This is a genomic window from Rhodococcus sp. NPDC078407, assembly GCF_044542515.1.
Classification (GTDB): Bacteria; Actinomycetota; Actinomycetes; order Mycobacteriales; family Mycobacteriaceae; genus Rhodococcoides.
Genome location: NZ_JBITUQ010000013.1, coordinates 1 through 54,778 on the forward strand (window position 1 = coordinate 1; position 54,778 = coordinate 54,778).

General features: G+C 64.2%; 65 protein-coding genes (1 of these 65 cut by a window edge). 46 read left to right on the forward strand and 19 right to left on the reverse strand.

What is annotated here, in order from left to right; translation table 11 throughout:
• Window positions 1–229: 229 nt before the first annotated feature.
• The 7 genes from ACIGGF_RS14550 to ACIGGF_RS14580 form a co-directional block, all read right to left on the reverse strand.
• On the reverse strand, window positions 230–1,114 hold the full coding sequence (locus ACIGGF_RS14550) for a glycosyltransferase family 2 protein (protein ID WP_397521995.1): 885 nt from the start codon (window positions 1,112–1,114) through the stop codon (window positions 230–232).
• Between the two features lie 71 nt (window positions 1,115–1,185).
• On the reverse strand, window positions 1,186–2,040 hold the full coding sequence (locus ACIGGF_RS14555; RefSeq protein WP_397521996.1) for an ABC transporter permease: 855 nt from the start codon (window positions 2,038–2,040) through the stop codon (window positions 1,186–1,188).
• 10 nt (window positions 2,041–2,050) lie between these two features.
• On the reverse strand, window positions 2,051–2,908 hold the full coding sequence (locus ACIGGF_RS14560; protein WP_397521997.1) for an ABC transporter permease: 858 nt from the start codon (window positions 2,906–2,908) through the stop codon (window positions 2,051–2,053).
• Complete coding sequence (locus tag ACIGGF_RS14565; RefSeq protein WP_397521998.1) at window positions 2,905–3,876, reverse strand: ATP-binding cassette domain-containing protein; 972 nt, start codon at window positions 3,874–3,876, stop codon at window positions 2,905–2,907. Before ACIGGF_RS14565 ends, ACIGGF_RS14560 begins: the two co-directional genes overlap by 4 nt.
• Before the next feature lie 121 nt (window positions 3,877–3,997).
• On the reverse strand, window positions 3,998–4,951 hold the full coding sequence (locus ACIGGF_RS14570) for a diiron oxygenase (protein WP_397521999.1): 954 nt from the start codon (window positions 4,949–4,951) through the stop codon (window positions 3,998–4,000).
• Window positions 4,952–4,999: 48 nt separating this feature from the next.
• Window positions 5,000–5,905 (reverse strand): prephenate dehydrogenase dimerization domain-containing protein, encoded by a 906-nt coding sequence (locus tag ACIGGF_RS14575; protein ID WP_397522000.1) that lies wholly within the window; start codon window positions 5,903–5,905, stop codon window positions 5,000–5,002.
• A 12-nt stretch (window positions 5,906–5,917) separates the two neighbouring features.
• On the reverse strand, window positions 5,918–6,412 hold the full coding sequence (locus tag ACIGGF_RS14580) for a hotdog fold domain-containing protein (protein WP_397522001.1): 495 nt from the start codon (window positions 6,410–6,412) through the stop codon (window positions 5,918–5,920).
• Between the two features lie 489 nt (window positions 6,413–6,901).
• On the opposite strand from ACIGGF_RS14580, the gene rpsJ reads away from it, so the two are divergent.
• From rpsJ to rpsQ, 11 genes are read left to right on the forward strand one after another with little or no spacing between them, the layout of a single operon-like run.
• Window positions 6,902–7,207 (forward strand): 30S ribosomal protein S10, encoded by a 306-nt coding sequence (rpsJ, locus tag ACIGGF_RS14585; RefSeq protein WP_003938093.1) that lies wholly within the window; start codon window positions 6,902–6,904, stop codon window positions 7,205–7,207.
• A 14-nt stretch (window positions 7,208–7,221) separates the two neighbouring features.
• Window positions 7,222–7,887 carry a 50S ribosomal protein L3 gene (gene rplC / locus ACIGGF_RS14590; RefSeq protein ID WP_027496309.1) on the forward strand — a complete coding sequence of 222 codons (666 nt, stop codon included), beginning with the start codon at window positions 7,222–7,224 and terminating at the stop codon, window positions 7,885–7,887.
• Window positions 7,884–8,561, forward strand: a complete 678-nt coding sequence (gene rplD / locus ACIGGF_RS14595; RefSeq protein ID WP_008718317.1) for a 50S ribosomal protein L4 — start codon at window positions 7,884–7,886, stop codon at window positions 8,559–8,561. The genes rplC and rplD overlap by 4 nt, the downstream gene beginning before the upstream one ends.
• Complete coding sequence (rplW, locus tag ACIGGF_RS14600; protein WP_027496310.1) at window positions 8,558–8,863, forward strand: 50S ribosomal protein L23; 306 nt, start codon at window positions 8,558–8,560, stop codon at window positions 8,861–8,863. The genes rplD and rplW overlap by 4 nt, the downstream gene beginning before the upstream one ends.
• Window positions 8,864–8,902: 39 nt before the next feature.
• Window positions 8,903–9,739, forward strand: coding sequence for a 50S ribosomal protein L2 (gene rplB, locus ACIGGF_RS14605; RefSeq protein WP_008718311.1), 837 nt, complete (start codon window positions 8,903–8,905; stop codon window positions 9,737–9,739).
• A gap of 13 nt (window positions 9,740–9,752) precedes the next feature.
• Entirely contained in the window at window positions 9,753–10,034 is a 282-nt protein-coding gene (gene rpsS / locus ACIGGF_RS14610) for a 30S ribosomal protein S19 (RefSeq protein ID WP_008718309.1), read from the forward strand.
• Window positions 10,031–10,453: a 50S ribosomal protein L22 gene (rplV, locus tag ACIGGF_RS14615; RefSeq protein ID WP_037188319.1), complete on the forward strand. Its 423-nt coding sequence runs from the start codon at window positions 10,031–10,033 to the stop codon at window positions 10,451–10,453. Before rpsS ends, rplV begins: the two co-directional genes overlap by 4 nt.
• Window positions 10,453–11,262: a 30S ribosomal protein S3 gene (gene rpsC / locus ACIGGF_RS14620; protein WP_027496312.1), complete on the forward strand. Its 810-nt coding sequence runs from the start codon at window positions 10,453–10,455 to the stop codon at window positions 11,260–11,262. The genes rplV and rpsC overlap by 1 nt, the downstream gene beginning before the upstream one ends.
• Window positions 11,263–11,265: 3 nt before the next feature.
• Window positions 11,266–11,682 (forward strand): 50S ribosomal protein L16, encoded by a 417-nt coding sequence (rplP, locus tag ACIGGF_RS14625; protein WP_027496313.1) that lies wholly within the window; start codon window positions 11,266–11,268, stop codon window positions 11,680–11,682.
• Window positions 11,682–11,927: a 50S ribosomal protein L29 gene (gene rpmC, locus ACIGGF_RS14630; protein ID WP_032376634.1), complete on the forward strand. Its 246-nt coding sequence runs from the start codon at window positions 11,682–11,684 to the stop codon at window positions 11,925–11,927. The genes rplP and rpmC overlap by 1 nt, the downstream gene beginning before the upstream one ends.
• Complete coding sequence (gene rpsQ / locus ACIGGF_RS14635; protein WP_032376635.1) at window positions 11,924–12,202, forward strand: 30S ribosomal protein S17; 279 nt, start codon at window positions 11,924–11,926, stop codon at window positions 12,200–12,202. The genes rpmC and rpsQ overlap by 4 nt, the downstream gene beginning before the upstream one ends.
• Window positions 12,203–12,266: 64 nt before the next feature.
• On the opposite strand, the gene ACIGGF_RS14640 is transcribed toward rpsQ, so the two are convergent.
• Window positions 12,267–13,589, reverse strand: a complete 1,323-nt coding sequence (locus ACIGGF_RS14640; RefSeq protein WP_397522002.1) for an AIM24 family protein — start codon at window positions 13,587–13,589, stop codon at window positions 12,267–12,269.
• Window positions 13,590–13,738: 149 nt separating this feature from the next.
• Here ACIGGF_RS14640 and ACIGGF_RS14645 point away from each other — a divergent pair, with 149 nt between their 5' ends.
• Genes ACIGGF_RS14645 through ACIGGF_RS14655 form a run of 3 tightly spaced genes read left to right on the forward strand, consistent with a single transcriptional unit; the run spans window position 13,739 to window position 14,945 of the window.
• Window positions 13,739–13,885, forward strand: coding sequence for a hypothetical protein (locus ACIGGF_RS14645; protein WP_397522003.1), 147 nt, complete (start codon window positions 13,739–13,741; stop codon window positions 13,883–13,885).
• Window positions 13,882–14,502 carry a PRC-barrel domain-containing protein gene (locus ACIGGF_RS14650; RefSeq protein WP_397522004.1) on the forward strand — a complete coding sequence of 207 codons (621 nt, stop codon included), beginning with the start codon at window positions 13,882–13,884 and terminating at the stop codon, window positions 14,500–14,502. Before ACIGGF_RS14645 ends, ACIGGF_RS14650 begins: the two co-directional genes overlap by 4 nt.
• The gene (locus tag ACIGGF_RS14655; RefSeq protein ID WP_397522005.1) at window positions 14,502–14,945 is read left to right on the forward strand and encodes a PRC-barrel domain-containing protein; all 444 of its coding nucleotides are present in this window, start codon (window positions 14,502–14,504) and stop codon (window positions 14,943–14,945) included. The genes ACIGGF_RS14650 and ACIGGF_RS14655 overlap by 1 nt, the downstream gene beginning before the upstream one ends.
• A 77-nt stretch (window positions 14,946–15,022) precedes the next feature.
• On the opposite strand, the gene ACIGGF_RS14660 is transcribed toward ACIGGF_RS14655, so the two are convergent.
• The 3 genes from ACIGGF_RS14660 to ACIGGF_RS14670 are packed head-to-tail and all read right to left on the reverse strand — an operon-like array spanning window position 15,023 to window position 19,847.
• Window positions 15,023–18,142 carry an ATP-binding protein gene (locus ACIGGF_RS14660; RefSeq protein WP_397522101.1) on the reverse strand — a complete coding sequence of 1,040 codons (3,120 nt, stop codon included), beginning with the start codon at window positions 18,140–18,142 and terminating at the stop codon, window positions 15,023–15,025.
• Window positions 18,143–18,159: 17 nt separating this feature from the next.
• Entirely contained in the window at window positions 18,160–18,813 is a 654-nt protein-coding gene (locus ACIGGF_RS14665) for a hypothetical protein (protein WP_397522006.1), read from the reverse strand.
• Window positions 18,810–19,847 carry an endonuclease domain-containing protein gene (locus ACIGGF_RS14670; RefSeq protein ID WP_397522007.1) on the reverse strand — a complete coding sequence of 346 codons (1,038 nt, stop codon included), beginning with the start codon at window positions 19,845–19,847 and terminating at the stop codon, window positions 18,810–18,812. Before ACIGGF_RS14670 ends, ACIGGF_RS14665 begins: the two co-directional genes overlap by 4 nt.
• A gap of 236 nt (window positions 19,848–20,083) precedes the next feature.
• Here ACIGGF_RS14670 and rplN point away from each other — a divergent pair, with 236 nt between their 5' ends.
• Genes rplN through ACIGGF_RS14690 form a run of 4 tightly spaced genes read left to right on the forward strand, consistent with a single transcriptional unit; the run spans window position 20,084 to window position 21,534 of the window.
• Window positions 20,084–20,452: a 50S ribosomal protein L14 gene (gene rplN, locus ACIGGF_RS14675; protein ID WP_032397538.1), complete on the forward strand. Its 369-nt coding sequence runs from the start codon at window positions 20,084–20,086 to the stop codon at window positions 20,450–20,452.
• Window positions 20,453–20,770 carry a 50S ribosomal protein L24 gene (gene rplX / locus ACIGGF_RS14680; protein ID WP_397522008.1) on the forward strand — a complete coding sequence of 106 codons (318 nt, stop codon included), beginning with the start codon at window positions 20,453–20,455 and terminating at the stop codon, window positions 20,768–20,770.
• A gap of 1 nt (window position 20,771) precedes the next feature.
• A complete protein-coding gene (rplE, locus tag ACIGGF_RS14685; RefSeq protein ID WP_008718275.1) occupies window positions 20,772–21,344 on the forward strand; it encodes a 50S ribosomal protein L5 in 573 nt (190 codons plus the stop codon).
• A gap of 4 nt (window positions 21,345–21,348) precedes the next feature.
• Complete coding sequence (locus ACIGGF_RS14690) at window positions 21,349–21,534, forward strand: type Z 30S ribosomal protein S14 (RefSeq protein WP_008718273.1); 186 nt, start codon at window positions 21,349–21,351, stop codon at window positions 21,532–21,534.
• An 84-nt stretch (window positions 21,535–21,618) separates the two neighbouring features.
• On the opposite strand, the gene ACIGGF_RS14695 is transcribed toward ACIGGF_RS14690, so the two are convergent.
• Window positions 21,619–22,317, reverse strand: coding sequence for a DUF6885 family protein (locus ACIGGF_RS14695; protein WP_397522009.1), 699 nt, complete (start codon window positions 22,315–22,317; stop codon window positions 21,619–21,621).
• Window position 22,318: 1 nt separating this feature from the next.
• Window positions 22,319–23,686: a glutamine synthetase gene (locus ACIGGF_RS14700; RefSeq protein ID WP_397522010.1), complete on the reverse strand. Its 1,368-nt coding sequence runs from the start codon at window positions 23,684–23,686 to the stop codon at window positions 22,319–22,321.
• 399 nt (window positions 23,687–24,085) lie between these two features.
• Between ACIGGF_RS14700 and rpsH the strand changes: the two genes are divergently transcribed.
• From rpsH to map, 9 genes are all read left to right on the forward strand, one after another.
• Window positions 24,086–24,484: a 30S ribosomal protein S8 gene (gene rpsH / locus ACIGGF_RS14705; RefSeq protein WP_008718266.1), complete on the forward strand. Its 399-nt coding sequence runs from the start codon at window positions 24,086–24,088 to the stop codon at window positions 24,482–24,484.
• Between the two features lie 14 nt (window positions 24,485–24,498).
• Complete coding sequence (gene rplF, locus ACIGGF_RS14710) at window positions 24,499–25,038, forward strand: 50S ribosomal protein L6 (RefSeq protein ID WP_027496323.1); 540 nt, start codon at window positions 24,499–24,501, stop codon at window positions 25,036–25,038.
• Window position 25,039: 1 nt separating this feature from the next.
• On the forward strand, window positions 25,040–25,456 hold the full coding sequence (rplR, locus tag ACIGGF_RS14715) for a 50S ribosomal protein L18 (protein ID WP_397522011.1): 417 nt from the start codon (window positions 25,040–25,042) through the stop codon (window positions 25,454–25,456).
• A 34-nt stretch (window positions 25,457–25,490) separates the two neighbouring features.
• Complete coding sequence (gene rpsE, locus ACIGGF_RS14720) at window positions 25,491–26,165, forward strand: 30S ribosomal protein S5 (RefSeq protein ID WP_397522012.1); 675 nt, start codon at window positions 25,491–25,493, stop codon at window positions 26,163–26,165.
• On the forward strand, window positions 26,165–26,344 hold the full coding sequence (gene rpmD / locus ACIGGF_RS14725) for a 50S ribosomal protein L30 (protein ID WP_008718256.1): 180 nt from the start codon (window positions 26,165–26,167) through the stop codon (window positions 26,342–26,344). The genes rpsE and rpmD overlap by 1 nt, the downstream gene beginning before the upstream one ends.
• A gap of 2 nt (window positions 26,345–26,346) precedes the next feature.
• On the forward strand, window positions 26,347–26,790 hold the full coding sequence (rplO, locus tag ACIGGF_RS14730; protein WP_032397532.1) for a 50S ribosomal protein L15: 444 nt from the start codon (window positions 26,347–26,349) through the stop codon (window positions 26,788–26,790).
• Window positions 26,791–27,120: 330 nt separating this feature from the next.
• Window positions 27,121–28,443: a preprotein translocase subunit SecY gene (gene secY / locus ACIGGF_RS14735; protein WP_222092852.1), complete on the forward strand. Its 1,323-nt coding sequence runs from the start codon at window positions 27,121–27,123 to the stop codon at window positions 28,441–28,443.
• A complete protein-coding gene (locus tag ACIGGF_RS14740; protein WP_397522013.1) occupies window positions 28,440–28,994 on the forward strand; it encodes an adenylate kinase in 555 nt (184 codons plus the stop codon). Before secY ends, ACIGGF_RS14740 begins: the two co-directional genes overlap by 4 nt.
• Complete coding sequence (map, locus tag ACIGGF_RS14745; RefSeq protein ID WP_397522014.1) at window positions 28,994–29,788, forward strand: type I methionyl aminopeptidase; 795 nt, start codon at window positions 28,994–28,996, stop codon at window positions 29,786–29,788. The genes ACIGGF_RS14740 and map overlap by 1 nt, the downstream gene beginning before the upstream one ends.
• A gap of 5 nt (window positions 29,789–29,793) precedes the next feature.
• Here map and ACIGGF_RS14750 read toward each other — a convergent pair whose 3' ends face one another.
• Complete coding sequence (locus ACIGGF_RS14750; protein WP_397522015.1) at window positions 29,794–30,681, reverse strand: glycosyltransferase; 888 nt, start codon at window positions 30,679–30,681, stop codon at window positions 29,794–29,796.
• A gap of 298 nt (window positions 30,682–30,979) precedes the next feature.
• Between ACIGGF_RS14750 and infA the strand changes: the two genes are divergently transcribed.
• From infA to ACIGGF_RS14795, 9 genes are all read left to right on the forward strand, one after another.
• Complete coding sequence (gene infA / locus ACIGGF_RS14755) at window positions 30,980–31,201, forward strand: translation initiation factor IF-1 (protein ID WP_005140011.1); 222 nt, start codon at window positions 30,980–30,982, stop codon at window positions 31,199–31,201.
• A gap of 88 nt (window positions 31,202–31,289) precedes the next feature.
• A complete protein-coding gene (gene rpmJ / locus ACIGGF_RS14760; protein ID WP_025347279.1) occupies window positions 31,290–31,403 on the forward strand; it encodes a 50S ribosomal protein L36 in 114 nt (37 codons plus the stop codon).
• A 204-nt stretch (window positions 31,404–31,607) separates the two neighbouring features.
• On the forward strand, window positions 31,608–31,982 hold the full coding sequence (rpsM, locus tag ACIGGF_RS14765) for a 30S ribosomal protein S13 (RefSeq protein WP_057475660.1): 375 nt from the start codon (window positions 31,608–31,610) through the stop codon (window positions 31,980–31,982).
• Entirely contained in the window at window positions 31,982–32,395 is a 414-nt protein-coding gene (rpsK, locus tag ACIGGF_RS14770) for a 30S ribosomal protein S11 (RefSeq protein WP_027496331.1), read from the forward strand. The genes rpsM and rpsK overlap by 1 nt, the downstream gene beginning before the upstream one ends.
• Before the next feature lie 21 nt (window positions 32,396–32,416).
• Window positions 32,417–33,022, forward strand: a complete 606-nt coding sequence (gene rpsD / locus ACIGGF_RS14775) for a 30S ribosomal protein S4 (RefSeq protein WP_008718223.1) — start codon at window positions 32,417–32,419, stop codon at window positions 33,020–33,022.
• A gap of 99 nt (window positions 33,023–33,121) precedes the next feature.
• The gene (locus ACIGGF_RS14780) at window positions 33,122–34,186 is read left to right on the forward strand and encodes a DNA-directed RNA polymerase subunit alpha (RefSeq protein ID WP_032376654.1); all 1,065 of its coding nucleotides are present in this window, start codon (window positions 33,122–33,124) and stop codon (window positions 34,184–34,186) included.
• 34 nt (window positions 34,187–34,220) lie between these two features.
• Window positions 34,221–34,826 (forward strand): 50S ribosomal protein L17, encoded by a 606-nt coding sequence (rplQ, locus tag ACIGGF_RS14785; protein ID WP_397522016.1) that lies wholly within the window; start codon window positions 34,221–34,223, stop codon window positions 34,824–34,826.
• A 5-nt stretch (window positions 34,827–34,831) separates the two neighbouring features.
• Window positions 34,832–35,728: a tRNA pseudouridine(38-40) synthase TruA gene (gene truA, locus ACIGGF_RS14790; protein ID WP_397522017.1), complete on the forward strand. Its 897-nt coding sequence runs from the start codon at window positions 34,832–34,834 to the stop codon at window positions 35,726–35,728.
• Window positions 35,729–35,754: 26 nt separating this feature from the next.
• Window positions 35,755–36,312 (forward strand): NADPH-dependent FMN reductase, encoded by a 558-nt coding sequence (locus ACIGGF_RS14795; RefSeq protein ID WP_397522018.1) that lies wholly within the window; start codon window positions 35,755–35,757, stop codon window positions 36,310–36,312.
• Between the two features lie 7 nt (window positions 36,313–36,319).
• Here the strand turns inward: ACIGGF_RS14795 and eccE are convergent, their stop codons facing one another.
• Window positions 36,320–38,014, reverse strand: a complete 1,695-nt coding sequence (eccE, locus tag ACIGGF_RS14800) for a type VII secretion protein EccE (protein WP_397522019.1) — start codon at window positions 38,012–38,014, stop codon at window positions 36,320–36,322.
• 132 nt (window positions 38,015–38,146) lie between these two features.
• Between eccE and eccB the strand changes: the two genes are divergently transcribed.
• Window positions 38,147–39,601 carry a type VII secretion protein EccB gene (gene eccB, locus ACIGGF_RS14805; protein ID WP_397522102.1) on the forward strand — a complete coding sequence of 485 codons (1,455 nt, stop codon included), beginning with the start codon at window positions 38,147–38,149 and terminating at the stop codon, window positions 39,599–39,601.
• 2 nt (window positions 39,602–39,603) lie between these two features.
• On the opposite strand, the gene mycP is transcribed toward eccB, so the two are convergent.
• From mycP to ACIGGF_RS14820, 3 genes are all read right to left on the reverse strand, one after another.
• Entirely contained in the window at window positions 39,604–41,034 is a 1,431-nt protein-coding gene (gene mycP / locus ACIGGF_RS14810) for a type VII secretion-associated serine protease mycosin (RefSeq protein WP_397522020.1), read from the reverse strand.
• On the reverse strand, window positions 40,995–42,548 hold the full coding sequence (eccD, locus tag ACIGGF_RS14815; RefSeq protein ID WP_397522021.1) for a type VII secretion integral membrane protein EccD: 1,554 nt from the start codon (window positions 42,546–42,548) through the stop codon (window positions 40,995–40,997). The genes mycP and eccD overlap by 40 nt, the downstream gene beginning before the upstream one ends.
• Window positions 42,549–42,786: 238 nt before the next feature.
• The gene (locus ACIGGF_RS14820; protein ID WP_397522103.1) at window positions 42,787–43,776 is read right to left on the reverse strand and encodes an LLM class flavin-dependent oxidoreductase; all 990 of its coding nucleotides are present in this window, start codon (window positions 43,774–43,776) and stop codon (window positions 42,787–42,789) included.
• A gap of 250 nt (window positions 43,777–44,026) precedes the next feature.
• Between ACIGGF_RS14820 and eccCa the strand changes: the two genes are divergently transcribed.
• From eccCa to glmM, 8 genes are all read left to right on the forward strand, one after another.
• Complete coding sequence (gene eccCa, locus ACIGGF_RS14825; protein WP_397522022.1) at window positions 44,027–48,025, forward strand: type VII secretion protein EccCa; 3,999 nt, start codon at window positions 44,027–44,029, stop codon at window positions 48,023–48,025.
• Window positions 48,022–49,482, forward strand: a complete 1,461-nt coding sequence (locus tag ACIGGF_RS14830; RefSeq protein WP_397522023.1) for a type VII secretion-associated protein — start codon at window positions 48,022–48,024, stop codon at window positions 49,480–49,482. Before eccCa ends, ACIGGF_RS14830 begins: the two co-directional genes overlap by 4 nt.
• A 160-nt stretch (window positions 49,483–49,642) precedes the next feature.
• Window positions 49,643–50,008, forward strand: a complete 366-nt coding sequence (locus tag ACIGGF_RS14835; RefSeq protein ID WP_397522024.1) for a WXG100 family type VII secretion target — start codon at window positions 49,643–49,645, stop codon at window positions 50,006–50,008.
• A gap of 67 nt (window positions 50,009–50,075) precedes the next feature.
• A complete protein-coding gene (locus ACIGGF_RS14840) occupies window positions 50,076–50,357 on the forward strand; it encodes a WXG100 family type VII secretion target (protein ID WP_397522025.1) in 282 nt (93 codons plus the stop codon).
• Window positions 50,358–50,451: 94 nt separating this feature from the next.
• The gene (locus ACIGGF_RS14845) at window positions 50,452–50,793 is read left to right on the forward strand and encodes a TraR/DksA C4-type zinc finger protein (protein ID WP_397522026.1); all 342 of its coding nucleotides are present in this window, start codon (window positions 50,452–50,454) and stop codon (window positions 50,791–50,793) included.
• Window positions 50,794–50,958: 165 nt separating this feature from the next.
• Complete coding sequence (gene rplM / locus ACIGGF_RS14850; RefSeq protein ID WP_027496344.1) at window positions 50,959–51,402, forward strand: 50S ribosomal protein L13; 444 nt, start codon at window positions 50,959–50,961, stop codon at window positions 51,400–51,402.
• Window positions 51,399–51,926, forward strand: a complete 528-nt coding sequence (rpsI, locus tag ACIGGF_RS14855) for a 30S ribosomal protein S9 (RefSeq protein ID WP_397522027.1) — start codon at window positions 51,399–51,401, stop codon at window positions 51,924–51,926. Before rplM ends, rpsI begins: the two co-directional genes overlap by 4 nt.
• Before the next feature lie 107 nt (window positions 51,927–52,033).
• A complete protein-coding gene (gene glmM, locus ACIGGF_RS14860) occupies window positions 52,034–53,380 on the forward strand; it encodes a phosphoglucosamine mutase (protein WP_397522028.1) in 1,347 nt (448 codons plus the stop codon).
• A gap of 4 nt (window positions 53,381–53,384) precedes the next feature.
• On the opposite strand, the gene ACIGGF_RS14865 is transcribed toward glmM, so the two are convergent.
• Window positions 53,385–54,425, reverse strand: a complete 1,041-nt coding sequence (locus tag ACIGGF_RS14865) for an LLM class F420-dependent oxidoreductase (protein WP_397522029.1) — start codon at window positions 54,423–54,425, stop codon at window positions 53,385–53,387.
• A gap of 151 nt (window positions 54,426–54,576) precedes the next feature.
• Between ACIGGF_RS14865 and ACIGGF_RS14870 the strand changes: the two genes are divergently transcribed.
• Window positions 54,577–54,778, forward strand: the 5' portion of a protein-coding gene (locus ACIGGF_RS14870; protein ID WP_397522030.1) for a type VII secretion target. It continues 104 nt past the right edge of the window; 202 of the gene's 306 nt are visible here — the first part of the coding sequence; its start codon is at window positions 54,577–54,579; its stop codon lies beyond the right edge, outside the window.

Below are 54,778 nucleotides of genomic sequence, written 5' to 3' on the forward strand. Positions count from 1 at the left end.
CGATCGGGATGCTCAGCCCCACCACGTACGAACAGTCACTGATCGCGCCCATCATGGCCGCGTGACCACTGTCCACTTTTCGGGGGGAACCTCAGTCGGAGATAGCATCTGGTTGACACAACCGTAACATTCATAGTGCGAGCAACCTTTTGGACAATTGCAGAACTACTGGTCTACGGGTTGTGTGTTCACGTAAGTGTGATGATGCTCACGCTACTGGGCGACTGGCTCACCAACCGAACGCTCGATAGTGGATACCGGCGCGCAATTCACCGACGCGTATGTAGAGAGCGCGCAACCAGTGTCCCCGGGACAGCTTGGTGATCGACGTCGGCAATAGAGGGTTACGCAGTATCAACACGCCCCAGCGCAGGAGCACGAGGCGAATGCTCAGTGGGGGGCACCCATGCCGACGGTACTCACCGACGAGTTTGGTCGTGCCGTATCCGGCACGGTACGACTGACGCAGTAGCGGCCCCAGCCGGTCGCGTAGACGGTACGAGACCTTGGGCTCGTGATCGAAGCTGAAACTGTGACCGGCCAACTGTGCGCGCCAACTGAATTCGACGTCTTGGCTGGCCGCGAATTCGTTGTTCATGCCGCCCAGAGCGTGATAGACCTCGGCTCGACACGCCATGCTGGCTCCGATCGCGAACGGGCGAAACGAATTTCCACCCTGGTGCTCCGGAGCGAGGCTCGGCGTCCACGACAATGCACGCTCACCGTTCAAGGATGACGTCTCGACTGCAGTTCCGACAAGATCGTAGTGCGTCGCCATCCGGGCCAAGGTGCTCAGCCAATCTCGATGCACCACGTCATCGGAGTCACAGAAGGCGAGCAGCTCACCAGTAGCCGCGTCCGCACCCCGGTTGCGGGCATGCGCAGCTCCTTTTGCCTCTGACGCGTCGACATACACGGTGGAGAAGCCGACGGGGAGATCGCACGTCTCGAGGTATTGCCGAAGCTCGCCACTACCGGAGTTGTCCGCAAGAACAACCTGAAAGTCGTCCCCGAAGTCCTGATCGGCCAGAGCCATCAGTTGAGCTGTCAGCGTCGTGTCGAAGGCTCCGACGGGAATGATCACCGACACAGATGGCATCTCTGAAATGGGCATGACCGTTTACGGTACGCACAAAAGTGGCCCGATAGAAAGGCTTCGGTCCGCGGGCCATTCCATCCGGGCCGTCAGCCCGACGCGGATGCCTTCTTGTAACCGCGGATCGCCGGGATGAGGAACACGACGACCATCCCTAGTGACCAAGCGAGGGTCTGCAGGACGGGGGTCATGACAGGCCCGCCCATGGCGAGGTTACGCATTGCTCCGACCGCGACCGACATCGGCTGAGCTGCAACGACCGGCTGAAGCCACAGGGGGTACGCGAGCACGGGGACGAACCCAGCGTTGAAGAACATCAACAACGTGCAGAAGATCGACACCAGTTCCACCAGCGGTGCGTCTCCGGATACCGTGGCGAGGAACGTGATCATGACTGCGAAACCGATTCCGAACACGACCGGAATCAGCAGCAACAAGATGCCCGCTTGAAGTCCCTGCGTGAATCTGAATCCCATTGCCACACCGGCACTGATGATGACCGTGGTGGTCACGAGCACCCGAACTGCTTCGGCGATCATTCTGCCCAGCAGGCCGGCCGCCCGGTGAGTGGGTGTCGTCCAGAACCGCGACAACAAACCCGACTTCCGTTCGCCCTTGAGGCCGACGGCGCTGACGATGGATCCGAACATGGCACCGACCAGGGCGATCATCGGCACCTGGCCGTAGATGGCGGGCGATCCGGTGGCCGCGGATATCGAGTTACCGAGGACGACGCGGAACATGACCAGCATCAACGCGGGGTACAGCAATGCCTGAATCATCGTCGACGGATCGCGCATCCATCGCATCAACAGTCTCTTGGCCTGGATCAGACTGTGGGTCCAGAGAGCACGAATGGACCCTTCGGCCAGGACCATACTGGGTTCGGGAAAGGTCAAATTGGATACGCGCGTGGTGTTCACCGACGCTTCTGACATCGTCATCTCGAACTCGTCATTCCGGTCTCGAGCTCGCCCAGATGGCGAGCGGGACGAAGAACAGGATCAGGCCGGCGATCCAGGCCAGGGATGGCCACAGCACCTGGAAGCTGACTCCGCCCTCGGCCATGTCTCGCATCGCGAAGGAGAACTGAGAAATTGGTTGATTGCGAACGAACGGTCGGATGAGTTCCGGGAAACCGCTCTCGGGAACGAACCCGCACGAGGCCATACCGAGGATGAGCTGGGGGAGAGTCAACACCTGGCTGGTCGCTTCGGGACTCTTCGACAGCGTTCCGATTGCGTCCGCACCGATCGACAATGTGGTGCTGATCAGCATGGCGAGCGCGCAGAACAACAGGGCCTGGGCGAATCCTGCGGTGAAGCGAAAACCGATCACATAGCCGAAACCGAGGGCGGATACGAGCGAGACCAGGGAGCGTACGACGCCGCTCGAGATACGCGCTACCAACGGGACGCCACGTACGACAGGCATCGTCTTCAACCGAGAATTCAATCCACTCATTGCTTCGGTGGATGCCCTCTGCGCGGCGGAAATGGCGGTGAACGCCATGGCCTGCAAAACGATGATCGGCATCAGAAACTGGGCGTAATTGATCCCTTGCAAGCCCATCACGAACTTGAGCGGAAGGTAGAAGCCCACGGTGAAGATCAGCGGAGCGATGACCGCGATCAGCAGCTCGCCCTTGGTGAGCATCGTCCACAAAGCACGGCCGGTGAGAGCCTGCCACTGAACGAAGCCGGACGGCCGCGTTCGAGACCTCCGTTTCGGCTGCTGTGTGGTGGAGCCGGCACCGGTCCGCTCGACGAACCTCGAATGTGTTTTGGGCAAGCCCCGCGTCGTGGCCGTCATGAGCTCGAGCTCGCTTGCGAGTGGCCGGTGAGGGTGAGGAACACGTCGTCCAGCGAGGGGCGCCGCAGTGCGATGTCGGCCAGCACGATGCCCTCTGCGTCGACGCGTCGCAGAATTTCGGACAACGTCGCTGCGCCGTCGGGTGCCGGTACCGAGATTCGATCGGACGTGGCGGTGATCTCGGCGTGGACGGCGGCCGGGACCATGTCACCCAGCGCGGTCGCGGCGGCGCGGAGCTGCCCGGGATCGAGGGGAACCACCTCGCAGTAGCTGCCGCCGGTCATGGCCTTGAGTTGATCCGACGTGCCTTCCGCGATGACGGTTCCCTTGTCGATGACGATGATGTTGTCGCTGAGGACGTCCGCTTCCTCGAGGTACTGCGTCGTCAACAGCACGGTGATGCCTTGCGCCTTCAGTGCCTCGACCAACGACCACACGCCCTGACGGCTGCGAGGGTCGAGTCCGGTGGTCGGTTCGTCCAGGAACACGACCTCCGGTCGCACGACCAATCCGCAGGCGATGTCGATCCGGCGTCGCATACCGCCCGAGTAGCCACGGACGGGCCGCTTGCCGGTATCCGCGAGGTCGAACTCGTCGAGCAGAGCCTTGGCGCGGGCCTTCGCGGCCTTTTTGTCCAGACCCATGAGGCGACCGAACAACTCGATGTTCTCGCGGCCCGACAGGGTGTCGTCGAGGGCCGCATACTGTCCGGTCATCATGATCGAGCGGCGTACCGCCGGAGCGTCTGTCGCAACGTCGTGTCCCGCGACGAATGCACGGCCGGTATCCGGGGTGATCAAGGTGGACAGCACCTTGACCGTGGTGGTCTTGCCGGCACCGTTGGGACCGAGAATACCCAGCACGGTCCCGCGCTCGGCGGAGAAGCTGATGCCGCGCAGCGCATGCACATCACCGAAGGACTTGTGCACGTCCTCCACGTGTACGGCTGCGTGTTGAGCTGACGACATCGAATCTCCGAGCTGTCGGGGTGAATGGTGGGACAGGACCCCGGGGAGTCGAGGGCCACTACTTGATACCGGAATTCCCCGAGAATGTTACCTGCGGGTCGACGCCGGGTGACCTCCGCAGTCAGCCCCAATCGATATCGATAGTGTCCTCGACGTCGAGCTTTCGGCACAGAGACCGAAGCCCGCTGTAGTCCTGGACCAGAGCTCGGCGACTCTTGTCCTGCTCGACGTCGGCGAGCATCTCGTCGGCACCGCGGACGCCCTCGAGCTCGAGAATGCGCCGCCAGGTCGAGAAGTCGCTGCTCGAGAACGCATCCATGCCATCGACGAGTCCGTCGAGGAACTTCTGTCGGTCATTGGCTCCGAGACGGTCGAAGACGATCGCGGCCATGTCGTCGGCGATCGAGGCATGGCAGTACTCGTCGCGATTGTGCAGTTTCACGGTCGCCCGATTGATGGGCTGAATGACGTCGTCGTCCTCGATCAGGTCCAAGTACGACGTGATGGAGATCTCCGCGACTGTCATGAACGCCAGAGAACTGATCGCCGCGGACCAGGAGTCATCGCTCGTTGCTTGCGCAGCGCGTTGCCGACGCACCGTCGAGCTGAAGGGCAGAGAGCGCTCCGACAGTGCCCACCCTCGGCCGCGCCGCGTCGCAGCGCTCGCGTTGAGGTGCATCAGGGTGTGGTACTGCTCGTCCACCATGGCCTGAGTGACTGCCACAGCGAGAGTGTCGCCCATGCCGGTCTCGAACACATCCTGTGCCAGTAGCGAAAAACCTGGATGCACGACGTGCTGTTCCACATCCATCACGTTCTTGTTGAACGCGATCCATCCCCAGGCACGCAGGCGATCCTTCTGCTCGGGAGTGACATCGATGTAGGTGTCGTGCTCGCCGAAGGGGATCAGGGCGTCCGGGAAGTCCTGTTTCGATGTGTCGAACAGGTCGTCGAGTTCGGGTTCGGGCTTCTTCACCGTTGCGCGCTGCGCCCAGTTCTTCGCCAACCGTGCAACGACGGCACTCTCCACGACATCGGCGGAGTCGAACTCCGGCAACGACGGCTGTTCCAGCATTGCGTGCCTCGCCTCCGTGCATTTACAAGTGGTCGCTCTTATCGGTGGTCACCGATTACCACTGTCACCTCGAACGATACCGAACATCTCGGCGCACGCCGTCCGATACCGATCGCCGCTGCCGCCCAGCGCGGACTCTGCCTTGTTCAATAGCCGCGCGAACCGAGCCTCGGAACCGGAATCGACCGTCTCGTTCAGTGTCTGCGTGGCGCGGCGCAAGGCTGCCCTGGCCTCGGCGGCGTGGGGATTGCCGGCCTGTACGTCCCAGTACACCTCTGGTTCGCCGCCCGTGATGCGAGCGAGCACCGCCAGCATGGTCGAGTGTGGGGGAGGAGCGACGGCGTCGATGTCGCCGAACGGCAGCTCGAGTTCGGCCAGTGCCAACCCGAATGCCAGCACACTGGCATGCGTCAAAGCCTGCGTTGCAGCGGCGAGTCGATCGTGACGCGTGGCGTCGAGCAGCACGACGTGCCCACCCCATCGTGAGACTCGGTCGAGGAAAGCGTCCGCGAGTGGGCCTTCGCGATGTAACACAGCGGCTACCGGGCGTCCGGCCATCCCCAGGGACGGGGCGAACATCGGATTGATGCCCACTGACGCACCGACGCGATCGGTTTCCTCGAGGTGCCGCGCGAACCCGGACTTGACCGACAGGGTTTCCACCAGCAGGGCGTCGGAGCGTACGGCAGACAGATCCGCGGCCAACGCCACCGATTCCGGCACGGCCAGAATCACCGTCTCGGCCCGCTCGAGCGCCCGGGCCAGTCGGTCGTCGGGCTCGATGATGTTTCCGACCATGACGGGCGGAGAGGCACCGGGATCGCCGTGCACGTCGACGATCGTCACGGAGATGTCGTCCCCCCGGAACAAGTCGACGATCATGCTGCCGACGGCTCCTGAACCACCTACCACCACGACCGAGTCATCCGGGTCGGTCCGTCTCGCCGAGTTCATCGGTCGAGTATGTCAACGCGAGGCGGCAGAGACCCAGATCGTGATGTCTGCGTGCACGACCTCGATGCCCGCGGTGTCCCGAATGGATACCGGCACGACGAGTTCGAGGCCGTCGGTGACCGACTCGAAATCGGGAATCTCGTCGAGCTGGGCGACGGCGCGCAGTGACGTGGTGGCCTTGGTCAGGTACTGGACGTTCATCGACTTCGGAATCCATCGGTGCGATGTGGGCACGGTCGCCTCGGCGAGCATTCCCATCGCAACCTCGGCGAGATTGCACGCTGCGATGGCATGAAATGTGCCGAGATGGTTCCGGATTCCGAACCACTTGGGCGCTGTCACCTCGCAGCGACCCGATTCAAGGGCCACCACCCGCGGCAGCACAGACGCGAAGTAGGGAACCCGAAGGCACATGCCAATCGAGAACACAGTGGATCCGATAGTGTTGTTCGGCAGCTTCGACCAGGCGCGATAGGTGGCCCCGGTGGTGTTGGCGACGGCATTCATGGTCCTACCTTACTGTCGAGTAAGGTCACGTCGGCAATACGGATCGACCCCGAGTTGATCTGTTGCCCGCGCTACGGCATACTGGTCGGGTTGCCTGGACACGGGACGCGCTTGCGTGCGGCCTGAACCAGGTGAGTCGATCGAAAGGTCGGCTGAGAAAACATGAGACCAGCGCTCCGCGTGAGCGCGTCCGGACCACCAGCTCGATCGGTGTGGGTTTCGTTTCCTTCGGATGGTTGAGGCGAAAGTTTCAGCGCAGAAGAATGAGCGGAATCGCGACACGCCCGACCGCGTGGACCGGAGAACCATGACAGATGAAGAGCGGCAACGGACACAGGTCACGCCTGGTCGTCAACGTTTTTCACTGTCGTGTGTGCACGAAGGCAGTTCGAGTCGGAGGGATTCCCCCGGCTCGGGGACTGTGCAGACGAGGTGGAGCAGGCCGAACGGCCCGTTCTACGACCAAGCGGCAAGAAAAGGACACTAAGCGTGGCGGGACAAAAGATCCGCATCAGGCTCAAGGCCTACGACCATGAGGCGATCGACGCGTCAGCGCGCAAGATCGTCGAAACGGTCACCCGTACGGGTGCCCGCGTCGTCGGACCGGTGCCGTTGCCGACAGAGAAGAACGTGTACTGCGTCATCCGTTCGCCGCACAAGTACAAGGACTCGCGCGAACACTTCGAGATGCGTACTCACAAGCGGCTCATTGACATCCTCGACCCGACACCGAAGACGGTGGACGCGCTCATGCGCATCGACCTCCCGGCCAGTGTCGACGTCAACATCCAGTGAGCGCGGAGACAACGATGACTGATAACAAGAACCGGCCTGCGACAGGAATTCTGGGCACCAAGCTCGGAATGACCCAGGTCTTCGACGAGAACAACCGCGTCGTTCCGGTGACCGTGATCAAGGCAGGCCCCAACGTGGTCACCCAGATCCGCACCCAGGAACGTGACGGCTACAGCGCCGTCCAGGTCGCATTCGGTGCGATCGACCCGCGCAAGGTGAACAAGCCCACCACCGGCCAGTTCGAGAAGGCAGGTGTCACGCCGCGTCGCCACATCGTGGAGATTCGCGTAGCCGACGCCTCGCAGTTCGAGGTCGGCCAGGAGCTCACCGCTGCAGTGTTCGAGGACGGCGCATACGTCGACGTCACCGGCACCAGCAAGGGCAAGGGCTTCGCCGGAACCATGAAGCGTCACGGCTTCAAGGGTCAGGGCGCGAGCCACGGTGCACAGGCCGTGCACCGTCGTCCCGGATCCATCGGTGGCTGCGCAACACCCGGTCGCGTCTTCAAGGGAATGCGCATGTCCGGACGTATGGGTGGCGACCGCGTCACGACGCAGAACCTCTCGGTCCACAAGGTGGACAGCGAGAACGGTCTGCTGCTGATCAAGGGAGCGATCCCGGGCCGTCGCGGCAACGTCGTGATCGTCAAGTCTGCATTGAAGGGTGGTGCACGGGCATGACCAGCCTCGAGAAGAACACCGAGACCAAGCTGACGCTCGATGTCAAGGAAGCCGGCGGCAAGACCAACGGCACCGTCGATCTCCCCGCGGAGATCTTCGACGCTCCGGCGAACATCGCGCTGCTGCACCAGGTCGTCATCGCACAGCTGGCAGCCGCTCGTCAGGGAACCCACTCCACGAAGACTCGTGGCGAGGTTCGCGGCGGTGGCAAGAAGCCGTACCGGCAGAAGGGCACCGGCCGCGCCCGTCAGGGCTCGACCCGCGCTCCTCAGTTCGTCGGCGGTGGAACGGTTCACGGACCGCAGCCGCGCGACTACAGCCAGCGGACCCCCAAGAAGATGAAGGCCGCCGCTCTGCGCGGAGCCCTCTCCGATCGGGCCCGCAGCGAGCGACTGCACGTCATCACCGAATTGGTTGCCGGACAGGTTCCGTCCACCAAGGGTGCGAAGACGTTCCTCGCCGAGATCTCGGACCGCAAGAAGGTCCTGCTCGTCGTCGGCCGCGAGGACATCGCAGCCTGGAAGAGCGTTCAGAACCTGGACGGCGTGCACCCCATTGCACCCGACCAGCTCAACACGTACGACGTGCTCAATGCCGATGATGTCGTCTTCAGTGTGGAAGCGCTGAACACCTTCATCGCTGGGCCTGCAAAGAACGAGGAGGCAAGCAAGTGACCACGATCGCCGATCCCCGCGACATCTTGCTGGCACCGGTCATCTCCGAGAAGTCCTACGGACTGATCGAAGAAGGCACGTACACGTTCCTGGTGCACCCGGACTCGAACAAGACGCAGATCAAGATTGCCGTCGAGAAGATCTTCGACGTCACCGTGACCAGCGTCAACACGATGAACCGTCAGGGCAAGCGTAAGCGGACCCGGTTCGGTTACGGCAAGCGCAAGGACACCAAGCGCGCGCTCGTAACGCTCTCCGCCGACAGCAAGCCCATCGAGATCTTCGGAGGTCCGGTCGCGTAAGCGACTGGGACTCTTCGGATATAGAGGACGAGAAGACTCATGGCAATCCGTAAATACAAGCCGACAACCCCGGGCCGTCGTGGCTCCAGCGTTTCCGATTTCGCTGAGATCACGCGATCGACCCCCGAGAAGTCGCTGATCCGCCCGCTGCACGGTCGTGGTGGACGTAACGCACACGGTCGCATCACCACCCGGCACAAGGGTGGCGGTCACAAGCGTGCGTACCGTCTCATCGATTTCCGTCGCAACGACAAGGACGGCGTGCCGGCCAAGGTCGCTCACATCGAGTACGACCCCAACCGCACCGCGAACATCGCACTGCTGCACTTCGCAGACGGCGAGAAGCGCTACATCGTCGCACCCAAGGGCATCGCCCAGGGCTCGCCGATCGAGCAGGGTGCCAACGCCGACATCAAGCCCGGCAACAACCTGCCCCTGCGCAACATCCCTACGGGTACGACCATTCATGCGGTCGAACTTCGTCCGGGTGGAGGCGCGAAGATGGCCCGCTCCGCCGGAGCGAGCATTCAGCTCCTCGGCAAGGAGGGCCCCTACGCCACGCTGCGTATGCCGTCCGGTGAAATCCGTCGCGTCGACGTGCGCTGCCGCGCAACCGTCGGCGAGGTCGGCAACGCCGAGCAGTCGAACATCAACTGGGGCAAGGCCGGCCGCATGCGCTGGAAGGGCAAGCGCCCGACCGTTCGTGGTGTCGTGATGAACCCGGTCGACCACCCGCACGGTGGCGGCGAGGGCAAGACCTCCGGTGGACGCCACCCGGTCAGCCCCTGGGGACAGCCTGAGGGCCGTACCCGCAAGAACAAGGCGAGCGACAAGCTGATTGTCCGTCGTCGTCGTACCGGCAAGAACAAGCGCTAGGAGGGAGTTCAGAATGCCACGCAGCCTGAAGAAAGGCCCGTTCGTAGACGATCACCTCCTCGCGAAGGTTGACGTCCAGAACGACAAGGGAACCAAGCAGGTCATCAAGACCTGGTCCCGTCGATCGACAATTCTCCCCGACTTCATCGGTCACACTTTCGCCGTCCACGACGGTCGCAAGCATGTACCGGTGTTCGTGTCCGACTCCATGGTCGGCCACAAGCTCGGAGAGTTCGCACCGACCCGCACGTTCAAGGGTCACATCAAGGACGACCGGAAGGCGAAGAGGCGATGACCAACTTCACCCCCACCGCCAATCCGACTGCCAAGGCCGTAGCGAAGCACGTTCGCGTCACGCCGATGAAGGCACGTCGCGTCGTGGATCTGGTTCGCGGGCGCTCCGTCGAGGACGCGCTCAACATCCTCAAGTTCGCGCCGCAGGCAGCGAGCGAGCCGGTCGCCAAGGTGATCGCCTCCGCAGCGGCCAACGCCGAGAACAACCTGGATCTCGATCCCAGCACGCTGATCGTTGCTACTGCATTCGTCGACGAGGGTGCAACCCTCAAGCGATTCCAGCCGCGCGCTCAGGGCCGGGCATTCCGGATCCGCAAGCGCACCAGCCACATCACGGTGATCGTCGAAAGCCTGCCCAAGACCGGCGGAACGTCTCGCAACCGTCGTAAGGGCCAGGCGTCCAAGGAAGGGGCTCAGTAGTGGGTCAGAAAATCAACCCGCACGGCTTCCGCTTGGGTATCACCACTGACTGGAAGTCGCGCTGGTACGCAGACAAGCAGTACTCGGAGTACGTCAAGGAAGACGTCGAGATCCGCAAGCTCCTCGCCACCGGCATGGAGCGCGCAGGAATCGCGAAGGTCGAGATCGAGCGCACCCGTGACCGTGTTCGCGTGGACATCCACACGGCACGTCCGGGCATCGTCATCGGTCGTCGTGGTGCCGAGGCCGACCGCATCCGCGGAGCTCTCGAGAAGCTGACCGGCAAGCAGGTCCAGCTCAACATCCTCGAGGTCAAGAACGCCGAGTCCGAGGCTCAGCTCGTGGCCCAGGGTGTTGCCGAGCAGCTCAGCAACCGCGTCGCATTCCGTCGCGCTATGCGTAAGGCCATCCAGTCGGCCATGCGTCAGCCGAACGTCAAGGGCATTCGTGTTCAGTGCTCCGGCCGTCTCGGTGGCGCTGAAATGTCTCGCTCGGAGTTCTACCGCGAGGGACGCGTTCCCCTGCACACGCTCCGTGCCGACATCGACTACGGACTGTACGAGGCCAAGACCACCTTCGGCCGTATCGGCGTGAAGGTCTGGATCTACAAGGGCGACATCGTCGGCGGACGGCGTGAACTCGCTGCCGCTGCGGCTCCGGCCGCCGGTGCAGACCGTCCCCGTCGTGAGCGTCCCACTCGGCCGCGTCGCAGCGGTGCCTCGGGCACCACGGCGACCAGCACCGAGGCCGGCCGCGCGGCATCCGCAACCGAGGCTCCGGCCTCGACCGAGCCCACTCAGGAGGGCTGACGCATGTTGATCCCCCGCCGGGTCAAGCACCGCAAGCAGCACCACCCGAAGCGTTCGGGTGCCGCCAAGGGCGGAACTCAGGTGACATTCGGTGACTACGGCATCCAGGCTCTCGAGCCCGCCTACATCACCAACCGTCAGATCGAGTCCGCTCGTATCGCGATCACTCGCCACATCAAGCGTGGCGGCAAGGTCTGGATCAACATCTTCCCGGACCGTCCGCTCACCAAGAAGCCTGCCGAGACCCGCATGGGTTCCGGTAAGGGTTCGCCCGAGTGGTGGATCGCGAACGTCAAGCCGGGTCGTGTGCTCTTCGAGCTGTCGTACCCCGACGAGACCATCGCGCGTGAGGCACTGACTCGCGCCATCCACAAGCTGCCCATCAAGGCACGCATCATCACCAGGGAGGAGCAGTTCTGATGGCTACCGGAACCCCAGCCGCAGAGCTCCGCGAGCTCACCGGTGAAGAACTGGTCACCAAGCTGCGTGAGTCGAAGGAAGAGCTGTTCAACCTTCGTTTCCAGATGGCTACCGGCCAGTTGGACAACAACCGTCGACTGCGCGTGGTGCGCCACGAGATCGCGCGTATCTACACGGTGCTCCGCGAACGTGAGCTCGGCTTGGCCTCTGGTCCTTCCGAGGACACAGCAGGTGACGCAGCATGAGCGAGGAAAACACTGTGACTGAAGAGCGCAACAACCGTAAGGTCCGGATCGGCTACGTCGTATCCGACAAGATGGAGAAGACGATCGTGGTCGAGCTCGAGGACAGGGTCAAGCACCCCCTCTACAGCAAGATCATCCGTCGCACCACCAAGGTCAAGGCACATGACGAGAAGGGCGACGCCGGCGTAGGCGATCGCGTTCAGCTCATGGAGACCCGTCCGCTGTCCGCCACGAAGCACTGGCGACTGGTCGAGGTTCTCGAAAAGGCCAAGTAGTACCTGCACTCGAAATGCCCGCTCCTTTCCTGGGAGCGGGCATTTTCGTGTTCGGGGCGGGAGGCTATCTGCCCAGCAAGCCGCCGAGCGCGCCGCCGACACCGGCCTGTTCACCGCTGCCGCTGCCGCCGACGAATCCGCCCGGCGGCTGCTCCGACGGCTGTACGACGACAAAACCCTGACCTGAGAACTCGAGGGTGAACCGCTCGCCGGTCGACCGGCCGATCAGTGTCCCCAGTCCGAATGAATCGTTCTTCTTCACTCTCGTCTGCAGAGAGGACGACCAGGCGACCGCGGCTTGAGGATCTGCGAACGTGGGCTGGTCGACGTTCAGCACCACCGGTACGCCGTCGCTCGTGATGGCAATCCGCCCACGGCCGGTGAACACACAGTTGAAGAAGCCTGCATTGCCGCCGGCCGCGGCACCCTGCACACGTTTGACGTCATAGCTCAGCGTGGACTCGAAGGCCAGAACGTTGGCGCCGTTGATCGTCAATCCGTCCGTGCCGTCCAGGTCGATCAGATGCACGTCCTGCGCGGCATTGGCGAGGAAGAGATCACCCTGACCCGATACCTTCATCAGGGGGACACCTTCCCCGGAGAGCGCCTGCTTCAGTGCCCGACCCAAGCCCCCTGAACCCTGCGCCTCGAACTTCAGGTTGCCCTGGTAGGCGACCATCGAGCCGGCCCGAGCCATGATTTCACCGTTCATGCCGACCCGGCACATCTTGCTGCCCTGTTTCTGAATGCCGGATCCGGGGACCTCGGCGTGAGCGGGCGCGAACAGTTCACTTCTCATGGCCAGAACTCCTTGGTGGACAGACGAATCGACGGGTGTCGGGGTCGCGTGGGAGGGGGCGGCCGTCGGTGCATCGGGCTGCGGCTGCTCGTCGTCGTCGATGCTGATGCCGAAAGCTGTGGCCAGTCCGGCCAATCCGTCGACGTACCCCTGGCCGACCGCGCGGATCTTCCATTGCTCGCCGCGACGGTAGACCTCGACGCACACGAGCGCCGACTCGTCACCGACGCCGTCTGCCGAGTACGAGACGCGCAGTGACGAGGCGTCGGAAACCGAAACTGAAACCGGCCCCGCGGCTGCGAACGTCATCGGTCCGGTGCCGTCGAGGGAGGCAGCTATGACGACGGTGGCGATGTCGTCGGGAATCGCCGACGGATCGATTCGGACGAGATGGCCGGAAGACGCGCGTCGGTAGTCGACGCCAGCGCCCTCGGGCTGATTCCAGAAGACCAGATCGGCGTCGGATCGCACGCGGCCGTCCGAGGCCAGCAACAAAGCCGAGACGTCGACGTGCGTCGAACCGCGCAGTTCGACCGTCAACGGACCGGTGGGTGCGGGGCAGTTCTCCCCGCGTGCGAGGGCCTTCACAGGCACAAGTGTGCCAGGCGAGGCCGATGGACGAGAACGTGCCTGCGACACCGACGCGGAGTTTGAGGGTGTGCGTCAAGGGGTAGTACAGGAACCCAAGCGGGTGGTCCTCGGACCCCCTCATTTCTTCTCGAGAAAGTGGGCTCACTATGGAGTGGTGGGGGTGGGTCATCGTGGCCCTCGTGTTGATCGTGGCGATCGTCGCAGCGGTACTTCTGGTGCAAGCCCGGCGTCGGTCGGGCGGCGTCATCATCGCTGCACCGCGCGACAAGACCAATACGAAGAAGCGATCGTGAGCGAACAACTGATGCGGTCGAGTGAGATCGCCAAGAGGCCGGTCGTGACCTTTGCCGGCGAAGACGTCGCACAGGTCAAGGACATCGTCTACGCGCCGGACGGCGGTGCAGTTGCAGGCTTCACCCTTGCCGGCCGAGGACTGTTCTCGGGCCCGAAGAAAGAGGTCATGCCGTGGCGATCGGTAGCGGCGCTGGGATCCGACGCCGTGATGATTCTGAGCGAGGACGTCCTCACCCCCGCCGATCAGATGTTCGCCTCCGCTGACGCAGATGCCGAGGGCACGGTTGTCGAGGCCGTCCCCGAGCGGCGTGGCGACATCCTGGGGTCGACGGTTCTCACGGACACCGGAACCGATCTGGGCACCGTGGTGGACGTGATCATCGAGGTGAGCGGCCGGAACGGCGGGCAATGCGATGTTGTCGGCTACGAGATCAAGTCTTCCGAGTCGATGAAGAACAAGGGAGCGACGGTGCTCATACCGTTGCCGGACACACTTGCGGCGTCCGGAGAACACCTCATGGTGCCGGCCAGTGCCACCGATTTCGTGCGTGACGACCTCGCGGGCTTCGGTGCCGCCGTCGACGCATTCCGAGCACAGCTGAAGGGAACGAACTGATGTTGTTCTCCGAGTCGATCGGTCGCAAGGTAGTCAGTACCAGCACCGCCGATACCGTCGGTGCCGTCGGGGCATTCCTCGTCGATCCGCGAAGCCGTACCGTTGCCGGACTGCAGATCAAGAAATCCAAAACCGGAGACGCGCTCATGTGGTCCGGCATCTCGACCTTCGGAACCGACGCGGTGACCGTCGATTCGGCGGACAGAATCGTCGAGATCGGCACCGAGGAATTGCTGTCCGAACTGGACGGCAAAGCTCACCGGGTCATCGGCAAGCGCGTCCTCAGTACTGCCGGCGTCGACCTCGGAACAGTGGACGATGTGGAGTTCGATCCGGAGACCGGCACCATTACATCGGTGATCGTGGACAGCGTATCCATCCAGGGAAGCACTCTGACCGGTGTCGGGTCTTATGCAGTCGTTCTCGATCATCGGGGCCGCTGAACTCCTGCATCACCGGTCCAGACTGGGTGCCTGTCAGGACCGGCGATCGAGATTGTGGTGTCCGTCGTTCGATGTGGTCACGGACGCGCCAGCGCAATGACCTCTTCCTCGGTGGGCGGACTCTTCGGATGATAGGACAGGCACAGGGGAGTGGCAGTGCGGCGGAACTCCGCGCCTTCGACCGCGGCGTAGAACTGGCCCGCGGGTAGTCGCCCGACATCGGGAACGGATCCACCCTTGACGCGTGCCATCTCCTTGGCCGCGTCGACCTGCGACGGACTGTTCAGGAGTCCGTAGAACTGCGTCGACGCGTTTCCGGCGATGCGGTTGTGCAGCCCCTTCGGCGCTTGCGTGGCGAACACGAGACCGAGACCGTACTTTCGCGCCTGCGAGGCCAGCGCCAGTGTGCTGTGTGTTGCCGCGGTCGTGCGATCGGAGGGGGCGAAGTTCTGCGCCTCGTCCATCACGAACAATCCACCGAGCGGCCGGTCGCCTGCCGGGTTCTTCTTGATCCACGAGAACAGGCCCATCTGTAACTGATTGACGAAGCTCTGCTTCTGCTCGTCGGTGGTCAGGCCCGCCAGATTGATCACCGACACTCGGGCTTTCTTTCCGTCCGCCGGAGTCAACAGCACGGCCGGATCGACCGGGGTGCCCGCACTTGCGAACATCGGGTCGTTGGCCACGGCAGCCTTCAGATTCTCGGCCAGTCCCTGCGCGATTCGTACGGCGTCGCGCATGTCGCTGGTGTCCTCGGGCAAGTCTTCGAGCAGGTCGATGAAGTCCGCCAGAGTGCCGCCCTGCGGGCGTCGACCGAAGAGATCGAGCGCCGACTTCAACACTGCGCGGCCGTGTTTGGCCTTCTGGGACGTGCCCAGTACCCCCGCGGCCGGCTCGAGTGACGCCAATGCGGATTCGACGGAGGAGTCGAACTCGTCGGCATCGCCGAGAACGCTGACGAAGTCGGGTAGTGGCTGAAAGCTCAGCGGTCGGCCCGCCGACTTGCGGGGCGTCCACACGACGACGTCGGTGTCGCGTAGATAAGCGGTCGCCTTGGCCTCGTCACCCGGTGGCCACGTTCGTTCGTCTTCCGGCCACGCGGTGCCGAGTCGAGCCAAGTCATTGTTGACGTCCAACACGATCGCCGAAACGCCCTGTAGCGCACATTCTTCCACCAGTCGGCGAATCAGAACTGTCTTCCCCGAGCCGGAGCCGGCAAAGATCGCGGTGTGCTTACGGAGCGCTTCGAGTTGGATTGCGACGTCCGCACCCGTGCTCACTTCCGAACCCACGACGATCGACGGCCGCCGGCTCGGAGTGGGCTCGGCCGCGACTGTGTTCTCGGGTTCGATCAGTGCTGTGTCGTCGTCGACAACGCTGACCGCAGGCAACACGGACGAGAACAGTTCGACATCGTGGGCCGGCTTGCGCGCGAGCAACCAGGACGTCAGTGCGGGGGAGTTCTCGCTCAGCAGGATCGACAGCGCCGCCAAGGCCCGGCGGTCGTCGTCGCTCAACGGCACCACGACGCCTCCGGCGCGACGCAGAGCCGCGATCGTCTGCTCGGTCTTCGCGCCGTTGGGCCAGGGATCGTTCCTGATCAGGACGAGCCGTCGTTTGGGCATGTCGATACGCAGGCCAGCCGTGGTCACGGCTCGCTCCACGCGGGCGAGCGCAGCCCGGGCGTTGCCGGACGTCACCGCGCGGAAGCACCAGTGCTCTTCGTCGTCGGTATCGGTGTCGACGGTATGGCGCAGCCGGGCGTGCAGGGCAGGCTTGCCGCTCGGGGGTGGGTCCTGGGCCAGGCTGTCGTCGGACGACTGGTGTTCGTGAATCCAGGCGGTCAATCCGGCGGACAGCAATGCGGGAACGATGGAGTCCTCGCTGTCGGGCTTCAGCGGGATGGAGACGTCGACATGTTCGCGAAGCTGTTCGTAGCGCTTGTCGAGGAGATCGAGTTCGTCGACTCGTGCTTTGGGAAGGTCCGGCGTATCGGCCGGCCCGGACTTGTCCGTGAAACTCTCCAGCTCCGACGCGACGCCGGTGTCGAGGCAGTGCCTGATGTGACGGTCGACCGCGATGAGCAGCTGTCGTGGCGTGAAATCGGGGGCTTGCTCGAAGGCATGTGCGGCGACCGGCCACGTCGGATGCGGCGGCGTGAAGCCGGCTTCCGAGAAGCACGCTGCCAGACGTCGTCCGAGCAGCAGGCGTCCGATGTCGGACGAGGGAATCGGCTTGAGTGACTGGGTGACTCGGAAGCGGTCGCGCATGGGCGCAACTCCGCGTGCGGCGATCAGCTCCCAGGCACTCGACAGGGCCGAAAGAACCGAGGCGGTCCTGGGGAGTGTCTCGCGCAGCGACATCAATCCGTGCGCGAGCTGTTCGACGACCTTGTCTTCCTGTGCGTCCGCGAACTCCTGATCGGATCCGGTGCGCGACTGGGCCACGAGAGTGTCGATCTGGTCGATGGCAAGAATCGTCGGGCCGGTGATGGCGAGCAGGCGAGAGATGTTCTCGGCGATGCCCTGGTGACCCAGCTCGGCTCGGCGAATGCCCCAGGCCGAGAATTCGTCGGGATCGACGTCGTCGATCGACTGCAGGTACGCGTCACCCAGGTCCTGCACAGCTGAGTCGGGGGCAATGGACAGCACCAATGCGCGCAGTGTGTGCTGCGACGTCCGACGATGACGGGGGTGCACCTTATACACCGCGGTGACGAAGGCGTCGAGCGTCTCGGCGTCGATCATGTTCTCGCCCATGATCTTTGCGCGCTGATCGTCGGGAATGTCGCCGACTTCGCACAGGCGTCGAAGCAGCAGACCGAGCTGACTGTCGGACCCTCGACCGGACGGGCGCATCAGATCGTCGAGCATCCCCATCAACGTTGAGCGCCAGAACCCGGCGGCGTCGAGGAGTCTGATGAGGAAGAAGTAACCCCCTTTCGATTGCACCTCCTCTCGGACCTGGCCCAGCAGATGTGTCTTGCCGGATCCGGCCGGCCCTCGTACGACGACACCGAGTGGGCTGGCGTCGTCGGACGCATCGGCGTCGTCGTAGGCGTTCATCACCTCGAGGAACACCCGTTCGTGCATGCCCGGAACGTGCACGTTCGACTGAGAGCGCCACACGTCGTCGGGGGTCGGTGCCCAGCTCAACCGCACCGATTCGAGGGCTCGGATCTGCTCGTTGTCCGTCATCGTCGAGTTCACGCCCATCACGATTCGATCAAGAGTAGATGGTTCTGCTGATTACCGACGACGACGGCCGCAGCGCGTTCCTCGTCGGTCAGCGTCTTCTGATTTTCCTCGGGAATCAGCGAGACGTCGGCGGCGCGTCGCAATCGTGCGAGGGCGTCGTCGAGATCTGCTCTCGGGATGTCTCGCAACTCGTCTCGCAACCGCGAGAGCCGTACCGTGCTGCCGGGTTCGCGGGCGAGCCGTGCGTAGGCCGCGCGAATCGAGGCTTCGATGTCGATGCTCGTTTCGGCTGTCTCGCTCTTGTCTGACGGGGCAGGCTCGGCTTCGCGGGGCGAGAACACATCGGCCGGACGACTGTCGGTGCGGTCGAGCCATCGACGCAGCCCGGCCAACACGGTGAACATCGCTTTACCGGCTCCGGTCGATCGAGCCGGGGGACCGCCGCCGATGAGTTCGCCGCAGGTGCGCCATCCTTTGTCCGTCAGTTCGAGAGTCATCGGTCGTACCGAAGAGTTCACCTCGATCAGTCCCCAATTCTTCAGCCTGTCTCGAGCAGGCTTGGGAAGTTCTGGGCCCATCGCCTTGAGTTCGGAATTCTTGACCGGACTCGCTTCGGCCATCAGGACCAGCAGAACTGCTGCCTCGGTCCCGTTAAGGTCTTCGGTGCTCATCGAGGATCCCCCTTCGATCGTCTTCTCGATACTGCCTCGCGGATGGTATCCACAGCGCGCTGCGGGTCGTCCATCACCTGAGCGTTGGTGAACCGCAGCACCATGTAGCCGTGTGTCTGCAGCTCGTTGTCGCGCACGCGGTCCTGTGCGAACCGCTCGGCGGCGCGGTGTTCGTTGCCGTCGATTTCCACGATGACTCTTTCGGTGCGCCACAGTACGTCGACTGTGAACGGACGGCTGAGCTCGCCGAGCCGGATCGAGCGGTTGTGTTCTCGCCCCGTGGCCCATTCGTGCAGAGTCAGAGCTCGCTGCAACCGTTTTTCCGGATCGCTCGCCGGGTGCGGGTGTCCGGCGATCGGCGGATAGCTCAACGGCCGGAAACGATCGAGGACGGTGCTGACGCCGGCGGGCACTGCGGGTGCGCGCACCGAGACCGATGGAAACCTGTGCATCCTCGCCGACCCACCGCCGGTGAGCCACACACCCATCTTCGAGTTGGCACACAGCCATTCCGCTGCGGTCGACACGATGTCGGCGTCCACGCCGTCGGGTACTACCAGTACGAGGGCGGCGAAGTCGCGGCCGTGAGCCGCAGCGAGAGCCCGGGCCGATCCCGCCACGCGGGTCTCGACGGTGAACGCTGCCCGGCGCACCGGCCGCCCCGAGGAAGCCGACTCGGCCAGAGACGCCACGTAAGGACCGAAGTGTGCTGTATCGGCAGCCAGGCGAACGGCGGACGCTCGAGCGGCACGCCGCTCCAGCGTGGAGGCCCCCGCGATGTGCTCGAACTCGGGCAGCCACAGTGCGGCCGAGTCGATCGCTGCGGTCTCCAACGCGTCGACCACCACGTCGACCAGACCCGCCGAACGACGTGCTGCCGCGGCATCGACAGTGAAGAACACGATCGCGGGTGCTTCGGCGGGCAGTGGGTTCGCGGATTCGGCGAGCGCGCGTTCGGAAGCCCCGCGTAGTCGAGTTACCCGATCGACAGGAAGGCCTGACCACCAGCCTGCAGCCTCACCGTTCACAGCCACGGCTGCACCGTGCCCACCCCGAAAAGCCCCATCTCCGAACCGTACCGACCGTGTCCCACACAGGGGAGGCGAGAAAGACTCGGCGACGACGATTTGGATCCTGGAGCAGCGTTCCCCTACACTTGACCGGTTGCCTGTGGCAGCGGTGTGCCCTCATGCGCCCGCACCCGGCAGCCGACCGCGCGTGTCGGGACGGAAATCCGGCACGTACGTACATCCAGGTCAAGGAGAAGTAAGTGATTCAGCAGGAGTCGCGAGTACGCGTCGCTGATAACACGGGCGCGAAGGAAATCCTTTGCATCCGCGTTCTCGGTGGTTCGTCACGTCGCTACGCCGGAATCGGCGACATCATCGTAGCTACGGTGAAGGACGCCATTCCCGGTGGAAACATCAAGAAGGGTGAGGTCGTCAAGGCCGTCATCGTCCGCACCATCAAGGAGCGTCGCCGTCCGGATGGCTCGTACATCCGTTTCGACGAGAACGCTGCGGTGCTGATCAAGCCGGACAACGATCCCCGCGGAACTCGTATCTTCGGCCCGGTCGGCCGTGAGCTGCGTGAGAAGAAGTTCATGAAGATCGTCTCGCTCGCCCCGGAGGTGCTGTAAATGAAGGTGCACAAGGGCGACACCGTTCTCGTGATCGCCGGCAAGGACAAGGGTGCCAAGGGCAAGGTCATTCAGGCCTACCCCGCTGACTCCAAGGTTCTGGTCGAGGGCGTGAACCGCATCAAGAAGCACACCTCGGTCTCCGCCAACCAGCGCGGCGCATCCTCGGGCGGCATCGTCACCCAGGAAGCTCCGATCCACGTTTCGAACGTCGCAGTGGTCGACTCGGACGGCAACCCCACTCGCGTGGGCTACCGGACCGACGAAGAATCCGGCAAGCGCGTTCGTGTTTCCCGGAAGAACGGGAAGGACATCTGAGATGACTACCACCGAAAACATCGCGGGCGAACAGCCCCGCCTCAAGGCGCGCTACCGCGCTGAGATCAAAGACGCCCTGAACACCGAGTTTGCATACGAGAACGTCATGCAGATCCCCGGCATCGTCAAGGTCGTCGTCAACATGGGTGTCGGCGACGCCGCCCGTGACGCCAAGCTGATCAACGGTGCAGTTGCCGACCTCGCTGCCATCACCGGCCAGAAGCCGGAGATCCGCAAGGCTCGCAAGTCCATCGCACAGTTCAAGCTGCGCGAAGGAATGCCCATCGGCGCACGCGTCACCCTCCGTGGCGACCGCATGTGGGAGTTCCTCGACCGTCTGGTCTCCATTGCCCTTCCCCGAATCAGGGACTTCCGCGGCCTCTCGGGCACGCAGTTCGACGGCAACGGAAACTACACGTTCGGCCTCAACGAGCAGTCGATGTTCCACGAGATCGACGTGGACAAGATCGACCGTCCGCGCGGCATGGACATCACCGTAGTAACCACCGCAACCAACAACGAAGAAGGCCGTGCGCTGCTCAAGCACCTCGGCTTCCCGTTCAAGGAGAACTGAGTCCATGGCGAAGAAGGCATTGGTCAACAAGGCCAACAAGAAGCCGAAGTTCGCGGTGCGTGCATACACTCGCTGCAACCGCTGCGGCCGTCCCCATTCCGTGTTCCGCAAGTTCGGCCTGTGCCGTATCTGCGTGCGCGAGATGGCACACGCAGGAGAGCTTCCCGGAGTCCGCAAGAGCTCCTGGTGATCTGAAGCCTCCGGGCTTCACCACATCACGCTGATGGGCGTGGGTTCCGAAAGGAACCCACGCCCATTTCGTGTTTCTCGGGTCTCATGCCGACCACACGTCGTGCCGGAGATCGAGCGACCGAGTCAGACCTAGTGCGGCACTGCGGTCGTTGATGTCGACAACCAGGAGAAGGCCACGTTCGGACATAGACGACGCGAGAGCGTCGGTGGAAACGGTTCGACATCCGGGAGGCATGCCGGGGACTCCGAGTTCTCGATAGGTATCGGCGATCGCGACCACGTCATCGACAGTGTCCACTCCGAGGACTGTCACGAAATGCCCTACGCTCCAATCTAATTCGTTCAGTTCCGAGGTGTGCACATTTGCCACCAGGCCGAACCGGAACTGCACTTCGGCAAGGCGGGTCAGGAGCAGGCGCAGTCTCTCGGCACCGGGCGTCATGATCGGAACCACGGCAACGCGGTGGTCGGTCGCTGTCTCGATGCCCGCCGCGAGGCCTGCCGCTGTGGTCCCGGCCGTGTCGATCGATACGGCCCTCGGCAGCGCATCCCACCCGTCGGTGAGCCGGGGTGTTCCGGGAGGGCGGGCCGACTCGATCTCTCCCGGCCAGATCGCGGACCCCGATGCGATTGCGAGTTCGTTCACGTTCGGTATGTCGCCGTTGAGAACGGCCGTCAACGCTACCGACGCCGAGAACGGTCCACAGAGCTGATCCGGTTGCGGCAGAACACGATCGAGCTCCATGACGTTGGTGCTTGCCCCGGCGAACCAGCGCAGCATCTCAGTAGATCCAACGAAGCGATTCGAGCAGTTCGTCCTCGGTGTGGCTTTCCGCCCACGCTGCATCGGCGTCCCGACAGGCAACGAACGCACCCAGAAGATCCTCGCCCAACACGTCCCGAACCAGGTCGGATGACAACAGGTTCTCCCGCTGCTGAGCGTGGGTCGTCGCGAGTGGGGAGATACCCGCGGCCTCGCGACGGGCGTCGTCCCAGCCGCCCACATCCTCTTGAACCGGTGGCGTCAACTGTGCGCCATCTGCCACTCCCGACAGGCCGGCCGCGATCGTGACGGCCAGCGCCAGATACGGATTGGCGGAGGCATCGCACGCCTTCAGCTCCACGTTGGTGTGATTCGAACCGAGAAGACGAGTGGCCGGCACGAGACGCACTGCGGCCTCCCGGTTCTCGACGCCCCAGAAACCGAAAGCCCCGGCCCAGTAGCCGGGTCGACGACGCAGCAGCGATCCCGAACTCGGTGCGGTGACGGCAGTCAGTCCAGGCAGCTCCCGAACCAGGCCTGCGATGTACGACCGCCCGGTTTCGGACAGTCCGTGGTCTCCGTCTCCGGTCAGGGCATTGTGGCCGTCGCGGACCAGCGATGTGTGTAGGTGCCATCCGTTCCCTGCGCTGCTCGATGTGGGCAGGGGAGCGAAGCTTGCCCGCAGGCCCTCCGCGCGAGCCGCTGCGTGGATGGTCTGCCGCGCCAGGACTTGCGCATCGGCCGCAGCGAGTGGATCGAGTGGAGCCAGCGCGATCTCGAGTTGGGAACCGCCGTACTCGGCATGGATCTGACCGATGTCCAGACCGTTCGCGGCGAGCGCTCGGATCAGCAGTACCACGAATTCGTCGACGTCGCGAAGTGCGTTGGCGGAGTACGCAGGACCGCGATGAGCGGCGAGTCCGTCCGATTCACGAGTGAGGGCGAACTCCATCTCGAAGCCGGCCCGTACCTCGAAACCGGCAGCGGAGGCCCGTTGCACCTGTCGCTCGAGGACGGCACGTTGATCGTAGGGCGAGGGAGAGCCGTCCGCCGAGAGTTGCCGGCCGTGTACCCAGGCCAGCCCCGGTTGACCGGTGAGCGCGACCACGCTCGACGCTTTGTCGATCACCGGAATCAACCGGACATCGCCGGACGGCGTCGATAGTCCGTCGTGAGCGAACGTGATTCCATCATGCGAATCGAATACGGCGAAGACCGCGGTGACTCCCACTCCACGCCGTGCGACTGCAGTCAATTCTGCGGTGGGCACTGTGCGCGATCGGACAATGCCGTTGTTGTCGACCCAGCCGACCGTCACCCCGGCGATGTTGCGGTCGCGCAGAGTGTGGGTGAGGTGGTCGATATCGACTGCCTTCGAGTCCGTCATGGTCCGACGTTAGCGAAGAAGTGGCAGTCCGGGTGTCCGACTGGACCCGAGCCGCTGCGAAATGGTAGGGCGATTTGGTCTTCGGGTGCGTGATGCCTACACTAGAGCGGTTGCCCGGGCTTCGTCGTGCCTGCACGCGAGTCCTTGCAATACATCGAACGCAACCTCGAGTTCTCCGTACGTCAGCATTGAACATGCGGAAGCTCGTAACACCTGGCAGTGCAGCGATGCACTGCTTGGAGCGCAACCCCTGACCGGCAACAGTCGGTCAGGACATGTTCACTTCGTTGTAGGCCCACGATGTGACGAGCCAGGCCCGCCGGATTTTCGAGAATCCAGGGGCACCAGCTCGCGCGTGCTGCATGGGAACCGCTGCGAGAAAGGTGCACAGGTCACACCATGACGATGACCGATCCAATTGCAGACTTCTTGACCCGTCTGCGCAACGCCAATTCGGCGTACCACGACGAGGTGAAGCTTCCCCACTCGAAGCTCAAGGCGAACATCGCCGAGATCCTCAAGCGCGAGGGCTACATCTCCGACTACCGCACGGAAGACGCCGAGGTGGGCAAGACCCTCATCGTCGATCTGAAGTACGGCCCGAGCCGTGAGCGCAGCCTCGCCGGCGTGCGACGCGTCTCCAAGCCCGGTCTTCGGGTGTACGCAAAATCCACCAATCTGCCCAAGGTTCTCGGCGGCCTGGGCGTGGCGATCATCTCCACGTCCACCGGTCTGCTCACAGAGCGTCAGGCGGCCAAGCAGGGTGTGGGCGGAGAAGTCCTCGCCTACGTCTGGTAGGGGAGGCCACCACCATGTCACGTATTGGAAAATTGCCGGTCGCAGTCCCCGCTGGCGTCGATATCACCATCGACGGCCAGGACGTAGCGGTCAAGGGCCCCAAGGGTGCCCTGAGCCTGACAGTCGCCGAGCCCATCAAGATCGCTCGCGCCGACGACGGCACCATCGCCGTCACCCGGCCGGACGACGAGCGTAAGAGCCGCTCGCTGCATGGCCTCTCGCGCACACTCGTTGCGAACCTCATCACCGGTGTCACCAACGGTTACACCACCAAGATGGAGATTCACGGCGTCGGTTACCGCGTCGTACTCAAGGGCAAGGACCTCGAGTTCGCACTCGGTTACAGCCATCCCGTGCTGATCGAAGCACCCGAGGGCATCACGTTCACGGTCGAGTCGCCCACGCGATTCACCGTTGTCGGCATCGACAAGCAGAAGGTCGGTCAGATCTCTGCCAACATTCGTCGTCTGCGGCGTCCGGACCCGTACAAGGGCAAGGGCATCCGCTACGAGGGTGAAGTGATCCGCCGCAAGGTCGGAAAGACGGGTAAGTGATATGAGCCAGCAAACAGCAGACGAGGCGAACGTCGTCAAGCGCACACCGCGCGGCACCGACGTCTCGACGAAGCGTCGCCTGTCGAAGGCACGTCGTCACTTCCGCCTTCGCAAGAAGATCTCCGGAACGCCCGAGCGTCCGCGCTTGGTCGTCAACCGCTCGTCACGCCACATCCACGTGCAGTTGATCGACGACCTCGCCGGCCACACGCTGGCCAGCGCGTCGAGCATCGAAGCCGATGTGCGCGCGCTCGAGGGCGACAAGAAGGCCATCAGCGCGAAGGTCGGCGAGCTCATCGCCAGCCGTGCGAAGGCAGCCGGCGTCGAGGCAGTCGTGTTCGACCGCGGCGGCAACAACTACAGCGGCCGCATCGCGGCACTCGCAGACGCTGCCCGCGAAGGCGGGTTGACGTTCTGATGATGACAATGACTGACAACGGAAGGACAGCCTGATGCCGGGACGTCAACGGCGTGACGGCGGAAGCGGCCCCGCCGGACAGAACAGTGGCCCCAACGCAGGTGGCGACAACAACCAGCGCGGCGACAACCGCGGTGGTGGCGGTCGTGACCGTCGTGAGAACGGCCGTGGCGGCAACGCTGCGGACAAGTCGAACTTCATCGAGAAGGTCGTCACGATCAACCGCGTCTCCAAGGTGGTCAAGGGTGGTCGACGCTTCAGCTTCACCGCCCTCGTCATCGTCGGTGACGGCAACGGACTGGTCGGCGTCGGCTACGGCAAGGCCAAGGAAGTTCCCGCGGCCATCCAGAAGGGTGTCGAGGAGGCTCGCAAGAGCTTCTTCCGCGTCCCGATGATCGCCGGCACCATCACGCACCCCATCCAGGGCGAAGCCGCAGCAGGCGTCGTCATGTTGCGTCCGGCCAGCGCCGGTACCGGCGTCATCGCCGGTGGCGCTGTGCGCGCCGTGCTGGAGTGCGCCGGTGTCCACGACGTGCTGTCGAAGTCGCTCGGTAGCGACAACGCCATCAATGTCGTGCACGCGACCGTCGCAGCCCTCAAGGGTCTGCAGCGTCCCGAGGAAGTTGCGGCTCGCCGCGGCCTGACCCTCGAAGAGGTTGCACCCGCCGGAATGCTGCGCGCACGCGCACAGGCAGGAGCGGTGAAGTAATGGCTCAGCTGAAGGTCACCCAGATCAAGAGCACCATCGGCCAGAAGGCGAACCAGCGTGACAGCCTGCGCACTCTCGGGCTCAAGGGCATCCGCCAGACGGTCGTCCGCGAGGACAACCCGCAGAACCGCGGACTGGTCAACACGGTGCGCCACCTCGTAACTGTTGAGGAGGTCTAACCATGACCATCAAACTGCACCACCTGCGCCCCGCAGCCGGATCCAAGTCGACGAAGATTCGTGTCGGCCGCGGTGAAGGTGGCAAGCGCGGCAAGACCGCAGGTCGCGGTACCAAGGGAACCGGCGCACGCAAGAACGTGCCGGCACGCTTCGAGGGTGGCCAGATGCCCCTCCACATGCGGCTCCCGAAGCTCAAGGGCTTCACCAACCGCAACCGTGTCGTGTTCCAGGTCGTGAACCTGCGCGACATCGAGCGTCTGTTCCCCGAGGGCGGTCAGATCGGTATCCCCGAGCTCATCGCCAAGGGTGCCGTTCGCAAGAACGAGCCCGTCAAGGTTCTCGGCGACGGAAACCTCACCGTGAAGGTCGAGATCTCGGCCAACAAGTTCACGGGCTCCGCCAAGGAAAAGATCGCCGCTGCCGGCGGTTCTGCAACCGAGGTATGAGCAGGCTCGATGCACTGAGTATTCGATGTACTGAGTAACAGCGCATCGACCAGCAGTTCGTGACGATGGCCGCAGCCACAGCTCTTGCAGCTGAGCTGCGGCCATCGTTGCCTCGGTAACACGTGCCGAGGGTCGACCGAACGGGCAGGGTCCAACACTGACCGTCGGGCGGTTCGATACGCACTGTTAGAGTTCTAGAGTTCACACAAGTTCGTTTCGATGCGGGCGACGCATGTCGCCCGCAGTCCATGCTCGTGAGGTTCACGGGAGTGCCGCGTGCACTCTCGGTGCAGCACTCGGAGCGTCAACGCAGTCGTGCCAGGAGGATCTTTGCTTTCCGCCTTCGTGTCGGCCCTCAGGACTCCTGACCTGAGACGGAAGATCCTCTTCACGCTCGGTCTGGTGGCCCTGTATCGCTTCGGTGCAACACTGCCGTCGCCGGGTGTCGACTACGCCAATGTCCGAGCGTGCATCGACCAGGTCTCCGGTGGAGATTCGGCGGGCATCTACTCGTTGATCAACCTGTTCTCCGGTGGAGCGCTCCTCCAGCTCTCGGTGTTCGCGATCGGCATCATGCCGTACATCACCGCCAGCATCATCGTGCAGCTGCTCACCGTCGTCATCCCCAAGTTCGAAGAACTCCGCAAGGAGGGACAGTCCGGCCAGGCCAAGATGACGCAGTACACGCGTTACCTGTCGATCGCACTGGCCATCCTGCAGGCGACCGGTCTGGTGGCCCTTGCGTCGCGCGGCCAGCTGCTCCAGGGATGCCAACAGGACATCATCGCCGACCAGTCCATCTTCGGACTCGTCATCATCGTGCTCGTCATGACTGCCGGTGCCGCCGTCGTGATGTGGTTCGGCGAGGTCATCACCGAACGTGGCGTCGGCAACGGCATGTCGCTGCTCATCTTCGCCGGAATCGCCTCGCGTATCCCGTCCGAGGGCAACTCCATCCTCGAGAGCCGCGGCGGCTTGGTGTTCGGGTTCGTCTGCTTTGCAGCGTTCCTCATCATCACCGGTGTGGTCTTCGTCGAGCAGGGTCAGCGTCGTATCCCGGTTCAGTACGCCAAGCGCATGGTCGGGCGCAAGATGTACGGCGGATCCTCGACGTATCTCCCACTCAAGGTCAACCAGGCCGGCGTCATTCCGGTGATCTTCGCGTCCTCGTTGCTCTACCTGCCGAATCTGATTGCGCAGCTCACGTCCGCGAGCACCGCAACAGACCCCAGCTGGTGGCAGCGCATCATCAACGAGTACCTGGTGAACCCGGCCAACCCCGTCTACATCGCGATCTTCTTCGGTCTCATCGTCTTCTTCACGTACTTCTACGTGGCGATCACGTTCAACCCCGAAGAGCGCGCCGACGAAATGAAGAAGTTCGGCGGATTCATCCCCGGCATTCGGCCGGGTAAGCCGACTGCCGACTATCTGAACTACGTCCTCAGTCGAATCACGTTGCCCGGCTCCATATATCTGGGCACCATCGCCGTCCTTCCGAATCTGTTCCTCGACATCGGCAGTTCCGGCGGTGGCCAGAACCTTCCGTTCGGTGGAACTGCCGTACTGATCATGGTCAGCGTCGGCCTGGACACCGTGAAGCAGATCGAAAGCCAGCTGATGCAGCGTAACTACGAAGGGTTCCTCAAGTGAGACTTGTTCTGCTCGGTCCCCCCGGTGCCGGCAAGGGCACCCAAGCCGTCCTCCTATCCGAGAAGCTGGGCGTGCCGCACATCTCGACCGGAGATCTGTTTCGCGCGAACATCGGCGAGAAGACGCCGCTCGGCCTCGAGGCGAAGAAGTACCTCGACGCCGGCGATCTGGTTCCCAGCGAGCTGACCGTGGACATGGTCCGCAGCCGTCTCGGCGAGCCCGACGCAGTCAACGGATTTCTGCTCGACGGCTTCCCGCGTTCGGTGGGTCAGGCCGAGGCTCTCGTCGGGATCCTGTCCGATCTGAACGCGAAGCTCGACGCAGTACTGTCTTTCGTCGTCGACGAGGACGTCGTGGTCGAGCGGATGCTTGCGCGCGGTCGCGAGGACGACAAGGAAGACGTCATTCGTAACCGCCTCAAGGTGTACCGGGACGAGACAGCACCACTGCTCGACTACTACTCGGACGAGCTGGTCACGGTCGACGCCATCGGTGAGGTGGACGAGGTCAACGCTCGCGCGCTGAAGTCCATCGAGGATCACGGCAAGTAATGGCGTTCGGCCGCAAACGCAAAGTCGTACCGTTTCGCAGCGCGGGTGAGCTGGACGCCATGGCGGCCGCCGGCGCAGTCGTCGGTGCTGCGTTGGTTGCCGTGAGAAACGCAGCGGTCCCAGGGGTGTCGACACTCGAGCTCGATCGGGTTGCCGAAGCCGTGATTCGCGATGCCGGCGCAGTTCCGTCGTTTCTGGGCTATCACGGCTTCACCGGGAGCATCTGCTCCTCGGTGAACGATCGAGTGGTCCACGGGATCCCGTCCGCTGACGAGGTTCTGGTTGCAGGCGACCTGGTGTCGATCGATTGCGGTGCCGTGCTCGAGGGGTGGCACGGAGACTCTGCATGGACGTTCGGTGTCGGTGACATCATCGAGGCCGATTCGTTGCTGAGTGAGGCGACGAAGCTGTCGATGGAGGCCGGGATCGCTGCGATGATCGCCGGCAATCGCCTGACCGACATCTCTCACGCGATCGAGTCCGGCACGCGTGCGGCCGAGGAAGCTCACGGTCGCAAGTACGGAATCGTCGACGGGTACGGCGGGCACGGAATCGGACGCGAAATGCACATGGAACCCTTCCTCGCGAACGAGGGCGCTCCGGGCAAGGGCCCCGAGCTGGTAGTTGGTTCCACACTTGCCATCGAACCGATGCTCACGCTCGGCACGTACGAGACCGACATTCTCGATGACGGTTGGACAGTGGTGACCACGGATGGATCACGCGCGGCGCACTGGGAACATACCGTCGCCGTGACCGAGGACGGCCCGCGTATCCTCACGGTTCGGCCCTGATAGACCTACCAGGTCAACGAGGCGTAGCGGCGGCCTCCTCGAATGAGTCCGAGGTGGGCTGCCGTCAAACGTAGCCAGAGCCGAGTCGGCATCCGAGTCAATGCAGTCGGCAGCAGTGGGTTTCGTACTGCGAGCGCCAGTAGCGCAACGATGACTCTGCGTATCCGGAACGGCGGGCATCCGGCAGCCCGATACAGCCCGCGGACGTGGGCCGATCCGTAGCCCAATGCCGCGGCTTGTTTCCAATTGTCTCGGTAGCCCGTGCGCAGACGGTATTGGACGAGCGGCTCGGCGATGAAATGCAGGCGAGCGCCCGATTGCTGTGCACGCCAAGAGAATTCCATGTCCTCGCTGGCGTGAATGAATTCGAGCATCCCGCCGAGATCACGGTAGGTCGACGCTCGGCAGGCCATGCTCGCCCCGATGACGAACGGGCGAAAGGGCGACGTGCCTTGATCCGACGGTGGGGCGAACGGAACGGCGACTCGAATCGATTCGGTGTTCAGCAACTCGGTACTGAGGCCGGTTCCCACCAGGTCGTGTCGGTCGAGCTCTGCAGTGATACGCCGCAGCCATGTGGAGTGCACGACGTCGTCTGCATCGCAGAAGGCCAGAAGTGGGCCGCGGGCCGCCTCCGCTCCGCGGTTGCGTGCAAACGACGCGCCGGCGGTGCCGGACGAATCGACGTACTTCAGATTCAAGTGGGCCCGTAGTGCGTGGTCCTCCACGAACTCGCGCACTCCGTCGGTCGAGCCGTTGTCGCTGACGACGACCTCGAACGGGCCGTCGTAGTCCTGGTGGGCGAGGGCGCGTAGTTGCTCGTCGAGCACATCTCTGGCGTTGTGTACGGGAATGATCACGGAGACGGCTGGGCCGGACGGGTTGGAACTCAAGAGGGCACCTTGCGGGCTCGGTGGCTGAACGATGGCGGGCGGACGAAAGGTTAGCTCAGTTAATCTAACGTCGCCATCCGACGCGTTTCGTGCCCGCTTCGCGCGCATTTGGCCAGATGTGTCTTTGCCGGTAACATAGATCGACGGTGCGCCCTGCGTACCGGATGTTCGCATGCCTCGAGGGCTGTGCGGCCCTCCGGCGATACTCCGACTCGGTTCCGAGGAGTCGGTCAGTGGGCATCACGGTAACGGAAACAGATGCAATCAACCAGGTGTGAGAGCCAGGATCGCGGAGGATATGGCCAAGAAAGACGGTGCTATCGAGGTAGAGGGCCGAGTTGTCGAACCGCTGCCCAATGCGATGTTTCGCATTGAGCTCGAAAACGGCCACAAGGTACTCGCCCACATCAGCGGAAAGATGCGTCAGCACTACATCCGCATCCTTCCCGAGGATCGCGTCGTGGTGGAGCTTTCGCCCTACGACCTCACGCGTGGACGCATCGTTTACCGCTACAAGTAAGAGCTTCCCCGGCCACGTCCGGTCGGGGAGAACCATGCTCGGTCCGCTGCGTGCAGAGGGTCCGAGCTACACACAGGAGATCAACGACGTGAAGGTTCAGCCGAGCGTCAAGAAGATCTGCGAGAAGTGCAAGGTGATTCGTCGTAACGGACGCGTCATGGTGATCTGCGACAACCTGCGTCACAAGCAGCGTCAGGGATAACCACCGAGCATCACGCACGTCGGCTTGGCAACAGCTAGAAGATGACCTCCCAGCACCAACCGCGACACACGCGTTGCGGCAGACCCCCGGCACGGAGGCCGGGGCCCCACTGAGTTTGTTGAAAGACGCTTCACACCCCCGCGGTGAGAAGGACACAGGGGACGGACTGGGAGCAGACCTCCGGACAAGAAAAGGAAATGCCACATGGCACGTCTCGCAGGTGTGGATCTGCCGCGCGAAAAGCGCATGGAGATCGCACTGACTTACATCTACGGCGTCGGCCGTACCCGCTCCAAGGAAATTCTCGCAGCAACCGGCGTCAGCGCCGACCTGCGCAGCAAGGATCTCGGCGACGACGATCTGCGCAAGCTCAGCGATTACATCAACGAGTCCCTCAAAGTCGAGGGCGATCTGCGCCGCGAGGTGCAGGCCGACATCCGACGCAAGATCGAAATCGGCTGCTACCAGGGTCTTCGCCACCGTCGTGGTCTGCCCGTCCGTGGACAGCGCACCAAGACCAATGCGCGTACCCGTAAGGGACCCAAGCGCACCATTGCCGGCAAGAAGAAGGCGAAGTAATGCCCCCCAAAGCACGCGGTACCGGTCCGAAGAAGGCGCAGAAGACGCGTCGCAGGGACAAGAAGAACGTCCCGCACGGATCTGCGCACATCAAGAGCACGTTCAACAACACGATCGTGTCGATCACCGACCCCGCCGGAAACGTCATCTCGTGGGCGTCCTCGGGACACGTGGGCTTCAAGGGCTCGCGCAAGTCGACTCCGTTCGCCGCACAGCTCGCAGCCGAGAACGCTGCGCGCAAGGCTCAGGAGCACGGCGTCAAGAAGGTCGACGTCTTCGTCAAGGGTCCCGGCTCCGGCCGTGAGACCGCGATCCGCTCGCTTCAGGCCGCTGGCCTCGAGGTCGGCACCATCTCCGATGTCACCCCTCAGCCGCACAACGGCTGCCGTCCGCCCAAGCGGCGTCGGGTCTAGCGGGAAGGAAAGGTTTAGAAAATGGCACGTTATACCGGTCCTATCACCCGCAAGTCGCGTCGTCTGCGCGTCGACCTCGTCGGAGGCGACCAGGCGTTCGAGCGTCGTCCCTACCCGCCCGGCCAGCACGGCCGCGCGCGGATCAAGGAGAGCGAGTACCTGCTCCAGCTGCAGGAGAAGCAGAAGGCTCGCTTCACCTACGGCGTCATGGAGAAGCAGTTCCGTCTGTACTACAAGGAGGCCAACAGGGCCGCCGGCAAGACCGGTGAGAACCTGCTGACCATCCTCGAGACTCGGCTCGACAACGTCGTCTACCGTGCGGGTCTCGCACGTACGCGTCGTCAGGCACGCCAGCTGGTCACGCATGGTCACTTCCTCGTGAACAACAAGCGAGTGGACATCCCCAGCTACCGCGTCTCGCAGTACGACATCATCGATGTCCGCGAGAAGTCTGCACAGACCCTGCCGATCCAGATCGCTCGTGAGAGTTACGGCGATCGTCCGGTGGCTCCGTGGCTGCAGGTCGTCCCCAACCGTCTTCGCATCCTGGTTCACCGGGTGCCGGAGCGCGCACAGATCGATGTGCCGCTCCAGGAGCAGCTCATCGTCGAGTACTACTCGAAGTAAGGCGCAGCACGTATGTGAGTCTCCCCGCGAGGCTCACATACGTCTTCGCCTCCACACGTGGGCGTCAAATAGCGGACGCCCGTACAGGAGGAACACACAATGCTCATTTCACAGCGCCCGACGCTGACCGAAGAGGTCATCGCCGACAACCGCTCGAAATTCGTCATCGAGCCGCTCGAGCCCGGCTTCGGTTACACACTCGGCAACTCGCTCCGCCGCACCCTGCTCTCGTCGATCCCCGGCGCTGCTGTCACCAGCATCCGTATCGACGGCGTCCTCCACGAATTCACCACTGTTCCCGGAGTCAAGGAAGATGTCACCGACATCATCCTGAACCTCAAGGGACTCGTGGTGAGCTCCGAAGAAGACGAACCGGTCACCATGTACGTCCGCAAGCAGGGCCCCGGCGCTGTCACCGCAGGCGACATCGTTCCCCCGGCCGGCGTCACGGTGAACAATCCGGATCTGCACATCGCGACCCTGAACGACAAGGGCAAGTTGGAGATCGAGCTCGTCGTCGAGCGCGGTCGCGGCTACGTCCCCGCCGTCCAGAACAAGGCATCGGGTGCCGAGATCGGCCGTATTCCGGTCGACTCGATCTACTCGCCCGTGCTCAAGGTCACCTACAAGGTGGAGGCCACCCGCGTCGAACAGCGCACCGACTTCGATCGGCTCGTTCTCGACGTGGAGACCAAGAATTCCATCACCGCGCGGGACGCGCTCGCTTCGGCGGGCAAGACCCTGGTTGAGCTCTTCGGCCTCGCCCGTGAGCTGAACGTCGAAGCAGAAGGAATCGAGATCGGACCCTCGCCCGCCGAGGCCGATCACATCGCATCCTTCGGACTCCCCATCGAGGATCTGGACCTGACGGTTCGTTCCTACAACTGCCTCAAGCGCGAGGGTGTTCACACCGTCGGCGAGCTGGTTGGTCGTACCGAGTCCGATCTGCTCGACATCCGTAACTTCGGGCAGAAGTCCATCGACGAGGTGAAGGTCAAGCTGCACTCGCTCGGCCTCTCCCTCAAGGACAGCCCCGCGTCGTTCGATCCGACGACCGTGCCTGGCTACGACGCCACCACGGGCACCTGGAGTGACACCGACGCAGGCTCCTTCAGCGACACCGAAGGTGCCGAGCAGGACTACGCCGAGACAGAACAGCTGTAATCAGCTCGCTGGAGCTCTTACTAGGAGATTCATCATGCCCAAGCCCACCAAGGGCCGCCGTCTCGGCGGGTCGGCGTCGCACCAGAAGGCCATCCTGGCCAACCTGGCGACGTCACTCTTCGAGCACGGTCGCATCACCACCACCGAGTCGAAGGCCAAGCGCCTTCGTCCCCACGCCGAGAAGCTCGTCACCCACGCAAAAAAGGGTGATCTGGCACATCGTCGTGAGGTCCTCAAGACGATCAACAACAAAGATGTCGTGCACAAGTTGTTCGCCGAGATCGGGCCTTTCTTCGCCGATCGCGACGGTGGCTACACGCGCATCATCAAGACCGTCCCCCGCAAGGGTGACAACTCGCCGATGGCCATCATCGAGCTCGTCAACGAGCAGACGGTGTCCAACGAAGCCGATCGCGCACGCCGCGTGAAGGCCTCGCAGGCTGCTCCCGCCGCAACCGAGGCTCCGGCCGAGGACTCGACCGACGAGAACGTCGTCGAGGCCGTCGAAGCCGACGCAACCGACTCCGAGGTAGCCAACGCCGACGCAGTCATCGAGGGCATCGAGGACAATGACGCACACGCGTCGGACGCCCCCGAGGCCGAGGCCGTATCGACTGAAACACCGGAGAAGAAGGACTAGTCCTTTTGTCTTCCGAGCACGATCGAAGCGGGCCCGCCACTCCCTCAGGGGAAGGCGGGCCCGCTTTGTCGGTACCCACCAGATTCCGGCTCGACATCTCCTACGACGGTACGAACTTCTCCGGATGGGCACGGCAACCTGGTATCCGCACCGTGTGCGGAGTGCTCGAAGAAGCCTTCTCGACGGTGCTGCGGCAACCGATAGAGCTGACCGTGGCGGGTAGAACCGACGCCGGAGTCCACGCCACGGGTCAGGTGGCGCACTTCGACGCGGTCGACGTTCCAGACGATCACGACCGACTGGTCCGCCGAATGGCACGGTTTCTGCCCACCGACGTTCGCGTGCGCGCCATCAGCGCCGTCTCCCGCGATTTCGACGCGCGATTCTCGGCGTACCGCAGGCACTACGAATATCGTTTCGGCACTGCGCTCTACGGCGTCGACCCCCTCGATGTCGCCGGTGTCGTCTCCTGGCCGAGGCCCATCGATCTCGGTGCGGTACGCGAGGCGTCCGCGGAATTGATCGGGCTGCACGATTTCGCGGCGTTCTGCAAGCGGCGTGACGGTGCCACCACGGTGCGGGAACTGCAACGGTTCGATTGGGAGCGCGACGGTGACCACCTCACCGCCTACGTCAGCGCCGACGCCTTCTGCTGGTCGATGGTCCGTAGTCTCGTCGGTGCCATGCAGGCCGTGGGGGAAGGTCGTCGAACTCCCGACTGGGCGCGGTCGTTGTTGAGCCGCCGAGAGAGGTCCAGCGAGGTGACCGTCGCACCCGCACATGGACTGTCTCTGGTCGGTGTCGACTATCCGCCGGCCGATGAGCTGGCCGCCCGGAATGCGGCCACCCGAGAAGTGCGGTCGTCGATCGACGTTGCTGGTTGCTGCGGGGGAGAGGGCTGACGAACAGCCCGGCTAAGGTCGTATGGGTGCAGCCGATAAAGCTCGCGATCGTTGTCGGTAGTGTTCGGTCCGGCCGCGTGGGCCCCACTGTCGCGGCCTGGGTTCGCGGTGTCGCCGAGCAGCGCGCGACTATCGACGTGGTCGATGTGGATCTCGCCGACTTTCGGTTGCCGGACAGCCTGGTCGCGAACGACGACACCGAACGTTTCATCAGGACCATCGGGGCATGCGACGCCTTCGTGTTCGTCACACCCGAGTACAACCACGGCATCCCCGGACCGTTGAAGAATGCGCTCGACACCGTGAAGTACGAGTGGCGCGCCAAGCCGGTGGGATTCGTGTCCTATGGAGGGCTCGGCGGCGGAATCCGAGCCACCGAACAACTCCGGCAGATCACTGCGGAACTTCACATGGTGTCCGTGCGCGATGCCGTATCGCTGCATCGAGTGCGAAAGCGGTTCGACGACGAGGGCGGCCTCGACGACGCCGCCGCTGTCGACGGTCTGGGGCGTCTGCTCGATCAACTCGAGTGGTGGGCCGTCGCGGTGGCCGGTGCCCGGGCGGCACGCGACTATCCCGGTTGAGACGCCGTCAGGCACGTACGACGGATCGCAGACTTCGCGGTCTACCGATGAACGCCGTTTCCTGGGGGATCGTGACCAACGTCAGTTCGACGTCGAGTGGACCCGAGAGAACCCGAATACGATCGCCCGACGCATGCGGTTGAACTATCGACACCTCGCACTCGTAGCCTGGTAGGGCCCGAGCCCGTTCGATGCCGTGGTTTCGCAGTTCGTGTTCGGTCAACGACATCACCGTCACGCCCGAAAGCCGTTGCTGATCAGTGGGTTCCGATTCGCCCGCGAAGTCGTTCAAGATGACGTCGTACGACGGGCGATGTCCGATCGTGTGGCCGACGACCGACAGGCGCTCGGGGGCATCGATCGCATCGAGGAGTGATCGCCACGCGTGTGGGCGGTCGGTTCGAACCAGAACCCTGGCCCCCGTGGCGATGGCGCGGAACAGTACTTGCTGAGCAAGGTAGAGCTCGCCGGCGATTCGTACCCGGGTCAACCCCGGCCCGAACAATCGCACCGCGACACCGTGACCCCCTGCGTCGGAACCGAGAAGTTGGCCGCAACCGCTCACTGGAAGATCTAGCCTGTCGAGTGCCGATACGTCCAATGTTCTACTGGGACCGAGAAACTCCAGACCGGGTACGCCAAGCGGTAGTTGTGCGAACATATCGTCTCGTTGACTCCCGCGCAGCGACGTGAGCGCGCGGACGGGTGGTTTCGCGACCCGGGTGCGGGCGGCGAATCTGCACGAACCACGAACACGAAGCTTTCCGGCCTCACGGGACGGTTGCAGGTGGAAAGTCATCGTCGTACCCAGGGACGGAGTCGACCACAGGACAGCGATGTCTTCGGCAGTGATTGCCCTGCAGTCGATTCCGTAGCCGACGCTGGACACGCCCGGCAACGGAGCGGTCGACCACGTCTGGGTCAGGTCCTCGGTACTCACTCCTCGACACAGGTGTATCACCGCTGATCGAAGTTGAGCACCGGTGAGCAGTCGCGAGGACAGGCCATCGGCCTTCAGAGCACGAGCGACACGCGTGGTCGCCACGACGGCCGTGCGGGCCGCTCCAGCTCGGCCTCCGCCTCTCGCCTCGATCGCCTTGGCATTGGCGCGTACGTCGAGAGTGACCGAGACCCATACCGTCCGCGTGGCCACAGCTGGAAGCGGCCCGATGAGTCCCTCGTACACATCGGTGGCAGCAGAACCGGATGCGGTGCGAAAGCCCAGTGCGACGACGTCGATCGAAGCGACAGCGATGTCGTGTTGTTTCAGGCACGACGCCAGCGCATCGATCGGCAGGGTGCACTGCGTGTCCGCGCTCGCCCTACCGAGGGTCGTCGTCGTGTGTCCGGGCGGGGAGATCGCGATGACGCAGGTGATCGTGTTGCGTTGCCAGTGGACACCGATCGGATGCCCGGTCGTATCGGGGTGATCGACGGTGACACCTGCACCGGGAACGCGGTGTGCGACAAACCGCCACAGAACCCGGAACCAGTCGACGAGCGGTCTACGACCTACGGTGACGAACGGAAGGAGCGACACCGCCGCTGCGGCCGTCAGTGCCCACCCGATCGTTGCCTGCGCTGCGAGCATCGTAAGACTCGTTGCCACCGCAGCGATCTCGGTCGCAATGACGCGTCGCAGCGTCGGCGCAGCGAAAGGCATCGACGTGCGCCCGTGGCCGATCGAACCCGTACGTGCCATCTCCGAACCCTCCCCCCGAAGGTTGCACACTTGTCGATCGCCGCCGATGCGGTCGCCGAGGCGTGCGGTCGAACTGTACTGTGTCGCGTGACCCGAACGGGGATCGGGTCCGATCGATCCTGGGGAGGAACTGTGGCGTCGACGCCCACAACGAAGTGGCAGGTTGGCGGCTACCGCTTTCTCGTTCGCCGAATGGAACACGCGCTGATCAGGCGTGATGCTCGAATGCTGCACGATCCGATGAAGTCGCAGTCCCGTGCACTGCTCGTGGGTGTGGTGATCGCGTGTATCGGATTGGCGGGATGCGCTGCGCTGGCGCTGTTTCGGCCGCAGGACAAGATCGGCGACGCGTCGATCGTGGTCGGTAAGGATTCGGCGGCCATGTTCGTGAAGGTGGACGACGTGTTCCATCCGGTCCTCAACCTGGCGTCGGCCAGGTTGGTGGTCGGTGAGCCTGACAACCCGTTGACGGTCAAGGAATCCGAGCTGGCATCGAGGCCGCGGGGAGCGCTGGTGGGGATTCCCGGAGCACCGTCGGCGCTGCCACACGATCCGGACGGTAGAGCGGAAGCATGGACTGTCTGCGACACTCTCGATCCGATCGCAGGGGTCACGTCCACCACCGTCGTCGCGGGCGATCTTCGCTACGGCGACAATGCAGCCGCACTCACCGATACCGAGGCATTCCTGTGGACTTCGAACGGGACGGCATTCCTCGTCCACGACGGCACCAAATCCCCGGTCGATCTGGCCGACCGGGCAGTGGTCCGTGCGCTCGGACTGGAGGACGCCGTACCGTCTCCGGTCAGTGCCGGTCTACTCAATTCGGTGCCGCAGTCGCCGGCCGTTGCGGCACCGTTCATTCCCCGGGCAGGGGAAGTTCCGGCGTATCCGTTCGACGCGCGGCCGATCGGTTCGGTCGTCAAGGTTGCCGGTCGGGACGTCCAGTACTACGTGGTGCTCGAGGACGGCATTCAAGCCATCAGTGAGACCGCTGCCTTGCTCATCAAGTTCACCGACTCGCAGGGAAGTCCCGACATCGCATCGGTCAACCCCGACATTCTCCGAAACGCCCCGAAATCCATGGTTGGACTGCCGGTTTCGACGTTTCCGGCTACCACACCCGTGATCGTCGACATCGGCGAACGACCTGTCAATTGCCTGACCTGGGAACCGCTCGAGGTGGCCGACGGTGGGCCGTCGGCTCGACTGGTGAAGTCCGCTGGTCGCGGTCTGCCTCTCGATCCCGGCGATCGGCCGGTCACACTGGCTCAGGCCGACGGTGGGGGTGATGCTGTAGATCAGGTCTATCTGGCACCCGGCAGCGGTGGATTCGTCCGTAGCACCGGGATAGCGACATCCAGCACGCGCCAGGACAGCGTCTTCTTCGTGGCAGACACTGGGGTTCGCTACGGCGTCGACGGCAGCGACGCTGCGGCGGCGCTGGGGTTCGGTCCGCCCGCACCTGCGCCGTGGCCGATCCTGCAATTACTCGGCAGCGGCCCCACTCTCGGGCAAGGCCAGGCTCTGACGATGCACGACGGGGTTGCTCCCGACCCCCAGGCCGCGGCACTGCCCACGAAGTAGCGCTATCGTTCCGTCCGGCTCCGTCGACGAACAGGTATCGACAGCGCGAGGCCGACCGCCAAGATCACCGCGACCAACACCGAACCGGTGACCGCTGTGTCTCGCGGGCCATGATCCGGAGCGGGCGGCGAGACGGGCGCTCTCATTGCAACGCTGTCTGCAGGCACGGTAGGAGGAGACGGCACCAGGAGGTCGGTGACCGCGGCGAGAGGATCGACGACGCCGTGACCGACCAACGGGTTCCATCCCTCGGCCGGTGCGTGCGCCGTACGTTCGATCCGGTCCACCACTTCCAACGCCGTCAGGTCGGGTCGGTGGGAGCGGATCAGAGCAGCGACAGCAGCCACCAGCGGTGCCGCGAAACTTGTTCCGGTCATGGGATTCACACCGTCGTTGCCCCGAACGCCGTTCGCCAGTCCGTTGCCCGCAGGCGACAGCGAGATCATGTTCGAGCCCGGCGCAGCCACATCGACCCACGGACCCGCCAGACTGAACGAGGACGGAGTGCCGTCCGACTCGACCGAGCCGACGGTCAGGACGTCGTCGAACCAGGCCGGGGTTGCGATGGTCGCGAAGCCGTTCCACGGATCCGCATCGGGCCGAAGCGGGTCGGTCCGCGGATTCTGCGCCAGACAGGCTGCGCCGCCGAGGTTTCCGGCTGCGGCAACGACGACGACGTTTCTTTCGCGGACGGCGTACTGCACCGCGGCACCGAGGGGGCCGTCGGCCACACCAGCTCCCGCAGGTACGCAAGCAACCTCCGAGATGTTGATGACCGTCGCACCCGAGTCGACCGCGGTTCTGATGGCCATGGCCATCGTGCGCACGTTCCCGTAGCCCGCGGCGTTCTCCGGCTCGGCGGCCTTCTCCTCTTCGGGCCGGATGTCGACGATCTGAAAGGCATTGCTGGACTGACGGATCGAAAGGATCCGCGCATCCGGCGCGCCGCCTGCGAACCCACTGCCCGGCGCGGTCTGCGCAGCGATCAGACCGGCGACCATGGTCCCGTGCGCATCGCAGTCGACCAGTCCGTCACCCGTGCCGACGTAATCGCCACCCGGAGTCAGACCGGGCAAGCGCGGATGAGGCGTGACGCCGGTATCGATCACGGCAACCAGTTGGCCGGCTCCACGCGTGATGGGCCACACCGACGCGAAGTCCAACGCCTCGAGCGCAGTCGGTACCTCCTGCAGGTCCGCTGTCTCGGACGGTAGTGCACACGCATTCTTCTGCTCCGTGGCCTCGAGGGGAGCAGGAATGCTCGGCTCGGGCAACTGAGCCGGATCGATCAGGGGACGTTCGGCACGAGCGGGAGTCACCCCGAGAACGGCGTTCGACATCACGACGACTGACGTGAGTACCGCAACGACGATCGTGTGCCGTCTGCGCTGCGTCACAGTCCGCGAACGACGCTGTACAACCCACACACCCATACGGCGATCGGGATGACAAGGGCAATGGCGGCATACTCGAGCAACTCGGCCGCACGTCGCATCACGGGCGAGTACGTACGTGTGGGTACGAATGCGCCGAAGATCGACGCAGTGACGGCTCCGGCCAGTGCTACGCCGAACAAGGCGAGAGCATGTTCGGGCAAAGCGATGACGGCACCCACGAGGAGCGAGAGCAAGATCGTCGTCCCGCCTGCAACCAACGGAACGGCATGCACCACAACGGCGTACGTACGGCCGCGCAGCAGCAGAACCAGAGCGCACAGTGCCGCGAGCGCGACCGCAGGCCACTGGACATCGCCGCCGCCATCGTCGACGACCGCAACGAGAACGCCCGCGACGACGGCGACCGTGAAGGCCACCAGAAGACCGGTCAGATAGCTTCGAGCTCGCGCCGCGGCACCCTGCAGATCGGCGAATGAGATCGCGTCGAGTCGGTCTTCCTCCACCGTGTCCAACGGGGCACCTGCCGTGGGAACCGGCGGAAGCGGCAACTTCGCCTGCATCATCGACACGCGGGCCGAGAAGGCAATTCCGGTGAGACCGATCAGCGCCGCAGCGGTTCCGATCGCCGGTGGCGCCATCGTGGTGAACAGCGTGCACACAGCGGCGACGAACGTCAGCAACGCCGACACGATCGCGGCGGTGAACAACGCGAAGCCGACTCCACCGACCCGCAGGCACAGCAGCGCTGTCGCGCCGGCCATCGCAGAGGCCAACATCAGTTGCGCTGCCCCGAATTGTCCTGGCACCAGCACGATTCCACCGGTGAACATCAGCGCCACAGCGCACCCGCCCACCAGCACCCCAACCGCGTTCTGTCGATACACCCGCCCCAGAATCACCCCCGCTACAGCGAACAGGATGGACGCGGTGACCGCGGCGAGCCCGCCCACGAGATCGCCGACGTCCTCTGCTCCGGCACGTAGAGGCCCACGAAGCAACACCCCACACGCCAGCAACACCATCGACCCCGTGACGACCGAGCCCACGGTGCGCGCGGTGTTCGCAGTCCAGTGCGGAACGTCGTCACTGCCGGCTCTCGCCACGGAGTACATGAGGTCGTCGAACAGCGGAATCGGTGCGGGCCGTTCGGCTACGCCCAAGACCAGCAACTCGCCGTCGCGCAACGACAGCTCGGCCAACGTCGCAGTCGGCGACAGCGGGGGAAACCCGATTCTGGCCAGCGTCCACGCCACGGGCATACCGTCGGAGCCGGAATCCGAGTCATGCCCGCCCTGACCACGTCGTTCCGCAGGCTCTACTCCGCCCTGACCGCGTCGTTCCGCAGGCCCCACTCCGGCCTGACCACGTCGTTCCGCAGGCTCCACTCCGCCCTGACCACGTCGTTCCGCAGGCTCCACTCCGGCCCGCATCGGTCGTTCCGCAGGCTCCACTCCGGCGATCATGTCGATGATTCCCGGGATCAACAGCGAGACGGGAACATCTACAGGCAGTGCCATGTCGACCTGCGTGGACTTGGCCAACACAGTCACCCGGCAGACCTCCTGTGCGAAGACGGAGTTCGTGCCCGGTGCTCGACGGTCCGCTCGCGGTGCGGTGGTCGGCGGCCCTGAGCCGACCGAAGGACGAATGTCGGCGCGTGTCATGAAGATCCCCCCGGATGCGTACTGTTCGCGTGCAGATGCCCGCCCCACTGGGCATCTGCACGCACACCTTACGACATCACGGCGACACGCAATCGCCTGTCATGCTGCTCGCGGGAACGCGGGCTCAGGCCGGAACCAGGTTGCTCACCTGTGCGAGCAACTCGAAGGAACGAAGCCACGATGCGCGGTCGGACACCCCGGAAGCCACGATCAGTTCGTCGGCGCCCGTACGCTCGGCGAACCGATCGAGGTAATCCTTGACCATGTCCGGCGTGCCGACTGCCGAGTACTTGGCCATCTTCGCGATCTGCTGTCCTGCAGGCGCTTCGAGAATCATATCGGCTTCTTCGTCGGTGAAGGTCCGGCCGCGGCCGAGAAGCAGACCGACACGGCTGCGCTTGGTCCGCAAGAACTGTTCCTGAGCGTCGGCGAGCGAGTCCGCCGCGATCACGTTGACACCCACGATCAAGTGCGGCTCCGCCAACTGTGCCGAGGGCCGGAAGTCGCGACGGTAGATCTCGACGGCCTGTTCGAGCGCATCGGGCGCGAAGTGCGAGGCGAAGGCGTAGGGCAGTCCGAGTGCTGCGGCAAGTTGTGCACCGAACAGCGAGGAGCCCAGGATGTAGAGCGGCACATCGGTACCGGCACCCGGCGTCGCGCTCACCCCGGGGATCAACGACTCCGCAGACAGGTAGCCCTGCAATTCCTGAACGTCCTGGGGGAAGCGGTCTGCAGATTCCGGATTGCGGCGCATCGCCCGCATCGTCACCTGGTCGCTGCCGGGAGCGCGACCCAGTCCGAGGTCGATTCGTCCGGGGTACAGCGTCGCCAATGTGCCGAACTGCTCGGCGATGGTCAGTGGCGCGTGATTGGGGAGCATGATGCCGCCCGATCCGAGTCGGATTCTTTCGGTGTGGGCAGCAACGTGGCCGATGAGAACAGACGTGGCGGACGAGGCGATCGTCTTCATGTTGTGATGCTCGGCGTACCAGATGCGCCGATATCCCCAATTCTCGGCGTGCTGAGCGAGCGTGACGCTGGCGTCGAAGCTGTCGCGGACTGTTTCGCCCTCGCCTACATGTGCGAGATCGAGGATGGACAGGGGTACGGACACGGTGGGGCCAGCCTTTCGTTCGTCGAGCACGCAGCAAGTGAAGCCGCTCTGATGTGTAACGGCTTCGAGCGGTGTTCTATTTCTCGTGGCGTCGATGCTCAGCTCGGTCCCGGGTGCGGAGCGGGGTCGTGCATACGCGGTGCGCGTGCGTGGACCGCTGGTCCTCGATGGGCTAACCTGTCGTCCACGCGGCCTCGGGGGGAGGTCGCAGCGAGTGCAGTTGTGGGGGCGCAGCCGTGGGGGCGGATCGATGAGTACCGTGCGTTTCGTTCGTGGCGCGCGCAGGGAAGTTCCCCGGTCGCCGGGCGGCGAGGTGAACTTGCAGCCACCACCGGAGATTCCGCGCGCAATACCGGGCAACCTCCTGATGAAGTTGATGCCACTGGTGATGGTTGCGGCGATGGTCGGCATGGTCGCGCTGATGTTCACCTCGGGTGCAGCGGCCAACCCCATGATGTTGATGTTCCCGGCCATGATGCTGATGTCGATGGTGGGGATGTTGGCGGGTGGCGGCAAGTCCGGTGGAGCACGAACCGCCGAGGCGAACGAGGACCGTAAGGACTACCTGCGCTACCTCGATCAATTGCGCCGCGATGTCGCCGAGACGGAGCGTGCACAGCGCAGAGCCCTCGAGTGGAGTCACCCGGCTCCCGAGACCCTGTGGTCGGTCGCCGGAACGGAGCGAATGTGGGAGCGGCGACTGTCGGATCCCGACTTCGCGCATGTGCGGGTCGGTCGCGGTGATCAGAGGCTGGCCACCCGTCTAGTCCCGCCGGAGACAGGGCCTGTGGAAGAGCTCGAACCGGTGTCTGCGGTGTCGTTGCGCCGCTTCGTGCGTGCTCATTCGGTGGTGTCCGCGCTGCCGACGGCGGTGTCGCTGAGGGGATTCGCTGCGCTGTCGATAGCAGGCGATCGCGAATGTGCCCGCGCGATGGTGCGGGCAATGTTGGCGTCGTTGTGCAGCTTTCACGGCCCGGACCACGTTGCTGTCGCGATCGTCTGCGGACCGGACACAGTGGATCGCTGGGAGTGGACCAAGTGGCTGCCGCACACTCAGCACGACGCCCTGCGTGACGGTGCCGGGTCGGCTCGGATGATCTTCGGAAGCTTTCTCGAACTCGAAAGTGCGCTGGGCGATGTGCTCGCCTTACGAAATCGCTTCGCGCGCGGCGCAGTTCCGGTCGCCGGTGTCGTTCAATTGGTGATCGTGGTGGACGGCGGACTTCTGGACAACAGGTCCACCGACCTCACCGACACGGGCCTCGATTCGGTCACGATCGTCGACCTGTCCGGTCTGTGCCCCAGACTCGCTGCATCGCGCGGTCTCCAGTTGTTCGCCGAGAACGGATCGATCGGTGCGGTGAGCGGGAACGCTGTCGAAGTGTTCGCCGTCGCGGATTCGATGAGTACCACCCAAGCGGACGCCGTAGCCCGACGACTGTCACCGTTTCGCGCGCCGTCCGCATCGTCGGTGGTCGATGTCGTGGACGACGACGGGGTTCGAGCATCCGGATGGAACAGTCTGGTCGGGATTGCCGAAGTCGGTGCCCTCGATACCGATAGGGCCTGGACGATGCGGCGCGGCCGCGACAGGTTACGGATACCGATCGGCGTCGCACCCGACGGTCGCGCGGTGGAGATCGATCTGAAGGAATCGGCCGAGAACGGGATGGGTCCGCACGGATTGTGCATCGGTGCAACAGGTTCCGGAAAATCGGAGTTCCTGCGCACACTCGTGCTCGGGCTGGTTGCCACGCACTCGCCCGAGCAACTGAACTTGGTGCTCGTCGACTTCAAGGGCGGTGCGACGTTCGCCGGCCTGGAATCCGCACCGCACGTTGCTGCGGTCATCACCAATCTTTCGGAAGATCTTGCGTTGGTGGACCGAATGCGCGACGCGTTGGCCGGCGAGATGAACCGTCGTCAAGAATTGTTGCGGTCGGCCGGAAACTTCGCGAACGTCTCGGACTACGAGAAGGCACGCGCCGCGGGTGCGAACCTTGCACCGACGCCCGCGTTGTTCGTGGTGGTCGACGAGTTCTCCGAGTTGCTCAGTCAGCAGCCCGAATTCGCGGAGTTGTTCGTGGCGATCGGCAGACTCGGGCGGTCGTTGCACATGCACCTGCTCCTGGCCAGCCAGCGTCTCGAGGAGGGCAAACTGCGCGGGTTGGACAGCCATCTCTCGTACCGAATCGGCTTGAAGACGTTCTCTGCGAACGAGTCTCGCTCGGTACTGGGAGTCCCCGATGCCTACCATCTCCCGGCGCAACCCGGTGCGGGCTACCTCAAGTGCGATTCTGCCGAAATCGTCCGTTTCGCTGCAGCCTATGTCTCCGGTCCCTACGAACCGCCGCGCTCGAATCCCGGCGTGCGTGCCGCGGTAGGAGTCGACATCGGACCCAGGCCCTTCACCGCCTATGCAGTACCACTCGATCGTGTCGATGTCGGCCGCATCGAGGCCACCGAGACTCCAGTGGTCGAAGCAGATTCGGTCGAGGCCGAGAACACCGGTGCGACGGTGCTCGATGTGGTCGTCGGACGAATTCGCGGTCGGGGGATGCCGGCCCACGAAGTGTGGTTGCCGCCGTTGGACACCGCGCCCACATTGACCGAGCTGCTCCCCGAGTCGGTCCTGACCGAGCGGACCGATCCGCGTACGACCCTGCGTGCCCCCATCGGAATCATCGACCGGCCTTTCGATCAGCGCCGCGATCTGTTGACCGTCGATCTCGCCGGTGCCGCCGGCCACGTCGCTATCGTCGGAGCCCCGCAGTCGGGTAAGTCGACGGCACTTCGAACGTTGATCCTGGCGCTGGCCATGACGCATTCACCCGCGCAGGTCCAGTTCTACTGCCTGGATTTCGGCGGCGGAACTCTCGCCGGTCTCGCCGGTCTGCCCCACGTCGGATCGGTTGCAAACAGGCTGGACGTCGATCGGGTTCGGCGAACCGTGGCCGAGGTCGCGGGCGTGGTGCGGCAGCGGGAGAGAACTTTCCGTGAACGTGGAATCGACTCGATGGCGGAGTTTCGGCGTCGACGCGTGACGCAACCCGTCGATGCCGACGACCGATACGGTGACGTCTTCCTCGTCATCGACGGATGGCCGTCCATCAGATCGGACTTCGAAAGCCTGGAGCAGTCGATCGCCACCTTGGCAGCCCAGGGGCTTGCCTTCGGTCTGCACGTGATTCTCACGGCGTCGCGATGGGCCGAAGTCCGACCGGCGACGAAGGATCTGATCGGTACCCGTGTGGAATTGCGACTGGGCGATCCGTCGGATTCGGACATGGGCCGCGCGAAGGCTGCGACCGTGCCGGAGGGCCGGCCCGGCCGAGGTATGACCAGAGAAGGTCTGCACATGTCGATAGCGCTACCTCGCGTGGACCGGAACGCTTCCGTCGACGATCTTTCCCGCGCTGTCGGGGAGTCGGTCGCTGCGATCGCCGCTGCGTCGACGGGCACCCCCGCGCCGCCGGTTCGGATGCTCCCGGAGCTGCTCGACAGGTCCGCGGTTCTCGCGCAGCTCGGTGATACGTGGCCTCGAACTCGTGCTGGCACTCCCGAACTCGGAGTTCCCATCGGCATCGACGAAACCGAGTTGGCACCGGTGGTGGTCGATTTCGCAGAAAATGCGCACTTCGTGGTGTTCGGCGACAGCGAGTGCGGAAAGACGTCGTTGCTGCGCGGGATGTGTCGATCTCTCGCGTCGGCCAATCCGTCCGATCGAGTCAAGATCATCGTCGCGGACTATCGCCGCACTTTGCTCGGCGCGGTCGATTCGGAGCATCTTGCCGGTTATGCGGCGTCGCAGACAGCTCTGACGGGCATGATCGTCGACCTCGCCGGTCGTATGAGCGATCGAATGCCCGGTGCCGACGTGACTCAGCAGCAGCTTCGCGACCGGTCCTGGTGGGACGGTCCCGAGGTGTTCGTCGTCGTCGACGACTACGACTTGGTGGCAACGTCGTCGGGAAACCCCTTGGCACCGCTGGTCGAACACCTTCCACACGCGCGGGACATCGGGTTGCACGTCATCGTGGCGCGGCGCTCGGGCGGCGCAGGCCGAGCATTGTTCGACCCGGTCATCGGACGGCTGCGCGACCTGGTGACACCGGGGTTGGTGATGAGCGGAAGCCGCGACGAGGGGAACCTGGTCGGGACCGTACGGCCCAGTCCCATGCCTGCCGGACGCGGCGTACTCGTCAACCGCTCCGGCCAGGCTCTCGTTCAGCTCGGACATTCCAGTTGATCGATTCGTGGCGTTATGCCGCAGTGCATCTGGGATACAGCGAGATCTCGGTCGTCGCGACGAGCGGTCCACTCGAGGGACCGCGAGAAGGCGTCGGCTCGGCATTGGCCACGGTCGAGGGTGGCCGCCTCGTGTTCGGTCGATCCGACACAGCAGGAGAGATTCCACCGCTGCTGTGCATCGACGACCCGTACATCGCGGTGGGAAACTCGGTGTGGCACCGAAGCGAGGTGCTGCACGGGACCGTGTGGTCGGCGCTGCAGAGCGCGGGGGTGCGCGAGCGACTGGACGTCCTCGAAATCGCGTACCCGTCGATCTGGGGTGACGAGCGGACGAGTTTCCTCCGCGCAACGTTCGCGGATTCGGCCAGCGAGGTGGTGCTCGTGGAGACGGCCGAGGCGGCGGTCGCGTCCTCCGGCGAACGTGCGCCGTCCGCTGCGGTCGTCGTCGAAGTGGGTGCCCTCGATACGTCCGTGCTCGTAGTCGATGCGCCGGGGGCGCACGGAGGTGACACCGGTGCCGTCGTCCCCTTCGGCTCGAGCGATGACGATGCCTGGCGACGCGGTGTCGGTGACTACGTTCGTGCGTCGGTCCCGAACTGCCCGGACGAGGTGTTCGTGGTCGCTTCTGCGAACGGTGGAGCCGACCCCGTCGCCGGCCGCAGTGCGAGCTGGCTGACCGGACTCGATGTCGCCAGGTCGCTGTATCGGCGGGCCGGGGCCGATCTCGACCCGGCACCGTCCGCCCGAGCGACAGCGACTCGATCGGCGGCCTGGCTCGAGGACGTCACTGTGCCGCCGCCCCGTCGCCGTCATCGCGCTTCCTCGCGGGTCGCCGTCGTGGTCGGAGCCGTCGCCACCGTCGTATCGGTATGTGCTGCGGTCTATTTCGTCTCCGCGCCGCGCGAGAGAGTCGATACCGCAGCAGCGCAGCCGTTTTCGCCGATCGTGGCCACGAGCAGCAGTACGTCGGTCACTGCCGTGGATGCACCGTCGGCGGCGACGTCGACGAGTGAGCCCCCGCCGGTCCGGACGGCGACGTTCGTGTCGGGGCGTGCCTCGATGCGTCTGCCTGCTACCTGGACGAGGTTGGACGATCCGGACCGAATGGTGTTGATACCGCCGACACCTCCCGACCGACGCATCGTCGTCACGGTGGCAGACCTGACACCGGGTGCGACGCAGGAACAGGTGGCCGCCGAGCTCCGTTCGGCAGTCGATGCACGTGGTCCGGACTCCACTGTCGGGTCGCTCGAACCCGTCCGCGACTTCGATGGCCGGGTGGGGATCGCGTACACCGAGACGCCCATCGACGAATCGACGGTGCTGTGGCGTGTTTTCGTCGAATCCGACCTGCAGGTCAGTATCGGTTGCCAGTTCGAGGGCGACGATCCTGCCGTGATCGACGCCGAATGCGACCAGGCCACGCAGACTCTCGAGATCGTCCCGGCGACATGAGAAGTGACCTCAGGTTTTTCGGGTGCACCCGGAACCGAACCGAGGGGGTGCTGCGTCCAAGGAGGTGTAGGGGAGTGAGAACGCCGACCGAGGGCTCTCGGTCGAACAGCACGTGCGCCGCGGGCGTGCGTGATTCGAGTAACGAGTACAAGGAGTCGAAGTGGGATATCCAGGGGGACCGGAATCTACGGGTTCGTCGAACGGCGTCACAGTCACACCGCAGGAGCTCCTCGCTGCCGGAGCCACGATCGAGGGGCTGAGCGTCTCGATCAACGCCTCCAATTCGGCGGTTCGCTCCATCGTCGAACAGACTGCCGAAGCCTGGGTCGGCAAGGCGGGCAAGTCGTTTCAAGACGTCATGGTGCAGTGGGACACCAGCGCGCAGAAGATGCGCAGCGCGCTGGAACAGATCTCCGCGGACATCAAGACCAACGGCCATGGCTACTCCGACGCCGACGACGACAACGTGTCGGCCGTCAATCAGGTGGCCGGGTCCTTGAACTCGGGCCTGTCCTCCTTCAAGTGATTTCTTGTACCCGGTGACCACGAGACAGACCACACGACCGAGCTCGACCCTAGGAGACTGATCCGACATGAAATACGACTTCGCGCAGATCGCGGCGTTGACCGAGGCGATGAACAAGCAGGCGAACGTGACCAAGGACCTCCTCGGGGACGTGGACAGCACTGCGAAGCGGCTCTACCAATCGTGGGAGGGTGACGCGATGACGTCCTACTACGAGTTGCAGCGCCAGTGGAATTCCGCATCCGACGAGCTCAATCTCATCCTGTCGAGCATCGTCGCGGCCGCCCGCACCGGCGGCGAGACCATGCACGGCGTCGAGATGGCCAACAAGGCGCGAATGGCTCGCTGACGTCGTTCACGGACTGTGTCTGCCCCGACCGGGAATCGGTCGGGGCAGATGCCGTTCGACGGCATCCGAGCCCTCGGCGGGGTCTACTGGGAAGATGACTGATTTCGGGGCGGCGCTCGAAGCCGAGCGGACTCGTTGCGAGCATCGACTCGCGTCCCTGCGGGACGAGCTGGAGTCGGTGATCGAAGGGTCGCGGTGGACCATCGACGACGACGAACACGATCCCGAAGGGTCGACGATCGCCTTCGAGCGCGCGAAGATTGCGGCTCTGATCGACGACGCCGAGTCCGAGATTCGCGAGATCGACGCCGCGGATTCGCGGCTCGCCGGTGGTACTTACGGTGTCTGCGACAGGTGTGGCACCGACATCCCGGCGATCAGGCTCGAGGCGCTTCCGGCTGCCCGCCGGTGCGTGCAGTGCGTGCGTCTGCGCTGAGACCTCTTTGACCTGGGGGACCGCTGCCGGTATCGTCTCTCGATGGCGTGTATGGGCTCGCCGCATTCCGATGCGTAGCGAGCTCTTGTCCTCGGGTCTCAACTGGCCGCCGAGGGCATCCACTCGTCTTGGCCAGCAGCGACATCATGAAGACAGGAATTTTCTGTGTCTACTTACGCCCCGAAGGCCGGGGATACCACCCGGACGTGGCATGTGATCGACGCCACGGACGTCGTGCTCGGACGGCTCGCCGTCCAGGCCGCGACTCTGCTCCGCGGTAAGCACAAGCCCACCTACGCACCCAACGTCGACGGTGGCGACTTCGTCGTCATCATCAACGCCGAGAAGGTTGCCATCAGTGGCAACAAGCTCGACGGCAAGTTTCACCACCACCACTCCGGCCACCCGGGCGGTCTGAAGTCGCGCTCGACCCGCCAGGTGCTCGAGAACAACCCCGATCGTCTCGTGGAGAAGGCCGTTGTCGGCATGATCCCCAAGAACAAGCTCGGTAATGCCATCGCGAGCAAGCTGAAGGTCTACGCGGGCCCCAACCACCCGCACGCCGCTCAGCAGCCCGTTCCGTTCGAGATCAAGCAGGTGTCCCAGTGACGGCGCCGGAGGGAAATGACGTGACGTCGCAGGAGAACATCGAAGAGATCGCCGCCGACGAGTTCGTGTCCGTCGAAGAGCCCGAGGTGACCGCGGACATCGAGGCCGCTGCAGCTGCTCCGGCCCCCATCGTGTTCGACCGCCCGATCCAGACCGTCGGTCGCCGTAAGGAAGCCGTCGCTCGCGTTCGGATGTCCTCGGGCAGCGGTGGATTCAAGCTCAACGGCCGCACCCTCGAGGATTACTTCCCCAACAAGGTGCACCAGCAGCTGATCAAGGCTCCCCTCGTGCTCGTCGATCGTGCGGAGTCCTTCGACATCGTCGCTCTGCTGCACGGTGGCGGACCGTCGGGACAGGCAGGCGCATTACGTCTGGCCATCTCGCGTGCGCTCATCGAGCTCACCCCCGATGATCGCCCGGCGCTCAAGGCCGCCGGCTACCTCACGCGTGACGCGCGTGCGGTCGAGCGCAAGAAGTACGGCCTGAAGAAGGCCCGTAAGGCGTCGCAGTACTCCAAGCGCTGACGCGTCTCACCCGTTCCATCCTCGAGGGCAGGTCTCCATCAGTATCGGATGCCTGCCCTCGAGGCATTTCTCATCACACTGTCTCCGCTCGAAGGAGTTCTTGGTTCATGGCGCGATTGTTCGGCACCGACGGGGTTCGCGGGCTGGCAGGCGGGGTTCTGACCGCAGAGCTGGCGTTGCAGATCGCGAGAGCAGCGGCCACCGTGTTGGCACCGAACATCGACGGCGGCAGGCGTGTTGCAGTCGTCGGGCGTGACCCCCGGATCAGCGGAGCAATGCTGAGTGCTGCCGTATCGGCCGGACTCACCGCCTCGGGTGTCGACGTGATCGACGTCGGAGTGCTGCCCACACCGGCCATCGCCTGGCTGACCGCCGATTACGGCGCGGCGCTCGGGGTGATGATCTCGGCGTCGCACAACGCGATGCCCGATAACGGAATCAAGATTTTTGCTGCGGGCGGACACAAGCTCGACGACGACATGGAAGACCGCATCGAGGCGCTGCTCAGCGCGGACGGCCACGCGGGTGAGACCGTGAACGCCACGGGTGCGGCAATCGGTCGCGTCGACGATGCGCCCCACGCAGCCGAGTCGTATACCGCGCACCTGGTTGCATCGCTGTCGCACCGACTCGACGGTGTCACCGTCGTGGTGGATTGTTCGCACGGTGCAGCGTCGGTCGTCGGACCCGAGATCTATCGTCTCGCCGGGGCGACGGTCGTGGCGATCAACGCCGAGCCCGACGGCCTCAACATCAACGACGGGTGCGGTTCGACGCACTTGGACGGCCTGCAGAAGGCCGTCGTCGAGCGCGGGGCCGACCTGGGTATCGCACACGACGGCGATGCCGATCGTTGCCTCGCTGTCGATGCGTCCGGTGCGGTGGTCGACGGCGACGCGATCATGGCCGTGTTGGCCATTGCGATGAGCGAGGCCGGGACTCTGACCGACAACACGTTGGTCGCGACGGTCATGAGCAATCTCGGCCTGCACATCGCGATGCGCCGAGCCGAAATCACGTTGCGCACCACTGCAGTCGGAGATCGCTACGTTCTCGAGGAGTTGCGCCGTGGTGGATTCGCGCTGGGCGGCGAGCAGAGTGGCCACGTGGTGCTTCCGGCAGTCGGCTCGACGGGCGACGGCATCGCGACCGCGCTGCGATTGATGGAACGGATGGCGCAGACGGGCAGCACCCTCGCGAACCTGGCGTCGGCGATGCGGACCCTGCCGCAGGTGCTGATCAACGTGCAGGTATCGGACAAAGCGGCAGTGGCGTCGGCACCGTCGGTGTCGGACGCGGTGGCCGAGGCCGAGCGCGAGCTCGGCGAATCGGGCCGAGTTCTGTTGCGCCCCAGCGGCACCGAGCAGTTGGTGCGAGTGATGGTCGAAGCGTCCGAAATCGACGTCGCGACCCGGCTCGCCGAAGAGTTGGCGGGCCGGGTCGCGTCGGTCTGACGTCTCAGGCGGTGAGCTCGCGCAGCGCGGTCAGCTGCGCGACGCGTCCCGCCGTGTTCTCGGCCAGCGGTGCGACGTTGAGAGTGGTGACACCCGCCTCGGCGAAGGCAGCGACCCGCTCTTTGACGTAGCTTTCCGGGCCGATCAGGTTGACCGCGCGAGCCAGCTCGTCGGGCACTGCGGCAGCCGCCTCTTCTTTCTTGCCGGCCAGGTACAGGTCCTGGATCTTCTCGGCTTCGGCCTCGTAGCCGTATCGCTGGGCCAGGGAGTTGTAGAAGTTCTTGCCCTTGGCTCCCATGCCGCCGATGTAGAGCGCGAGATGTGGCTTGACCCAGGGTAGGTACTTCTCTGCGTCCTCGCCGATGGCCAGGGTGGGGCTGGCGTACACCTGGAGCTCGCCGAGCGACGGATCACGCTTCGCCTTGCCTGCGGCGAGAGATTCACCCCAGACGTCGGCTGCCTTCTCGGGGAAGTAGAAGATCGGCTGCCACCCCTCGGCGATCTCGGCGGTGAGCTCGACGTTCTTGGGTCCCAGGGCGGCAATGACAACCGGAATCCGATCGCGCACAGGGTGATTGATCAGCTTGAGCGGCTTGCCGAGGCCGGTTCCCTTGTCGGCCGGCAGCGGAATCTGGTAGTGCTTGCCCTGGTACTGCACCTTCTCGCGTCGCCAGACCTGGCGGCAGATCTCGATGACCTCACGGGTTCTGGCGATCGGTGCGTCGTACTTGACGCCGTGGAAGCCCTCGACGACCTGCGGCCCCGAAGCGCCGAGCCCGAGTACGAAGCGGCCCTGCGAGACGTAGTCGAGGCCTGCGGCGGTCATGGCGGTCAGTGACGGTGTCCTGGTGTAGATCTGGAAGATGCCGGACGCGATCTTGATCGTGCTCGTCTTGGCGGCGAGGAATCCGAGTTGGCTGACGGCGTCGAACGAGTAGGCCTCGGGCACGAAGATGATGTCGAGGCCTGCCTTCTCGAGCTCGGCGACCTCGGCAACGGTCTCGTTGAAGCCATCGCTGTAGTTCAGCATCGTTCCGATGTGCATAGGACTCCTCGTTCGGTGAGCAGCTGGCGCAGCTACTTCAGGTACCTGTTACTGACATTTCACATCGCGACGTTACCGCTCCCTGCGGAACCGATGTTCGTCGGCGCACGTCATAGTGAGAAAGGGGCACATCGAGGGGAAGGCAAGACGTATGAGCGAGGGATTGTCGGTGGATGTGGTCCGCGTACGCGGAGTTGCAGATGCGCTGACTGCATCGGCCGACGCCCTCGGCGCGGCGGTCGACACGGTGGCAGACGCGACCTTCGGTACGTCCGCGGCCGGTCGGAACTACCGCGATCTCGGTGCTGCATACACGCAAGCTCACCTGGGCCTGGGCCGAGCCGTGGCAGCGT

Coding starts and splice junctions, on each gene's coding strand:
- rplR (WP_397522011.1), top strand. CDS start 25,040: ATGAGCCAGCAAACAGCAGACGAGGCGAACGTCGTCAAGCGCACACCG.
- rpmC (WP_032376634.1), top strand. CDS start 11,682: ATGGCTACCGGAACCCCAGCCGCAGAGCTCCGCGAGCTCACCGGTGAA.
- map (WP_397522014.1), top strand. CDS start 28,994: ATGGCGTTCGGCCGCAAACGCAAAGTCGTACCGTTTCGCAGCGCGGGT.
- glmM (WP_397522028.1), top strand. CDS start 52,034: ATGGCGCGATTGTTCGGCACCGACGGGGTTCGCGGGCTGGCAGGCGGG.
- rplD (WP_008718317.1), top strand. CDS start 7,884: ATGACCAGCCTCGAGAAGAACACCGAGACCAAGCTGACGCTCGATGTC.
- ACIGGF_RS14695 (WP_397522009.1), bottom strand. CDS start 22,317: ATGCTGCGCTGGTTCGCCGGGGCAAGCACCAACGTCATGGAGCTCGAT.
- rplB (WP_008718311.1), top strand. CDS start 8,903: ATGGCAATCCGTAAATACAAGCCGACAACCCCGGGCCGTCGTGGCTCC.
- rplE (WP_008718275.1), top strand. CDS start 20,772: ATGACTACCACCGAAAACATCGCGGGCGAACAGCCCCGCCTCAAGGCG.
- infA (WP_005140011.1), top strand. CDS start 30,980: ATGGCCAAGAAAGACGGTGCTATCGAGGTAGAGGGCCGAGTTGTCGAA.
- rplP (WP_027496313.1), top strand. CDS start 11,266: ATGTTGATCCCCCGCCGGGTCAAGCACCGCAAGCAGCACCACCCGAAG.
- ACIGGF_RS14580 (WP_397522001.1), bottom strand. CDS start 6,412: ATGAATGCCGTCGCCAACACCACCGGGGCCACCTATCGCGCCTGGTCG.
- ACIGGF_RS14550 (WP_397521995.1), bottom strand. CDS start 1,114: ATGCCCATTTCAGAGATGCCATCTGTGTCGGTGATCATTCCCGTCGGA.
- rplX (WP_397522008.1), top strand. CDS start 20,453: ATGAAGGTGCACAAGGGCGACACCGTTCTCGTGATCGCCGGCAAGGAC.
- ACIGGF_RS14865 (WP_397522029.1), bottom strand. CDS start 54,425: ATGCACATCGGAACGATGCTGAACTACAGCGATGGCTTCAACGAGACC.
- ACIGGF_RS14555 (WP_397521996.1), bottom strand. CDS start 2,040: ATGACGATGTCAGAAGCGTCGGTGAACACCACGCGCGTATCCAATTTG.
- rplC (WP_027496309.1), top strand. CDS start 7,222: ATGACTGATAACAAGAACCGGCCTGCGACAGGAATTCTGGGCACCAAG.
- rpsE (WP_397522012.1), top strand. CDS start 25,491: ATGCCGGGACGTCAACGGCGTGACGGCGGAAGCGGCCCCGCCGGACAG.
- ACIGGF_RS14700 (WP_397522010.1), bottom strand. CDS start 23,686: ATGACGGACTCGAAGGCAGTCGATATCGACCACCTCACCCACACTCTG.
- ACIGGF_RS14565 (WP_397521998.1), bottom strand. CDS start 3,876: ATGTCGTCAGCTCAACACGCAGCCGTACACGTGGAGGACGTGCACAAG.
- rpsD (WP_008718223.1), top strand. CDS start 32,417: ATGGCACGTTATACCGGTCCTATCACCCGCAAGTCGCGTCGTCTGCGC.
- ACIGGF_RS14645 (WP_397522003.1), top strand. CDS start 13,739: ATGGAGTGGTGGGGGTGGGTCATCGTGGCCCTCGTGTTGATCGTGGCG.
- rplQ (WP_397522016.1), top strand. CDS start 34,221: ATGCCCAAGCCCACCAAGGGCCGCCGTCTCGGCGGGTCGGCGTCGCAC.
- rpsQ (WP_032376635.1), top strand. CDS start 11,924: ATGAGCGAGGAAAACACTGTGACTGAAGAGCGCAACAACCGTAAGGTC.
- mycP (WP_397522020.1), bottom strand. CDS start 41,034: ATGGGTGTGTGGGTTGTACAGCGTCGTTCGCGGACTGTGACGCAGCGC.
- ACIGGF_RS14570 (WP_397521999.1), bottom strand. CDS start 4,951: ATGCTGGAACAGCCGTCGTTGCCGGAGTTCGACTCCGCCGATGTCGTG.
- ACIGGF_RS14660 (WP_397522101.1), bottom strand. CDS start 18,142: ATGACGGACAACGAGCAGATCCGAGCCCTCGAATCGGTGCGGTTGAGC.
- rpsH (WP_008718266.1), top strand. CDS start 24,086: ATGACGATGACCGATCCAATTGCAGACTTCTTGACCCGTCTGCGCAAC.
- ACIGGF_RS14665 (WP_397522006.1), bottom strand. CDS start 18,813: ATGAGCACCGAAGACCTTAACGGGACCGAGGCAGCAGTTCTGCTGGTC.
- rplV (WP_037188319.1), top strand. CDS start 10,031: ATGACCAACTTCACCCCCACCGCCAATCCGACTGCCAAGGCCGTAGCG.
- rpmD (WP_008718256.1), top strand. CDS start 26,165: ATGGCTCAGCTGAAGGTCACCCAGATCAAGAGCACCATCGGCCAGAAG.
- rpsM (WP_057475660.1), top strand. CDS start 31,608: ATGGCACGTCTCGCAGGTGTGGATCTGCCGCGCGAAAAGCGCATGGAG.
- ACIGGF_RS14655 (WP_397522005.1), top strand. CDS start 14,502: ATGTTGTTCTCCGAGTCGATCGGTCGCAAGGTAGTCAGTACCAGCACC.
- eccCa (WP_397522022.1), top strand. CDS start 44,027: ATGAGTACCGTGCGTTTCGTTCGTGGCGCGCGCAGGGAAGTTCCCCGG.
- rplF (WP_027496323.1), top strand. CDS start 24,499: ATGTCACGTATTGGAAAATTGCCGGTCGCAGTCCCCGCTGGCGTCGAT.
- eccE (WP_397522019.1), bottom strand. CDS start 38,014: ATGGCACGTACGGGTTCGATCGGCCACGGGCGCACGTCGATGCCTTTC.
- ACIGGF_RS14840 (WP_397522025.1), top strand. CDS start 50,076: ATGAAATACGACTTCGCGCAGATCGCGGCGTTGACCGAGGCGATGAAC.
- rplO (WP_032397532.1), top strand. CDS start 26,347: ATGACCATCAAACTGCACCACCTGCGCCCCGCAGCCGGATCCAAGTCG.
- rpsS (WP_008718309.1), top strand. CDS start 9,753: ATGCCACGCAGCCTGAAGAAAGGCCCGTTCGTAGACGATCACCTCCTC.
- rpsK (WP_027496331.1), top strand. CDS start 31,982: ATGCCCCCCAAAGCACGCGGTACCGGTCCGAAGAAGGCGCAGAAGACG.
- ACIGGF_RS14690 (WP_008718273.1), top strand. CDS start 21,349: ATGGCGAAGAAGGCATTGGTCAACAAGGCCAACAAGAAGCCGAAGTTC.
- ACIGGF_RS14780 (WP_032376654.1), top strand. CDS start 33,122: ATGCTCATTTCACAGCGCCCGACGCTGACCGAAGAGGTCATCGCCGAC.
- ACIGGF_RS14845 (WP_397522026.1), top strand. CDS start 50,452: ATGACTGATTTCGGGGCGGCGCTCGAAGCCGAGCGGACTCGTTGCGAG.
- ACIGGF_RS14575 (WP_397522000.1), bottom strand. CDS start 5,905: ATGAACTCGGCGAGACGGACCGACCCGGATGACTCGGTCGTGGTGGTA.
- ACIGGF_RS14560 (WP_397521997.1), bottom strand. CDS start 2,908: ATGACGGCCACGACGCGGGGCTTGCCCAAAACACATTCGAGGTTCGTC.